The sequence below is a fragment of the Candidatus Protochlamydia phocaeensis genome, assembly GCF_001545115.1.
Lineage (GTDB): Bacteria > Chlamydiota > Chlamydiia > Chlamydiales > Parachlamydiaceae > Protochlamydia_A > Protochlamydia_A phocaeensis.
Genome location: NZ_FCNU01000032.1, coordinates 230,685 through 288,355 on the forward strand (window position 1 = coordinate 230,685; position 57,671 = coordinate 288,355).

The 57,671-nt window shown below is 43.1% G+C and carries 44 protein-coding genes (2 of these 44 cut by a window edge); 24 read left to right on the forward strand and 20 right to left on the reverse strand.

Going from position 1 to position 57,671, the window contains the following annotated elements; translation table 11 throughout:
• On the forward strand, positions 1 to 1,017 hold the 3' portion of the coding sequence (locus BN3769_RS13595; RefSeq protein WP_154017934.1) for a hypothetical protein. 726 nt of this gene lie to the left of the window's left edge; the window shows 1,017 of its 1,743 coding nt (coding positions 727–1,743); the start codon falls outside the window, past its left edge; its stop codon occupies positions 1,015 to 1,017.
• Complete coding sequence (locus tag BN3769_RS13600; protein ID WP_068471374.1) at positions 1,011 to 2,813, forward strand: BatD family protein; 1,803 nt, start codon at positions 1,011 to 1,013, stop codon at positions 2,811 to 2,813. Before BN3769_RS13595 ends, BN3769_RS13600 begins: the two co-directional genes overlap by 7 nt.
• 284 nt (positions 2,814 to 3,097) lie before the next feature.
• Here BN3769_RS13600 and BN3769_RS13605 read toward each other — a convergent pair whose 3' ends face one another.
• The 3 genes from BN3769_RS13605 to BN3769_RS13615 form a co-directional block, all read right to left on the reverse strand.
• Positions 3,098 to 3,949 carry a sulfotransferase domain-containing protein gene (locus tag BN3769_RS13605; RefSeq protein WP_068471375.1) on the reverse strand — a complete coding sequence of 284 codons (852 nt, stop codon included), beginning with the start codon at positions 3,947 to 3,949 and terminating at the stop codon, positions 3,098 to 3,100.
• A 75-nt stretch (positions 3,950 to 4,024) separates the two neighbouring features.
• On the reverse strand, positions 4,025 to 4,249 hold the full coding sequence (locus BN3769_RS13610; protein WP_068471376.1) for a hypothetical protein: 225 nt from the start codon (positions 4,247 to 4,249) through the stop codon (positions 4,025 to 4,027).
• A 7-nt stretch (positions 4,250 to 4,256) separates the two neighbouring features.
• Positions 4,257 to 4,673, reverse strand: coding sequence for a DUF7709 family protein (locus tag BN3769_RS13615; protein WP_068471377.1), 417 nt, complete (start codon positions 4,671 to 4,673; stop codon positions 4,257 to 4,259).
• A gap of 170 nt (positions 4,674 to 4,843) precedes the next feature.
• Between BN3769_RS13615 and BN3769_RS13620 the strand changes: the two genes are divergently transcribed.
• From BN3769_RS13620 to BN3769_RS13645, 5 genes are all read left to right on the forward strand, one after another.
• On the forward strand, positions 4,844 to 5,611 hold the full coding sequence (locus BN3769_RS13620; protein ID WP_068471378.1) for an SH3 domain-containing protein: 768 nt from the start codon (positions 4,844 to 4,846) through the stop codon (positions 5,609 to 5,611).
• A gap of 462 nt (positions 5,612 to 6,073) precedes the next feature.
• On the forward strand, positions 6,074 to 7,087 hold the full coding sequence (locus BN3769_RS13625; RefSeq protein ID WP_154017935.1) for a hypothetical protein: 1,014 nt from the start codon (positions 6,074 to 6,076) through the stop codon (positions 7,085 to 7,087).
• 486 nt (positions 7,088 to 7,573) lie between these two features.
• A complete protein-coding gene (nrdJ, locus tag BN3769_RS13635; protein WP_068471381.1) occupies positions 7,574 to 9,586 on the forward strand; it encodes a ribonucleoside-triphosphate reductase, adenosylcobalamin-dependent in 2,013 nt (670 codons plus the stop codon).
• Between the two features lie 134 nt (positions 9,587 to 9,720).
• Positions 9,721 to 10,740: an alpha/beta hydrolase gene (locus BN3769_RS13640; RefSeq protein WP_068471382.1), complete on the forward strand. Its 1,020-nt coding sequence runs from the start codon at positions 9,721 to 9,723 to the stop codon at positions 10,738 to 10,740.
• A 299-nt stretch (positions 10,741 to 11,039) separates the two neighbouring features.
• On the forward strand, positions 11,040 to 11,675 hold the full coding sequence (locus tag BN3769_RS13645) for an SANT/Myb-like DNA-binding domain-containing protein (protein WP_068471383.1): 636 nt from the start codon (positions 11,040 to 11,042) through the stop codon (positions 11,673 to 11,675).
• Between the two features lie 76 nt (positions 11,676 to 11,751).
• Here BN3769_RS13645 and BN3769_RS13650 read toward each other — a convergent pair whose 3' ends face one another.
• From BN3769_RS13650 to BN3769_RS13660, 3 genes are all read right to left on the reverse strand, one after another.
• Positions 11,752 to 14,424, reverse strand: coding sequence for a hypothetical protein (locus BN3769_RS13650; RefSeq protein WP_068471384.1), 2,673 nt, complete (start codon positions 14,422 to 14,424; stop codon positions 11,752 to 11,754).
• A 240-nt stretch (positions 14,425 to 14,664) separates the two neighbouring features.
• On the reverse strand, positions 14,665 to 16,266 hold the full coding sequence (locus BN3769_RS13655; protein WP_068471385.1) for a hypothetical protein: 1,602 nt from the start codon (positions 16,264 to 16,266) through the stop codon (positions 14,665 to 14,667).
• Between the two features lie 171 nt (positions 16,267 to 16,437).
• A complete protein-coding gene (locus BN3769_RS13660; RefSeq protein ID WP_068471386.1) occupies positions 16,438 to 16,839 on the reverse strand; it encodes a hypothetical protein in 402 nt (133 codons plus the stop codon).
• A 137-nt stretch (positions 16,840 to 16,976) separates the two neighbouring features.
• Between BN3769_RS13660 and BN3769_RS15170 the strand changes: the two genes are divergently transcribed.
• Positions 16,977 to 17,105, forward strand: a complete 129-nt coding sequence (locus BN3769_RS15170; protein ID WP_255354208.1) for a hypothetical protein — start codon at positions 16,977 to 16,979, stop codon at positions 17,103 to 17,105.
• A 20-nt stretch (positions 17,106 to 17,125) separates the two neighbouring features.
• Here the strand turns inward: BN3769_RS15170 and BN3769_RS13665 are convergent, their stop codons facing one another.
• Positions 17,126 to 17,884, reverse strand: a complete 759-nt coding sequence (locus BN3769_RS13665; protein ID WP_068471387.1) for a metallophosphoesterase — start codon at positions 17,882 to 17,884, stop codon at positions 17,126 to 17,128.
• A gap of 18 nt (positions 17,885 to 17,902) precedes the next feature.
• On the reverse strand, positions 17,903 to 19,252 hold the full coding sequence (locus BN3769_RS13670; RefSeq protein ID WP_079989576.1) for a sugar phosphate nucleotidyltransferase: 1,350 nt from the start codon (positions 19,250 to 19,252) through the stop codon (positions 17,903 to 17,905).
• Between the two features lie 763 nt (positions 19,253 to 20,015).
• Between BN3769_RS13670 and BN3769_RS13675 the strand changes: the two genes are divergently transcribed.
• Positions 20,016 to 20,852 (forward strand): substrate-binding periplasmic protein, encoded by an 837-nt coding sequence (locus tag BN3769_RS13675; RefSeq protein WP_068471389.1) that lies wholly within the window; start codon positions 20,016 to 20,018, stop codon positions 20,850 to 20,852.
• A gap of 202 nt (positions 20,853 to 21,054) precedes the next feature.
• Here BN3769_RS13675 and BN3769_RS14860 read toward each other — a convergent pair whose 3' ends face one another.
• Positions 21,055 to 21,309 carry a hypothetical protein gene (locus tag BN3769_RS14860; protein WP_154017936.1) on the reverse strand — a complete coding sequence of 85 codons (255 nt, stop codon included), beginning with the start codon at positions 21,307 to 21,309 and terminating at the stop codon, positions 21,055 to 21,057.
• 489 nt (positions 21,310 to 21,798) lie between these two features.
• Between BN3769_RS14860 and BN3769_RS13685 the strand changes: the two genes are divergently transcribed.
• From BN3769_RS13685 to BN3769_RS13695, 3 genes are all read left to right on the forward strand, one after another.
• Positions 21,799 to 24,018, forward strand: a complete 2,220-nt coding sequence (locus BN3769_RS13685; protein ID WP_068471391.1) for a hypothetical protein — start codon at positions 21,799 to 21,801, stop codon at positions 24,016 to 24,018.
• Positions 24,019 to 24,096: 78 nt separating this feature from the next.
• Positions 24,097 to 24,693 (forward strand): hypothetical protein, encoded by a 597-nt coding sequence (locus BN3769_RS13690; RefSeq protein WP_068471392.1) that lies wholly within the window; start codon positions 24,097 to 24,099, stop codon positions 24,691 to 24,693.
• Between the two features lie 45 nt (positions 24,694 to 24,738).
• Complete coding sequence (locus BN3769_RS13695; RefSeq protein WP_068471393.1) at positions 24,739 to 27,069, forward strand: LysM peptidoglycan-binding domain-containing protein; 2,331 nt, start codon at positions 24,739 to 24,741, stop codon at positions 27,067 to 27,069.
• A gap of 69 nt (positions 27,070 to 27,138) precedes the next feature.
• Here the strand turns inward: BN3769_RS13695 and BN3769_RS13700 are convergent, their stop codons facing one another.
• Positions 27,139 to 29,700 carry a glycogen/starch/alpha-glucan phosphorylase gene (locus tag BN3769_RS13700; RefSeq protein WP_068471394.1) on the reverse strand — a complete coding sequence of 854 codons (2,562 nt, stop codon included), beginning with the start codon at positions 29,698 to 29,700 and terminating at the stop codon, positions 27,139 to 27,141.
• A gap of 112 nt (positions 29,701 to 29,812) precedes the next feature.
• Between BN3769_RS13700 and BN3769_RS13705 the strand changes: the two genes are divergently transcribed.
• The 6 genes from BN3769_RS13705 (at position 29,813) to BN3769_RS13730 (ending at position 37,434) form a co-directional block, all read left to right on the forward strand.
• Entirely contained in the window at positions 29,813 to 30,019 is a 207-nt protein-coding gene (locus BN3769_RS13705; RefSeq protein ID WP_068471395.1) for a hypothetical protein, read from the forward strand.
• Positions 30,016 to 30,714, forward strand: a complete 699-nt coding sequence (locus BN3769_RS13710) for a sulfite exporter TauE/SafE family protein (RefSeq protein ID WP_068471396.1) — start codon at positions 30,016 to 30,018, stop codon at positions 30,712 to 30,714. Before BN3769_RS13705 ends, BN3769_RS13710 begins: the two co-directional genes overlap by 4 nt.
• A gap of 2 nt (positions 30,715 to 30,716) precedes the next feature.
• Positions 30,717 to 32,843, forward strand: a complete 2,127-nt coding sequence (locus BN3769_RS13715; RefSeq protein WP_068471397.1) for an ABC transporter substrate-binding protein — start codon at positions 30,717 to 30,719, stop codon at positions 32,841 to 32,843.
• 36 nt (positions 32,844 to 32,879) lie between these two features.
• A complete protein-coding gene (locus tag BN3769_RS13720) occupies positions 32,880 to 34,382 on the forward strand; it encodes an ABC transporter permease (RefSeq protein ID WP_068471398.1) in 1,503 nt (500 codons plus the stop codon).
• Positions 34,383 to 34,395: 13 nt separating this feature from the next.
• Complete coding sequence (locus tag BN3769_RS13725) at positions 34,396 to 36,105, forward strand: ABC transporter permease (RefSeq protein WP_068471399.1); 1,710 nt, start codon at positions 34,396 to 34,398, stop codon at positions 36,103 to 36,105.
• Between the two features lie 207 nt (positions 36,106 to 36,312).
• The gene (locus BN3769_RS13730; RefSeq protein WP_068471400.1) at positions 36,313 to 37,434 is read left to right on the forward strand and encodes a hypothetical protein; all 1,122 of its coding nucleotides are present in this window, start codon (positions 36,313 to 36,315) and stop codon (positions 37,432 to 37,434) included.
• Between the two features lie 107 nt (positions 37,435 to 37,541).
• On the opposite strand, the gene BN3769_RS13735 is transcribed toward BN3769_RS13730, so the two are convergent.
• The 6 genes from BN3769_RS13735 to BN3769_RS13765 form a co-directional block, all read right to left on the reverse strand.
• Positions 37,542 to 39,509, reverse strand: a complete 1,968-nt coding sequence (locus BN3769_RS13735; protein ID WP_195155585.1) for a ubiquitin carboxyl-terminal hydrolase — start codon at positions 39,507 to 39,509, stop codon at positions 37,542 to 37,544.
• Between the two features lie 488 nt (positions 39,510 to 39,997).
• Positions 39,998 to 40,723, reverse strand: coding sequence for a hypothetical protein (locus tag BN3769_RS13745; RefSeq protein WP_068471403.1), 726 nt, complete (start codon positions 40,721 to 40,723; stop codon positions 39,998 to 40,000).
• Between the two features lie 329 nt (positions 40,724 to 41,052).
• Complete coding sequence (locus tag BN3769_RS13750; RefSeq protein ID WP_068471404.1) at positions 41,053 to 41,643, reverse strand: hypothetical protein; 591 nt, start codon at positions 41,641 to 41,643, stop codon at positions 41,053 to 41,055.
• A 115-nt stretch (positions 41,644 to 41,758) separates the two neighbouring features.
• Complete coding sequence (locus BN3769_RS13755) at positions 41,759 to 43,174, reverse strand: inorganic phosphate transporter (protein ID WP_068471405.1); 1,416 nt, start codon at positions 43,172 to 43,174, stop codon at positions 41,759 to 41,761.
• A gap of 7 nt (positions 43,175 to 43,181) precedes the next feature.
• Complete coding sequence (locus BN3769_RS13760; protein ID WP_068471406.1) at positions 43,182 to 43,856, reverse strand: TIGR00153 family protein; 675 nt, start codon at positions 43,854 to 43,856, stop codon at positions 43,182 to 43,184.
• Between the two features lie 117 nt (positions 43,857 to 43,973).
• On the reverse strand, positions 43,974 to 44,393 hold the full coding sequence (locus tag BN3769_RS13765; RefSeq protein ID WP_068471407.1) for a YidH family protein: 420 nt from the start codon (positions 44,391 to 44,393) through the stop codon (positions 43,974 to 43,976).
• Positions 44,394 to 44,790: 397 nt separating this feature from the next.
• Between BN3769_RS13765 and BN3769_RS13770 the strand changes: the two genes are divergently transcribed.
• Positions 44,791 to 45,810, forward strand: a complete 1,020-nt coding sequence (locus BN3769_RS13770) for an ABC transporter ATP-binding protein (RefSeq protein ID WP_068471408.1) — start codon at positions 44,791 to 44,793, stop codon at positions 45,808 to 45,810.
• Positions 45,807 to 46,622 (forward strand): ABC transporter ATP-binding protein, encoded by an 816-nt coding sequence (locus tag BN3769_RS13775; RefSeq protein ID WP_068471409.1) that lies wholly within the window; start codon positions 45,807 to 45,809, stop codon positions 46,620 to 46,622. Before BN3769_RS13770 ends, BN3769_RS13775 begins: the two co-directional genes overlap by 4 nt.
• A gap of 226 nt (positions 46,623 to 46,848) precedes the next feature.
• Here BN3769_RS13775 and BN3769_RS13780 read toward each other — a convergent pair whose 3' ends face one another.
• Positions 46,849 to 47,523 carry an outer membrane protein gene (locus BN3769_RS13780; RefSeq protein ID WP_068471410.1) on the reverse strand — a complete coding sequence of 225 codons (675 nt, stop codon included), beginning with the start codon at positions 47,521 to 47,523 and terminating at the stop codon, positions 46,849 to 46,851.
• Positions 47,524 to 47,762: 239 nt separating this feature from the next.
• Entirely contained in the window at positions 47,763 to 49,247 is a 1,485-nt protein-coding gene (gene rpoN, locus BN3769_RS13785) for an RNA polymerase factor sigma-54 (protein ID WP_228840705.1), read from the reverse strand.
• A gap of 77 nt (positions 49,248 to 49,324) precedes the next feature.
• Here rpoN and BN3769_RS14865 point away from each other — a divergent pair, with 77 nt between their 5' ends.
• The 4 genes from BN3769_RS14865 to BN3769_RS13800 all read left to right on the forward strand — a co-directional run bounded on the left by BN3769_RS14865 (position 49,325) and on the right by BN3769_RS13800 (position 53,107).
• Positions 49,325 to 49,513 (forward strand): hypothetical protein, encoded by a 189-nt coding sequence (locus tag BN3769_RS14865; RefSeq protein WP_154017937.1) that lies wholly within the window; start codon positions 49,325 to 49,327, stop codon positions 49,511 to 49,513.
• Positions 49,514 to 49,588: 75 nt separating this feature from the next.
• A complete protein-coding gene (locus BN3769_RS13790; RefSeq protein WP_068471411.1) occupies positions 49,589 to 51,118 on the forward strand; it encodes an anti-sigma factor antagonist in 1,530 nt (509 codons plus the stop codon).
• A gap of 169 nt (positions 51,119 to 51,287) precedes the next feature.
• Positions 51,288 to 52,100 (forward strand): hypothetical protein, encoded by an 813-nt coding sequence (locus BN3769_RS14950; RefSeq protein WP_068471412.1) that lies wholly within the window; start codon positions 51,288 to 51,290, stop codon positions 52,098 to 52,100.
• Positions 52,101 to 52,192: 92 nt separating this feature from the next.
• On the forward strand, positions 52,193 to 53,107 hold the full coding sequence (locus BN3769_RS13800) for a hypothetical protein (protein ID WP_068471413.1): 915 nt from the start codon (positions 52,193 to 52,195) through the stop codon (positions 53,105 to 53,107).
• A 37-nt stretch (positions 53,108 to 53,144) separates the two neighbouring features.
• Here BN3769_RS13800 and BN3769_RS13805 read toward each other — a convergent pair whose 3' ends face one another.
• Together BN3769_RS13805 and BN3769_RS13810 are read right to left on the reverse strand one after the other, a co-directional pair.
• Complete coding sequence (locus BN3769_RS13805; protein WP_068471414.1) at positions 53,145 to 55,328, reverse strand: ATP-dependent helicase; 2,184 nt, start codon at positions 55,326 to 55,328, stop codon at positions 53,145 to 53,147.
• Positions 55,321 to 57,671, reverse strand: partial view of a bifunctional proline dehydrogenase/L-glutamate gamma-semialdehyde dehydrogenase gene (locus tag BN3769_RS13810; protein ID WP_068471415.1) — the 3' portion only. The gene runs 1,315 nt beyond the window's last position; 2,351 of the gene's 3,666 nt are visible here — the last part of the coding sequence; its start codon lies off the right edge, out of view — the gene reads right to left on this strand; it ends in the stop codon at positions 55,321 to 55,323. The genes BN3769_RS13805 and BN3769_RS13810 overlap by 8 nt, the downstream gene beginning before the upstream one ends.

Below are 57,671 nucleotides of genomic sequence, written 5' to 3' on the forward strand. Positions count from 1 at the left end.
TATGCTTTTTCCCCTGAGCAGCTCAAACTCAAAAATGAGGCGGAAGATGCCTATAAAGCAGCTTTGCAAGCACTTGAGCATGGAAATTTTTCTCAAGCGATCGATCAATTTCAAGCATCCTTGGCAAAGATAAAAGCTCTCTCATCGCCCTCCGATCAAGAGCGCTTGCTAATGGAATACCGCCTTTTATTAATAAACGAGATTGGAATTGAACGGATACAAGAGCTTTTAAAGCAGCAAAAGCAGCTTGCTTTGGAAAAAAAGGAAGCGGAAAGCCTTAAGGAAGCAAATGCCTATTTGGAGGAAAGCCTCCAACAGTTAAAAGAGAAGCGCGAATTTTTAGCTCGCTTCTTCTTGATTGCTGCCTATATTAGCTTGGAAGATTTTTTGAATCCTTCCTCAAAAAATGAAGCGCAAAAAAACAATCCCGCTTTGTTCTTAAAACAAGCCCTTCAGCAAGCCCAGCAAACATTATGGTTGACCCGCTTGTTCAATTTGTCAGAGCAAGCCGGGCAAGCCGTTCACGACCAGCAATTGAGCATTTTGAGGAAAAGGCAAAAGACTGTCGTTGAGCAAGCTCCCCTGTTCATTGAAGCGGTGCTGGCAAGCGAAAAAGAGCATTTCTCAAATGCAAAAGATCGCGCCCATTGCCAAGAGCATCCTTGGAAGGAAGCCCTTCCACTATTTGAAGAGGGCAGCCAAGCAGCCCAGCAGGCTCAGGCACTGCTGTCTGCTTCTCACTTGGATTCTTTTCAAGCCCCCCTTCAGCAAGAACAGACGGTGCAATATTGGAGGCAGGCCCTTAAAATTCTGGAGAATCCACCTTCTTCAGAATCCCAACAACAGCAGCAGCAACAACAGCAACAAACGACTCCTTCGCAACCCAAACAAAGCCCGTCTTCTGCGGAAAAGACCCCTAAGAGCATGAACGAAATTTTACGATTGATCCAAGAGATGCAGCTGCAAGATCAACCGCAATCTGGAGAGAAGCCTCTAGAGGAGCAGCATACATGGTAAAATTGCGTTTAATCCTATACTGGGTAATTTTCCTACCGATTTTCTTACAAGCTGTACCGGCGATCGTTGAGATTTCCATTGAAGATACATCCAGCATTGAGAACCGACCGATTGAAGGGATGATCACGGTTACACATGACAAGCAAGACAAGGTGGATCCCGCTTCGTTTCAAATGGAAGAAAAGCCGTTAAAAACAACTTTTATTCAAGATGTCGGCATGACTGCCGGATCAGGCAATACAATCGTTTCCATTTATAGCTTTACTTTGCCCCCTCAAGCCAAAGGGCTCTATATTTTGCCAGCTGTTTCCGTAAAAGTAGGAAATCAAGTTTATCAAAGTTATGCCAATACATACGAAGTGCATAGCCCGGATAAAGCTTTAGCGCCTCAAACGCCGCACTTTTCTACTTCTGCTTCCGCTCCCACTTCAGCTTCCGTTCAGCAGCCCAAACAAATTCCTCGAAAACCCGCCATCCCGGTTTCCCGCTCATCTGCCCATTCCCCTATTGTTTTCCGCTTGCAAGCCTGGGTGCAAGGCCCCTCTACGCTTTATCCTGGACAGCGTACGACTTTGATGTATCGCATTTCCTTTAATCGAAGCATTGATCTGACGGAATCGACATTGCCTTTCGTCCATCCTAAAGACTTTGAAAAAATCGGAGACGTGCATATCAGCGATCTTCAGCAAGGAGCGCTCACCATTCAAGAAATCTCACAAGAAATCAAGGCCTCCCGCCCGGGCATTTTCCACTTTGGCCCTTCGAAAATCGCGGGTTATGCGTACCTGCTCAATTCCTTTGGGCAAAAGGTCTATGATAAGCAGTTGCTCCAAGCAGAGGCTCCGGTCGTCGAGCTGAACGTTAAGCCCTTTCCTTCCAATTCTCCCGCTTCTTTTAATGGAGCGTTGGGACGCATGCAAGCGGATATTAAAATGCTCTCATCAGAAAAAATTAAACTGGGAGAGAAAATCAATTTGCAGCTTACGCTTTCTGGTATCAGCAATTTAGAAGAGCTTCATCTGCCTTCTCTTGCTTGTCAGCCAGGATTTAGCGGTTTTTTTCAACTTAGCGATTTGCCTCCATCAGGAGACATCAAAGGGGAATCCAAGATTTTTCAAATTGAATTACTTCCTATTTCCGCTTTTGTTAAAGCCATTCCTTCCATCGAACTGTCTTCTTTTGATGCTGCCGAACAAAGTTACGCGGTTCAACATACGCCTTCCCTTCCCCTTACACTAGATGTTCCCTCCCTTCCCCCTCCCTTTACTCCTCAGCCTGAGGCGGCGACTACGCCGGATTGGGACAAATTATGGGATCCCTCTGCCTGGCCTCTTTCTCCACTTGAAATTAAAGGCATCGCACTCACTTCGCACAATTTGCACCCTAATTGGCTTCAAACCCCTTGGGTCTTGCTCATGCTGCCTCTAACCATTTTCTTATTGGGATGGCAATGGCGCTGGCATCAGCAACGGATGCAGCAGCCTAAGATCGTTAAAAAAGTAAGTGAAGAGCTGTTAAAGCAAGCATTGAAAAGCAAAGGCCTGCCGCCAGCTCAAGTCATTAGCCTGTTGGAAAAAGCCTATTGGTGGAAATTATGGGAAGAGGGATTGGCTCCTTTGCATCAATTAAGCCCAGAAAATCTTCCTCAACAAGGACTTGTCGGCGAAGCACGCACTTTTATTTCTTACCTGCAAATGCTGCAGTACAGCCCCTCGCCTGTTTTCGCTTTAAGGGACGTCGAACAGCAAGCCAAAGACCTGTTTATTCGCCTAACTCTTTCAAAGAGTTCCTCTTAGAGGATGTATAAAAATCGCTAATGCTTATGTTTGAGGTTATTTTTCCCTGCTTAAGGAAAAAGAAATCGGCTCTAGATGATTAACCTGAATTTGGAATTTTACCCTTTGGACTGGCGTGAAAGCTCTTGCAGATGAACAAATGGCAAGATGGTCCCTATTTTTAATAGTGGCCGCCTTGCCATTTGTTCATCTCTCAGAATTTGACGCAGTCGAAAGAACAAAATTCCACACCCAGGTTAAGAACATGCTCAGTGCCCATATAATTAGCGCTGCATGTAATGCTTTCAATCCAAGGGATAGCCCAATTGAACTTGATAATGTCCCCAATTCTTCTTAAAGAGCTCGATTTGGTGCGGCGTGAAATGCTCTTTCCAAGACCCAATTTGTCCACTGCGAAATGTAACGGAAACGGAGGGAAAAGTCTGATTGCCAAATAAATTTTCTTGAATACAGCTTAAGTGCTCGTCTGTAAGTGGAATGTCTAATTGAGAGGCTAAAGCTCTTATCGCCCCTTCTTGTGCGAGATCGCTTCCCCCGCCTTTATCTCCGATCAATTCTTCAAAGCGTAAAATGACTGTGTCCGGTTTATTTTGCCATTCGATGGCGAACTTGATGATATCTTCCCAGCCCCACGCCAATTCATCTGTTTTATTTAAGACATGGGTTAACAACGCATCAAAGGTTGGCTCTTCTCCTACTCTGCTTTGCAGATCCAACTCTAATTCTAATTGCTTCATATGGTAAATATAAGAGACCAAGCAATCTCTTAGGTCTCGGACCTGTAGGATTTTTATATAGTTGGGATGCGTTGATGCAAATGTCTCTAATTTACTGCCATAAGTGAGAGGATCCATATGCTGGAAAACAAAGAAATGATTTAGCCAATATGTTTCCATTATTTGTGCAAATTCTTCATCTGATATGTGAGGAATCACATTTGCATAAGCCAGCAAGGGATCGCAATTGCGGCCGGTCAGCATCAGGAGTAATTTAACGCTCAAGTGTGTTCCTGATTTTGGAATGGTAATGAGGAAAAATTCCTTTGAAGAGGGAACCGAAGCAAATAAGCCCTGATTAAACGCACATATAAGCCCTATTAATAGGACAATCGCCTTTTTCTTGAGTTGATTCAACATGTATCTTCTATCCTTTAAAGCTGTAAAATTTTTGTCTTTTCTTCTTCAAGAAGCAATCCTCCTATTCATTTTTTTCTAGGAAAAAATTGCCTCGCATCCAGTCCATTGATTAATGGACGGCTTGATTTTATTAAGCGTTTGTTTTTTTGAGAAAAAGAATAGAGCCTGCCAGGCTAAACAAGCCATGCGCATGGGAAGTAGCTGTAGGTAGAGATACAGCCGAACCCCACGGGCAACGCATAAAGGAAAACAATTTTGAAAAGCCAATTGATTCCATGCCCTATCTTCCCATAAGAGCACCCGCCTTTTAATGGCAAGAGAGCGCTTTTTCTATCTCTTTTTGGAGTTCAGGAGAGACACACCCTTTTAATTGAGATAAAAGAGAGCGGATTTCGGCGCTTACGGCTTGCGGATAGTGCTGCAAGTAAAGGACAACGACGAAAGTGCGGCCTTCTTTTAAATCCGCGTCATTTTTCAACCATTCCAGGGGAGTAAAAAATTCAAATAACTGGACTGCCTGCAAAGCAGGTATCAAGGCACGGACATCGCTTAAAATCTCTTCCAATCGCTTTTTCTTCGCCTCTGAGGCAGGCTGATCGATGATCCCTTCAATGGCTTTGGCATTAAAAATAGTCGCCGCTACGGTTCCTTTTCGAATCTGCCTCCCCTCTCCATCAATAAAAAAATTTTGGTTATCCGCTAAAACATCTTCTGCCTTGACCATCTCTTTCTTCCTCTTTTTATGCGAAGCGCGCAAACATTTTTTATTTACTTTAAAACCAAAAATAATAGTCTCAATGGCAAATACCGCCTGAGCTTTGGTTCGATTTCTAAAGAATGATTAAACTAGGCTATAGCTCAAACTCTAGCCCATTTTATATATAGTGTAGGATCATGAAATTCATTTACTATGCTTTTTTTCTCCTCCATCCTCTTTTTGACCTTTTAGGAAGTTCGCTTTTAGAAGAGGCCAATCTTAATTATCAAAAGGGCGAACAAGCGGCTTCTTATCCAGAAAGAAAAAAAGCGTTCAATCAGGCCTTAAAACTCTATCTTCAGCTTGAAGAACAAGAAGGCGGCTCTTCAAGTGCGCTCAATCAAGCATTAGCGGATACCTATTTCCAATTAGGCGAATATCCATGGTCGATTCTCTATAACTATCGCGCACTGAAACTCGATCCTGGCAATTCCCTTATTCTCTCCCATTTGGCCTTAGCAAAAGAGAAATTAGGGCTTGATCCAGCCCCTCCATCTTATAGCCGGCTATACAATTTTGCCTTTACTCCCTTTCTTTCTTTTCCCCATCGCTTTGAGCTAATCTTTTGGGCCCTCTTAGCCACTTTATTGACCGGTTCAATGGCTATCTGGTGGAATAAAACCTTTCTGAACTATCTATTCGCTTTTTCTTCCCTCTCAGCATTCTTACTTCTCTCAAATGTTCTCCTTACCTTTTACTTCGGCCCTATCGAGGCCATCCTAGTCAGGTCAACCGGACTTTACCGCGCTCCCGATATCCAATTTTCCCAGTTAAGTTCCCAGCCTCTTCTAACGGGTTCTAAAGTGCGTGTGGCCAATATAGAAGAGCAAGGAACGTGGCTCAAAATCATTACAGACCAAGGACAAGTTGGCTATATCCCAGCCTTTGCAGCTCGATTAATATAAAAAGTCAATATTTAGCTGTTTATTAATAAATTTTATTAAAATAAACACTTCAACATCGAATTAATAAAAAAAACGAAACAAATAAGAGCTTTAATCGCAAGTCAAGTTCTTTTCCTCGACCGTATCGTCAATTAGGCGATGGCCTAATTTTGAATTTTAAAAGCTTGTCTTAAAGAATAATAAAGCTATAAAATTTATAAAAAAAATGCTATAATGGATATATAGGAATTTAATAATCTATCTTTGAGCCTATTTCTTTTAGCCCATGTGAATTCAAGTCATTGAAAGGTTTTAAGACCCTCTAAGACTCCAGAAAAATTAGCTCCAAACCCGCTTCCGAAAAATGTACTGTAAAAAAGACACCGATTGCCTATAATTGATTCTTTTAGCTCGATAGATTAAAAATTGTAAGTTTTTATAGAGATCTTTCGGCAAAAATTTATAAATAAATTTAATGATTTCATGGATACACAACACAATTTCAATGTTATGAATGCAATAGAGCGGCGCGCCTTATATAATTTATTACGCATGAATTGGCTGAATGATCCGAAGATGTCTGTTGAGCCTTGGCAGGTCGAAGATTATCGGGCGCTTTCATTGCCAACTCTTTTCGAGCGTCTCAAGCGTTTATCCGTGCAATTAGACCGTACGAGCTTTATCGCTTATGCGGATGAATGCGATTCCCCCGAAGATTTAACCGAACAGCTCGTTGGCGACCGCCAGTTAAAAGCCGAAGCCGAAGATCAGATTTATTTGCTTATATTTGAGCTATGGCGCCGTTTGATGGCCGAAAAGCCTTCCCTGTCCATTTTCTGTAATGAACTTGACCATCAAATTTACCTTTATGACAATAGCGAATTGGAAAATCCAAGCGAATTGCATGATGCGTTGGCTAACTTTATTTTGATATTAGATGAGAACGCCGATGAAGGCATCCCATCAAAAGAAGTCTTTAAATTGATCTCTACTTATTGTGCGAACGATATTGAAACGTTTCTTTATGATTTTATTTCCGAACAAATCGACGAAGACCATGAATCCTACGCTCAAGATCTTCTAGATGGCTTTAATTCTTATTTGGAAGGCAATAAATGGTTTGATTTGCTTCGCGCTCGCCTGTTGGGGCATTCAAATCGCAAAACTGCCAATAAATTGTTCACCCAAATTATTGAAGAGCATTTAGAAGACAGCGATTTGGAATTTAAGCTTGAATTGCTTTCCCTTATGGCAGAAATCGGAGATAAGCAGCAATTTACCTTAGTGCTTCAGCATCTCATCGGCCTTTTGCAAAGCGAAGAAGACTTTCAAGACCTGCTACATATTTGCTTGGATTATTTCCACCGCCTGGATCAAGAAGATCAGGAAAGCCGCATTCAGCCTATCCTTAAAAAGCGGCAATCCCTTTCTCTTAAGCTTCCTTTTAATCCGCAGGATAGCGGTTTAAAAGCTCTACTTGAAATTTTTGAGCTCTAAGAGAGTGTATTAAACCGCTAATGACCTAGATTCGCATTCTTTTCCCCTAGGAAGCGATAGGAAAGAACAGGCCATATTCACTCAATATGGTTCGTTCTCTTCTCTTGCCTCCTAGGCAGAAAATAATCTCAAATATAAGTTATTAAGAGGTCATACGGCTCTAATAAATTTTACTAAGTTCTAATTCATCAAAAAGCGGCTATTTCAGAAAAAAAACTCCAACACTAACCCATTGACTATCAATCGACTCGAAATTCATCATTTTCTTTTTTTTGCTTGTTGAACTGGTTCAAAATCAATATCTTAAAAAACAGCTCCAGAAAGCATTCTGAGGGATAGTAAAATAAATTCTGCATCTTGACTTTAAAGCAAAAAAAATAGATACCAAAGGCGTTTTTAATACAACAAGTTGTAATTTTATAAACCATTATCTACAAGATCTTGTATTTTGGCTTAAATTCAATACCTTAAAAGAGAGAGGGCATCATGACCAGACCAACAGCGCGAGCAATGGCCACAGCTTTGCGTACTTATCACAGACCGATTAAAGAAGGCGATACGCTATTAGAAACATGGGATCAAGTGGTGGATCGTGTAATCTCTCATCAACGCTGGCTATGGGAACGCGCGCTGGGACGCTCTTTGAACGAAGTACAAGAAGATGAATTGGAAGAAGTTAGAACTCTCATTTTAGGGCGCTATATTGCTCCAGCCGGCCGAACCCTATGGCTGGGAGGAACTGAATTAAGCCGTACGCGCGAATCGAGCATGTTCAATTGCTCTTATACGCATGTAGAGACGGTTTATGATATGGTCGATGTATTATGGCTGCTTTTACAGGGATGTGGAGTGGGTTTTAGACCTATTACAGGGACACTCAATGGTTTCCGCAGGCCGCTTCAAGAGATTAAGGTCATTCGCTCTGGCCGTACAGAAAAAGGCGGTGTGCAGCATAATATTGAAACATACGATCCCGAAACGCAGGTTTGGACAATTAAAGTCGGTGACTCCGCCATTGCGTGGGCCAAAGCCATTGGCAAGCTTGTGGCAGGTAAATTTCCGGCCAAATCCTTAATCCTTGATTTCTCTGAAATCCGTCCGGCAGGAACCCGTCTGAAAGGCTACGGTTGGATTTCATCAGGCGATGAGCAAATCGCCAAGGCTTTTAAAGCTATCGCAAAAATTTTATCGGATCGCGCCGATCAGCTTCTGACTCGTATTGATATTTTGGATATCGTTAACTGGCTAGGCACTATTTTATCCAGCAGACGCTCTGCACAAATTGCCCTTTTCGAGTACGGTCAACCAGAATGGGATGAATTTGCCATCGCAAAAAAAGAGTGGTGGCTAAAAGGCAATGCTCACCGTCAACAATCTAATAACAGCTTGCTTTTCCGTACCAAGCCTTCGCGCCAAGAATTGGAAAGAGTGTTTCAGCTCATGCTGGATTCCGGCGGATCTGAACCCGGTATCATCAATGCCGCAGAAGCAGAAAGACGGGCGCCTTGGTTCAAAGGATGCAACCCTTGCGTTGAGATCCTGCTTGGCAACAAGAGCTTCTGCAATTTGACAGAAGTGAATGTCCTGGCTTTCAGGGGAGATAAAGTCGGCTTGGAGCGCGCTCTTTATCTGGCCGGACGCATGAACTATCGCCAAACGATGGTCAACTTGCGCGATGAGATTTTGCAGGAAGCTTGGCATCTCAACAATGACTTCTTGCATCTGTGCGGAGTAGGCTTGACCGGTGTTCGCGCACGGCCTGACCTGACTGCTTATGACTTCAAGCGCATGCGCAATATCACGGTAAGCGCCGCTTATAGCATGGCCAATGAATTGAATGCGCCTCTGCCCAAGAATGTGACTTGCATTAAGCCTAGCGGAACCATTAGCAAAATTATGGGAACGGAAGAATGGGGCGAAGTGCCAGAAGGCATCCATATGCCACTTGGAAAGTATGTTTTCAATAACATTACTTATTCCAAGCATGATCCTTTAGTCGCAAAATTCCGCTCCGCTGGATATTCTGTCGTTGAAAAGCCTTATGAACCGGAATCTGTTTTGGTCAAATTCCCAGTCAAGTACGAAACTGTGCCGTTCGCACGCACAACAGTGACTAGAAAGAACGGCAAGGTCGAAGAAGTGGAAGTCAATACGGATTCAGCCGTTGCTCAGCTCGAATGGTATAATTTATTGCAGACGACCTGGTGCGAGCAAAACGTTTCTAACACGGTATCCTACGATCCATCAGAGATTCCAGCCATCATTGACTGGCTCATGAAAAACTGGGATTCCTATGTTGGCGTGTCCTTCCTTTTCCGCAACGACCCGACTAAAAATGCGGAAGATCTAGGCTATGCTTATCTTCCACAAGAAGTGGTGACCAAGGAAGTCTATGAGAATTATGTGGCCAATTTAAAAGAAATTGACTACTCAGGCATTCACATTCGCGACGACGAATTTATTGAAAGCTGCGCAACAGGCGCCTGCCCTGTTCGTTAAGAATCTCTTTCAAGGGCTTGCCAGCAGGCAAGCCCTTATCTTAAAAAATATCTTGCTCAGATTGCCAGCCATTGCCTATACCTGACTTAGTTCGATTAAATAGGTATTCATATTACACAGCATAGGGGTATGCAATGCATCAATGGAAGACAACATTAAGAACTATTCTGACAAGCCTATTTTTCTTTTTCACCCTTGAAGCCAAGACTGTAGATTCGATGTCCGATGCAGCCCTTCCCTGCCAAATAAAATTGGATCCGGAGACAGCCGCCTTTTTAAAAGAATTCGACCAAATGTCTCAGCCCGGCCCGATTAAGGTGGAAAACATGCGGCAGGCCATTTTCCCCTCTTATCAAAGCAAGGCATCTATTCAAGGGGTTCGCGATTTATCCATTCCCGGCCCATTCGGGTCCATTCCCGCCCGCCTTTATTTTCCCAAAGGAAACGGTCCTTATCCTGTTTATATTTCTTTTGAAGGTGGAGGATGGATTGCAGGCAGCTTAGACAGCAATGACAATTTATCCCGGGAAATTTGCCACCGCTCCGGTTGCCTAGTTGTTTCGGTCGAATACCGCAAGGCGCCCGAATATCCCTTTCCTAAGCCCTTAGAAGATTGCTATGCAGCGGCCGTTTGGATCGCCCAGCATATTGCAGAATTTAACGGGGATCCCCAAAAATTGGCGATTGGAGGAGACAGCGCAGGAGGCAATCTAGCGGCCGCCGTCACTTTGCTTGCACGGGATCGCCGTGGGCCTTCCTTCCGCTGCCAAGTGCTCATTTATCCTGCTACCAATTATGATTTTGATACGCTGTCTTATTATGAAAATGCCCAAGGCTATTTCTTAACGCGCGATGCAATGAAACAATTCTGGGCTTTTTATTTAAAAGGAGCCAATGGCAAAGATCCGCGTGCCTCGCCTCTACAAGCTGATCTTGGCCGTTTGCCTCCTGCTTTAATTTTAGTGGCTCATTTCGACCCCTTGCGGGATGACGGCTTGGCTTATGCCCATCAATTAAAAACCTTTGACGTACCGACCGTCGTCTATACGTATCCCACTATTCACGGCTTTGTCAGCTTTGCCAACCGCCTTAGCCTCGGACGAAAAGGCATCAATGACATTGCCCAATATTTACAGCAACAGCTTCGTTCTTAGCGGGTGTATTGACACCCCTAATAACCGCTATTTGAGATTATTTTCTCCCTAAGCGGCAATAGGAGAGAAGAATGCGAATTAGGCCATTAGCGGTTTAATACCCCTTCTTAGAGAGTGTATTAAACCCATCATCACCTATATCGCGTTGGCTCCTAAGAAGAAAGGACGCTCAATATGGATTATAGGGAGTTCTAAGGCCGCTTCTTAGAAGATTTCTTAAGGATAGACAAAAAATTCCCTCTTCTCCTTTACTTCTATATATAAGGCAAAGCCGTCTAAACACCATATAGGTTCAAAATATGAGTTCGATAGCAAATCCTCTTCCTCTAGTCAATCCGCCATCTGCAATCCATACAAAAAAAAGGCCAAGGGAGCCTTCCGATCCCTTATTGCATAAAAAAGAAGCGATCCAAACGGTTATTTCTCCGATCCTGGCAGCTTCTGCAGATTCGGGCGCTTGGAAGAAGGGAAAAAAGCCTAGATTCTTCACTCACTGGTCAATTATTGAAGACCTCGCTTTATTGCAAGCGATGCGCAAATTGGGACGTGCCTGGAAACTAATTATCCAAGAAACGCCTGAATTGATAAATCGACAGCCGGATAGCTGCCGCAAGAGATTTGATTGTATTTGGGCGAAGCAAATTTCCCTAGCAGAACTTCAAAATTCGGAGGGAGAAATTGTAATAAAAGGAAATGGCCGCTCACGCCGTCTCGTCATTCTCAATTCAAAAGAGCGCTCGGACTCTTGCAATGGCGAATCCCCCCTCCCACACTTTGTAGAGCCTTGGCCCTTGCAATCCCCTCTTTCTCTACCGCCTATAGAGACAAAAATCAACAATGAGGAAGTGGGAGACTTAAACTTATTTGACCCTGTTGAGTTCTCAATCGATACAAGCGATCCTCTTTACCAACAAATATTGGAGTCTTTGATTTGAGACTTTAAATTTAGACAAAGGCTTTGCTTTTAAATTATTTATAGCAAGCCTCTTTTGGTTCATGCGCACATAAGATTTAGCAATAGATCTGTTGATATAAGCTCAGTTGCCATCTCATTAAATGAAGATAATGCGCTTTATTTAGGAAAGAATCATAAATGACCGTCAATTGTTTGGGATACGCGGACTCATTCGATTGGCTCATCAAGGTAATTTCAATGATTTTTTTTGTTTGTCCGCCCTCTTTCTCTTTCATTTGATTGCCTTCTTTTTTTTCGAGGTTCTCAACCTTAACAATAAGAGCCTGTTTATCAAAATGCTCTCCCTTGATGGAATAAGCGTAATGGGGAGGAATAGCATCCAGTTGATGGGTCTCCAAATAAATGGATTCAAAATCTGCCTCTTCAAAATGAGAAACCTCTTTCTCCTTTCCTTTACGGTCATTATCCAAATTAAAATGGAAAATTTGTAAAGGGGCAGCTTGCTTCAATGGCATGTCCGCTACGCTAAAGTCCGGCCCATTTAGAGCAAGAAAGACACTCGCTTTGAAGGAAAAGCGCAAATTCTTAATAAAAGTATACAATTCTGTTTTGACCAAGGGCATATCCGCACCAAAAAGGCCTTCATTTTTTTGCCACAGATTTGTCAACAAGGGATGGGCGGCAAGGCAGGCATCGAAAATCTCCGCCGGATTTCCTTCCCTTTCTAAGCATTCATCAGGGAGGTGATAAGGCTTGTCTGTCACTTCTCTCATGTTTTCTTCTTCCTTTTCCGAAATCGCTTCCTCGGCAAACGTATCGATAAAGGCTTGAAGCAGTCTAAAAAATGGCGATGTCAAAGAAGACGCTAAAGGAATTCTAAGAGGGAGATGAAACGTATAGGCTGCCTGCAGATTTTGTAAAGAATTCAGGACCGAAACAGAGAAGCGCATCTCTCCAGCCTCTGGATGGCAAGACCAATGGCAAAAGCGGGCGGGCCCGTTGGGGAAACAAGAGAGAATGGGGTCTAAACAGTTATGAATGGGAAAATTTTCATTCTTAAATAAAAGATTATTATCCTCAATCGAACAAGGAATAAAGTTGTAAAAAGAAGAAACGGGTTTTGGATAAGCGGCAAACTGAAGCAAAAAGACCATATTAAGCATTCTTTCCATATAGAAACCCAATCTTTTCTGTCCAACCGAACCAACCTCTCTTGGCATCAGCTGAATCGCTCCAATAAAGTGGTTTGCCTCCTGCTCCCAGGATTGGTAAGCAAGGGAGGGAATGGCAAGCTTATCCGAATACTTAATGACGCTGGCACGAACATCTGCATAGGCGTCTAAAATCTCAAAGACAGATGCGTTTGCTGTTTGAAAGAATAAAAAATCAGCAATGACTGGAACCGGCAAGCTCAAGCCGAACGTCTCTTCTATTTGCTGCAGAATACGAAGATGTTCCTCAGAAGTTAAATACGGAGAGGCAAGTGGAGGATCATCATCTGAAACCACCTGCGTTTTTGAGAAACGCAGAATAATATGGGCCGTCTCTTTTAAAGGAAGCCGGCTTGCATATTGGATAAAGGCCGGACTTATTTTAAACGGCGCTCTTAGAAATCCTTCGCTTACCCATTTCTGGTAGCGTCTTTTCTCCTCCTCCTCAAGGCTGTGAATGGCTGCAAAGAGAAAGGCAGCCTGGGATTGATCCACAGAGAATTTGACCAGGCAATGAAAATAATGGAGGCATGTATGCAAAAAAGGATAAATAGCATCCGACCGATCAGGGACCAAAGCATTCAATAATTTAAGCATCTCATCAAAGGGGAATTCTTCTCCTTGATCAATTTTTTGAATCGCCGTGTGCAAATGGTCAACGAAGTAAAGGGCATTTTGTTGGGCCTCTAAAGATGCGGAAAAGAGAGCTGCCAATTCCTCCTTTATAGAAGGAATAGAAGGCAGGCGTGTCTGCGGATGATGAAACAGCAAATTAATGGCCCGCCCGATTGCAAATTCATGGAAAGAAAGGGAAATTAAATGGCTTGGTTCAGGCAATTGCCTTAAAGGAGGAATGAGCAGCTTATCAAATCTAAAGCTTGTTCCTAATTCTTCTTGAATTTTTTTTCCTCCTTTTACAAGTCTTGCCCATGAAAACAAAAGATGCCCCCAAGACAAGATTTTTCCATGCCCTTTCAAAGCTCCATATTTGAATAAATCCCGCTCTTGCTTCATATTCAAAGAGAGCGGCAGGCTCGCTGCTTCTTTAAGCAAGGTCGCTTGAAAGAGAATAGTCAATGTGCGATCCATCTCTTCTCGTTGCGCATCTATGGCACGCTGGATGGCGGGTATAGAATAGCATTGCCAGCGTCTTGCTTCCTGTGCAGGCATGGGAAGCGAAAGAATATGATGCGCCATCTCTCTGATCACGCTTTCTTGAATGGTATCAGGAGAAAAAACAGAAAAGGCATACAGCGCGTTCAGACTCTCCAAATTCAAATGGCGTCCCTCAAGTAAGTCATTAAGAGCAAGAGTCAATAGACGGTGAAAGCGATCTGTCCGCATCTTTAATTTAGCTTGGATCTTTTCTGCAAGAGGCGGGGGAAAACAAGAAGCAAGCTGCTGTTGATTCATTCGCCCAAAAATCTCTATGAAATCATTGAAAAGGGAATCATCGAGGCTTGTCTTTTTCCTGAATTTTTTAATAAATTTCTCGGATAAAGTGCTGGGATCGTTGGTAAGACGGATAAACCACTTAGGAAAAGAATTGACTTGCATAGGCTTAGAGGAGTTAAAAAATAATTAGAGAATGAAAGGACAAAGGAACTTAGAGAATGTATTAACTCATAATACCCCGAGTTTAGAGTTTTTTGCCCTTTCGACTGCGTCAAAGCTGCGGAGATAAACAAATGGCAAGAGCTTTTACGTCAGTCCAAAGGACAGAAAACTCCAAATTCAGGTTAATAATCGATATGTGAGATTAGGATGGGCTTTCATACACCTCTTAGCGCTTTAAAATTAAAATTGTCTAACAAAAGTTTTACTCAACTCTTGCATGGCAACAGGAGGAGAGACAGGAAGAACGGGAATACGAGGCTCCTGAATATTAATCGCCCGGTTGTTGCCGACATTCAATCCCCAGAAAAACCAGGAAATTAAGGACAACGCATACAAAGCATCAGAATCGCCATCCAATTGCTCATCGCCAATATCGACTTTGGTTGTCAAATACTGAAAAAAAACGGACAAAGCCAGTGCGGAATGGATCAAGCGAAAGTTGAGCTCATTATGCAGGCGATTATGGCCTTGGGGACGCCCCTTTTTAGCAATCAAATCTGTGAATACAAAAGAAGATAGCGTCGTGATCAAAAGAACGACAATCGCATAATCGACCCGGGGAATATTCGTTGCTGCAGCCCAGCCCATAAAGCCTACCATAGCGGAAAAAAAGCCTATTGAAGGCAGATATGTCTTTGCCACGCCTTTGATTCGTTGGCAAAGCGTAGGAAGCTGTCCGCCATTTTCCGGATAAGCAACCGCATGAAACCTTGAGCTCAAGTTTTCAAATTCCCTGCGAGCCAAGAAAAGATCCGCTCCATATATCCCTCCTACGCACATCTTGTTGAGGTAGTCAGTCCATGTATTCGGCGGAATTTCTACCGATAAGCACGCTCCAATTAGCACGGGAGCAGAAAGGATTCCGATATTTTTTATAACGCGCATGGCTTTTAGGACTATCGAGGGCTCTTGTGAAATTAACTGTTGAAGATGCCTGCTCTCAATTGCTTCTTTTTTATCATCAAACAGCCTAGCAATCATCTCCCCGACAACGCTGCCCGAAAACAAGGCAATCAGATCCTGATAAAAACCTATTTTTCCCAAATCCCCTTTACCAAGATATCCCTCAAGCAGGGTGAAGTTCAACACGGTCAGACTAAGCGCAGTAGTTGCTAGTGCCGTCATCCACATTTTGGAGGCGCGGGAATAATTCCGGGTATTAAATCCCAAAGTGGGAAGGATTTCTCCTTGATTCGGAGGAACGTGAGAGACAAATAGCTCGGATTGATCCATTGAAAGAAGAGCGAGGATATCTTTCATTTGCAAAGCGCCCAATGTCCATACAAACGGCACGGCAAATAGCTTCATTTGCTCCTGGGGTGCTAGATTCAAGTAAACTTGACTGCCTGCCAGAATGGCTTCATAAGACCAGGCGTTAATCCATTCATTGGCTTTTTTTCGCGCTTTTGCAGGCAATAGCATATGCCCAAACGAAGCACAAGATGCCCCATTGGCCAATGCCTCCAGAGATAGGCCTTTCACATTGTGAGATCCAAGACTTTCTCTCACTAAAAAATAAGTCGTCAGGGCAAATACGCCTGATGTGAGAGCTAATCCCATCACCCTTGCTGCCATTTTGCGGTCACAGCGGGAAAGAAGCCCTCGCTTCTTGTCTTCTATTTGTGAGGGATTATTTAAAGCAGATGCCAATGGAACGATCTCGTCATCTATAGGGATAGTTTCGCCCCAAAATTCCTCCGTAGGAATAGGCCCGCCCCATAATTCATCCGTGAAATGGGTATGAATAGAACTAAGATCAGGGCTGCTAGCTGATGCTTGCATAAGCGTTCCTTAGAATAATCGATTTCGGTTGTTTTTTAGCGCGTCTACTTTTTATTTTCTAGCTGGGGCGATATTAAGACCGCTAATGACCGGGATTCGAGTTCTTGTCTTAGGAAGAAAATCATCTCAAATCCAAGTTATTAGGAATTTAATATATCCCTCTAAAAGGCATTACGCCTTTTCTTGTCGGATCGCATAAGGCATCATGTTTTTTGCATTTGCATTTCCGCTAGGCCCAGGTCCAAAATGAATGGCCCTTTTATTATTGGGGCCTGGCCCAAAATGAATCATCGCCTGATCACTCGGCCCTGGACCAAAATGGATTTGACGCATAGATCGTCTCTCGGATTTCAACCCAACGGGGCTTGCATGGGATTGCGCTTTATCCAGAGATCTATACGCCACTTTCTTCCTATCTTGCTGGGTCGATAGGCGCTTTGCCAATCGATGGCTGAATGAATGTGCTGGAGAGCGCTTTTCAGCAGCTTCTAAAGTCGGTCCGCTCAGAGACGTCAATGAAAGGATAATAAATAGAGCAGAAAAAATTTTGAATCGACCATGGGAAAAAAACATAGCAACCTCTTTTTTAAAACTGATGCGACATCATATGGATTTTTACAAAAATTTCAAATTGTTTCTATATTTTGGAGGATTTCTTAAAGAGTGTATTAAATGGAATGGCATAGATAAGAAAGCCACATGAGTGGCACATGGGCAGTAGTCATTTTAGGACAGCGGATGTGGCCGAATCCAAATCGTTAGATAAACTCATGGCTTTGGCCGAACAAGAAAAAAACGCTATTCTTTCTTTCAATGAAAGAAAAAAGAGCTGTAATTAACCCCTCTGATGAGGCTTTAATTAAGGTTCTTCGGCAATTTTGAGAGGCTTAAAATCTGGCAAGTAATCGCAAGCGGTCAAGTAATAGCGGATGCCATGATGGGTTCCAAATAACTGCAAATGGGATTTGACGTTATGAAGATGGCCAAATACACAGATTTGAACGCCATATTTCTCCAATAAGCGTGTGGCTTCCGTCTCTTGCAAGTTAGGCCCGATAGGAGGATAGTGCGTCATGGCGATGCGTAATTTAGCATCTGGAGACATCGCCTTAAGGCTCATCTCTAACCGACCTAATTCCCTTTGATAAATTTTTTGGCTCTCTTCAGATTGATCTGTTTCTGTTAATTTTTTTACGCAAGCATGCTCTTGAAAATTGATGATGGCATCAAAGCTTAATTGGGGAATATCCCATAATCGCGTTCCAGCAATGCTGACGCCTTTCCAGGTGAAGCTGTTATTTTGAATGAGGTGGCAAGAGGCGGGAAGAAAAGACTTGATCTTAGATAGGGATCCCCACCAATAGTCATGGTTGCCTTTTAAAAGGACTTTTGTTCCGGGCAAGCGGCCAATCCAATCTAAATCAGGCTGAGCCTCTTCCATACGCAGGGCCCATGAAATGTCTCCGGGAATTAAGATAAGATCTTCTTCCGAAATATTTTCGCGCCAAGCCTGCTCTATTTTCTCAGTGTATGCTTCCCATTGGGGGCCAAATACGCTCATGTGCTTATTCGGAACGCCAAAAGACAAATGAAGATCGGCTATTGCCCAGATTGACATAATGAGTGAAACTTAAAATTAGAGGATGAAGCCGTCTGGCAGGGTCGCTCCTCGTGGAACAATAATAATGCCATCGCGGATAAAAATATTTTCCCCATTATAATGGGTGAGGTTTTGCTTATTGATGAGCTGCACTCCGTGACCGATATGGACGTTCTTATCAATGATTGCACGCTTGATCAAGCAATTTTCTCCAATGTGGGGAGCGGGGGGAAGGCGGTGATGATCGCTGACCGTTGAAATATAGTAATCATTGCCCATGATATAAGTATCTCGGATAATCGAGCCTTTTCTTATCATTGTCCGTGGCCCTAACAAGCTATGAGTCACCTCATCCGCTTCGACTATTGCCCCTTCGCAAAGCAGACTTTTATCAATTTGGGTTTGAAAAAATTTAGCGGGCGGAAGATCGTAACGGGAAGTGAAAATGGGGCGAAGTTCATTATGAAAGCTAAATTTTGGATTAGACTCCGTCAACGCCATATTAGCTTGATAAAACGTTTCAATAGTTCCAATGTCTTCCCAATACCCATCATATAAGAAAGCCGCAGCTTGGCCGGATTGAACTTTGGTTGGAATAAGGTGCTTACCAAAATCTTCTCTCGGATCTTTCATAAGGAGATCGACAAGCGCTTTGCGTTTAAATAAATAAATTCCCATCGAACCGAGATGGTGGCGTTTGCTGGCCGGATTGACGCCTGCCCGTTCCAAGGTTTCGGAAGGACTGCGAAGTTTTTGCAAAAGCTCTTTTTCTTGAGGCTTTTCATAAAAGTCTGTAATAAAGTCGTTCTCGTTGATTTTTAAAACTCCCATGCGTGTCGCTTCTTGGGCAGTGACAGGCAGGGCCGCTATGACCACATCGGCATCTGTTTTTTTAGCAAAAAGAACCATCTCTCGGAAATTGATGTTATAAAGCTGATCTCCAGAAAGAATAAGGAAATACTCGACGGGGCATTCCAGAAGATAATCCATATTTTGCCGAACCGCATCCGCTGTCCCTTGAAACCAATTCTTATGCGTAGGTCTTTGTTCGGCAGTTAATATCTCAATCATTTCGGAAGCTCTTCCCCCTTGCATATAAGTTTGGAAGATATGGTGATGAAGGGAAGAAGAAAGAAATTGAGTCAGAACAAAAATCTTATGGCAATCTGCATGAATGGAGTTGGAAATAGGGACATCGATAAGCCGATATTTTCCACCAAAATTGATTGCTGGCTTACAGCGCGTTAACGTTAAAGGATACAAACGGGTCCCTTCTCCGCCACTTAAGATCAAGCTCGCAACAAGCTTCATATCGACTGATAGAGCAGGGTCTGGAGAATTTGTTCGCCTAGTCATTAACTGATCGAGCACTGTTAGAGTAGCCATATACTTTGCCGTTCTAATGTATTTTAGACTGAAAATGTTAACCTAGCATACGTCGAATAAAAAAAAAAGACTTATTGAAAATTCACCGCTCGGAAAGACTCCTTTTTGTTTCGCTGAAAATCTTTTAAAGGCTATCTTAACCGCTTAAGATCGATTCTTGAAAAGCAGGCATTTAACTTCATGGGCAACCGCCTTAAACTGCGCCACTCGCCTGGCTTGGTTTAGTCTAGCAAGCCTTTTTCGTATGTATGCCATTCAAATGTGAGATTTAAGGCATCCTATTAACCTGGGTTTGCTCTGCGCAAATTCTAATAGGATTTCTTAGCACGCATGCCATGAATAGGAAAAATCTTTTCCAATTTGATTGATTGAGAATTTAATCTGCTCCCGATAAGATAGCATAAAAAAAGGCCTGCCTGTTTTCCATAAACTTCAAAAGAACTTGCTAAGAATGTGCATTGTCAAAGATAAGGAATTTGATTGAAATGGAATAGAGCCGTTCCCATTTAAATATGGAACAATACAAGTGAATTCAGTATTGCCCATAGGAAGCTTCTGTGAGGATAGATCGAAAGTAGATCGACTAACGGAAAAGGACTATTATCACTCTCAATATTAAGACATTTTCTTTCTTCCCGCTTGAAATGAATTCACTTATGTACAACTAATAACATGACAGGGCAACAAACACAAAACAGGCAAATCCAGGCGATTAGCCCTTTGTAAATATACTCTATAGGCGTTGGGCAAGAAGAGAAATTCTATGGCAGCTATTCCTTCACTCTCAAAGATAAAAGATTGGATTTTTTCTTCAAAAAAGCGAAGCTACGGAATAGGGCTTGCCCTTCTTTTATTTTTAGCCTTGTTTTCCATTCGCGGATGCTCCACGCCCGTCTCTTTCAATAACAGCTATACCATTGCCCAAGATGTCAGGTGGATGGGACTCAATTTAATGGGAAAAGAACGCAATCTTTCCGCTTTTAATGTTGATCTGCTAGCAACCATTGCAAAACTAGAAAATATGCGGATTCAATTAAGTTCCATCCAGGATGATAATAACGCCATGCTTGCAAAACTAGAAAACGGAGAGGTGCAGGGAATTATCTCCACAATGCAACCAACGCCCATTAATCAAAATGCGTTTGTTTTCTCCGACCCTTATTTTCTTCTAGGACCCGTTCTCATTATTTCTAAAGGAGCGCCGGTCAAGGGATGGAATGAAATGAGCCGCAAAATCGTGGGAGTTCAATCCAATTCTCCGGCTATTTTAGATTTAGAGAAAGACCCGTCCATTCAAATCAAATTATATGACAATATTTTGCGAGCAATGGCTGATTTAGATGATCAACGCATAGACGGGATTATCTTTCCGGTCGTCCCTGCCTCTATCTATACCAAAACTTTTTACGAAGGACGCTTAAAAATTGCCACTCCGCCTTTAAACAATGAAGGCCTGCGCTTAGTCGCTTTAAAAAATCCAAAAGGCGAGCAATTAATTAAAAGCTTTAACCAAGCCCTCAAAACAATCAAGGCAGATGGCCTCTACGATCGCTTATTAGAGCGATGGGGATTAATGAACGCAGAAAAAGTAGAAGGTTGACCTTCTTAGAGAATTTCTTAAAACCGCAAATGACCTAATTTCGAGTCCTTTTCTGGACGAATGAGGCGATCTACCAAAACATAACTTTGCTATTGAATGGCTGAAATAAGCCATTTACTTCGAAAGAGAGGGAAATGCTTTGCCAATCACCTTTTCTCGCCTTACCCCTCACTGTTAAGCGAAATAGCTAATCGCTTGCTTATTAACCCGAGTTTGGAGTTTTTTGCCCTTTGGACTGACGTGAAAGCTCTGGGAGATAAAAAATGGCATAACAAGCCATTTCCAATAGAACTTGACGGACATGTGCTTTATCTAAAGAAATAGCAAAAAAAGTGTTTGAAGCAAGTCTAATGGATTTTAGAGCGTTTAAGAAAATTCCACTATTTATAAATATTATTTTAATAATTACCATCCCTTTTGCTTTTATTTTCTTTATTTCACCTATTGATTTGATCACTCTTTCCCAAAAAAATTAATTAGCTTTATTTTTTTAAAGCAAGTGATCGCAAATTAACACTTAATTTAATAGAAAAAACAAGTTGAAAGTTTGAATATTTTTCTCATTTAATTTTCTTAATTCATTTCTCATTGTTTTAATCCCAATGATTCACTGACAGATTCCTTGCAAAAAAATCATTTTCAACAACAACATTTTTTAATTAATAATTATTGAATAAAATACAAAGATTTAATAAATTGAGGTTTATCTTCTTAACTAAGTTTAGGTGAATAGGAGCTTAAGTAGATAATCCTTAGAGACTATTCATGATTTGAAATAGTATGATTTGTATGTTATTTAGTTAAAAACGTGTAAAAATTTTTCGCTTGATTAAAAATATGGCCAAAAATTTTTCCACGTTTTTAACAAAATGGAGCAGCAATGCATACTTATTTGAGATCATGGACTGCCTCTTAATCAAAAAATCCATTTAAATAGGTAAAATAAATGAGTTTTAATTATTCAGTGAAATCTACCAACGACGCTCCAGGAAAACCACAAGAAAAAGCGCTTGATTCCAAACCAAAAAAGGCCTCTAATTTATTCGGTAGAAAAGTTTCCGTTTCCAATCCCAAAAAAGAGAAAGAAAAAGATTCACATTCCAATTCCACTCCTCAACTTCCTATCCCAACCACTCCCCCCTCCTCTGCCACAGACGAAAAGTTAATGCAAGAATTAAAGCAAAAGCTAGAGGAGCAAAGAGAACAAAGAGACGAATCGCTTCCCCTTACTTCTCCAAGACGTCGAGCCAATTCGGGTGCTAAAGAAATACCTCCTCTTAGGGACAGAGATGTAATTACTCATCCAGAAACTGAAAAACGCAAATCTGTCAACTTTCCTCCCACGCCTCGCAGTTCTGTTCACTTCTCATTGACACCGCCCAGTCTAACTAAAGACAAATCGATCATTCACTCTCCACCCAAATTTACCCCATCATCAGATTCCAAAACGCGTTCAATGAAGGAAATTGCAGTTGACTTATCGAATTTATCTCATCTACTTCTATTGGCCGCTGAACAGGCTGAGATGGAAAATATGGCATACTATGAGACACAACAAGACTCTCAGGCCCATACTCCTGTTGCTATGCAAGAGCGCGCCCATCAGCTCGTATTTGATCAGTTAGGAAGAAAATTTAATGAAACGTTTCAGTTAGCAGCAAGAGAGGCTGATGTGGCTTTTAGAAAAGGAGAAGCTCGTCCGCGCAGCTTTACTTTCCGCAATTTTGACATGACAGATATGCGTGCCTCCCCATCTTCGTCAGAAAAAACCTTGCCTTTTGCAGAAGCATTCAAAAAAGACTCCAGTCATAGTAAAAATAAAACGGCCTTACAGATCGGAATTGAGGCTTACAGGTATCTCATCCTTAATCCTAAAGAAGAGATAACATCTGAAAGCAATGCGGTGAAGGCAGGGCAATTCGACAGTAAGCCGAGCGTTTATCATTATATACAGGATTTAAAGAAACTTGCAGAACTTTTAAATAGAGTCTGCAAGGAATCGCTAAAAAAAGAGGACAAATCGGACCAATATAACCGTTTTGTCACCGCATTTATCAAGCAATTAAAGCAAGCAAAAGACATCCGAGATATCCGCAATGAGAACCAACAAAAAGAGCTTATCGTCCAGCGCTGCCATGAACTGTCAGCTTTAGTGCTAGTACATGTGGAAGAGATTCAAACGGAATATGCACAAATTTATCATAACAAAATTAAATCTTCGCTTAAGCATTGTGTTTTCAATATAGAAGATAACCTATTATTTAAAACTTTCACAACCTTCGGGGCTGACTTTACGCGAGCGCTTTATGGCGGTTTTTTAAAATTGTCTAGCCAGAAATTTGAGAAAGAAGTTGCCTCTATCAATTTTTCAAATACCCGTAAAGACCCAAAAGCCGTTCCTAACATGCCAACAGCCATTTTTTATCGGCATTTAGTCGATATGCTAAAATTGTGGATGCAGGATCTCAATATCAGTTTGAAAACCCCTCAAGCCAAAGATATTTTTAAGCAAATAAAAATGGACATAGAAACTGGCGAATCGACGCTTGAAGCAGAAGCATCAAAGGAAGATGTCCTCTATCTCTTCGGAGAGTTATTCAGCAGCTTAGATGTCAAGTTTTCCAGTGCGATGTTGGAGGCAGTCACAAAAAATCCTAAGGAAATAGACATAACAGATAGGCTAATGCAAATGCAAATGCACAAAGACATAGCAACGGGGATTATGAATGATCCAAGTACAGCTTATCTGAAATTGATTCCGCTTTTTCGGGCTTTTAGCCAATCTATTCTTTTGGAAATCCAGGCCCGTACGTTTATCCTTCATAGAAGTTGGATAAACGGCAGCAGCTCGGATAAACTTGTTCGCGAAGTTAACGACAGGAATGATTGGGAAAACAAGCAAATTCACATAGCCTTTGCTCATAATAAGGTGATTATCACGATCAACCGTCTCGGGCATTTAGAAGATCATCCGTCTTGCCTTCTGCAATCTCAGCTCGTCCTAACAGCTGATATTGACAATTTTGGCAATTGGACAGTCGAACCCTGCATGATCATTGAGAAGCCTACGAGCAGCAATTTAGAGTTCGAACAAAAATATCATGAACTGATGTTTACTCTACAGAGCATGGGCATCCCTCATAAAGAAGAGAAAATCCATATCTAACAGTTAAAACCCCTTCTACTGTCTTGCCAAATACGGCGAAAGCTGTATTTGGCTTTTTTATTTAAATAAGAGCCTTTTATGATTCATTCTGCCTGTTATACAAAAATTACCTATTCTAATTCGCTACCTAATAAGGAAAATATTCAACCATTGACTAACCCGTCCTCCTCAGCAACAACCAATCCTCCTTGCGGAAAGCCCCCTTCTTTGAATCAGATAAATGTCCTTCCCGAAAGGCTTTTATGTCTTTTAAATTCTCACTCAGTTGATTGGATGCCCATCTATGCAGAGCTTTTCTCTTTAACTTCTTTTATGCCGGAACACTTTGCCTTCATTTTCGAACACGAAGCGGATATACGCCAAGCCATTGCAGAAGCGGAAAAGGCTCCCTGGATTTCCGAACAGATGCTGTCCGAAGCCAAAGCCCTGCATAAAAAGATCCTCCTTCCGCTGCTTGCAAAAGCGAAAGCTTTTTTGATCAATCAAAAAGCGCACTTAACCATTCATACGGCAGCTCAAATGGGGCGAGCTTTGCATGCAGGGATCAAAGCTGTCACTAAATTGATTAAAGAAGGCCACGCGATCGAAACGGCCGGAAACTCCAATCAAGAAGTCTTTATTCTACCGGAAGAGAAAGTTGTCTTTAAATTGCTCAATGAACGCGCTCGGGGATAGGGAAATCTTCTTCAATCTTTATTCCAAATTTATACTAAAAACGGATTGGTTCCTTCTATCAGCCTTAAAGGAACAAATTGGAAAAGATGGGGAGTTGAATTGATCTCTTTTGAGCAAAAGCAAGTAGGCTATAGCGCTCGGGAGCTGCAATCCGATAGCCGCTTAGCGGCAGAATTGCTTAGCAAGCAGAAGGAGGATTCTTTAAATTTTTACTACGCCTGGGAAAGTTTGCAAGATCCCTCTTCCCCTCGCTCATGGCAAGAATGGCTAGATAAGCAGCCATTGGGTTCCCACCTTCTTACGCAATCCTGGAACTGTCAAATAGGCGAGCATTCGCAAAGCATCTCAATTGAATTGCTTAGGAGTCTTTATCAACGGGGCCGCTTGGATAGCTCAGATAGGATTATTGAACTCGGCCAATCCATCGCCTCTCTTATTCAAAGCGATTCTATTTTTGGGAAAGCCTTGACCTATCCTTCCCCAAAAAAGGACGAGCCCTTTTTTGTGCCGGTCTTTCCGGATTCCTTTACTAAGCAAGCCTACCGAAAGTGCCAATCGAGATACTGGTCTTATCAAGCAGGCGGTGTCATGAAGACGGGAGATTTCAAAACGCTACAAGCCCATTTTTTGCAAAAAGTAGCGATAGCTAAAGCATCTCCCTATCCATCAAATTCAGCCCGCCCCCACTCGCCTATTTCACAAGAAGAATTCACAGCAACCAACCAAGTTTCTTGGAAGGTCATGATGCCCGAATTATTTGGCTACATCAGCAATGCAGAGGATGAGAACACCCTGCAAGAGACAGCCTTGGATGACATTCAAGTCCAACCTTATATTGAAGGCATGCGTCTGCTTTCCTTCCTCCATACTAAACCCCAGCTTCTAAAGGCTATTTTAGAGCGTTTAGGGCCAAAAGAGCAATTAAAAGCCGTGCTGACGGCCGTTTTTCAGATGCTCGACTTGCATGAAAACAATATCGGCCTTGCCCCACAAACCAACGATCAAATCAAAGCCTTTCGCAAAAAGACATTTTTTGTTTTAAATCTTTCCAATCAGACGTTCGAATTCATGAATTCTACGCCTTTCACCTTTGATGAGTTGCATGAAGCTTATTTGATGGGTAGCGTTCATGCAAATTCCATCATTTGCCTGGATGACCGCGCCCAAGTTTTATCTCATTTGCCCGAGTTGCATTCCGCTTTGGAAAGCCCGTGGGAATGGGTTCTTTTTGATCACGATCTTTGCTTTGCAGAAAGCAATCACTGGCAAATCATTCGAAGAAAAGAAAAGCTATGGACAATTTTCCCTCTGCGCTCTGTATTCCTATCCATGGATTACAAAGACATTCCCCTAACAGATGCCACGCTGGCCGAATTGGAGAACAGTCTGGAACGCGATCTTATCGCCCATCATGATATTGGACAGCGCTATTCTCCTATTCGCAGGCGCTTATCGCCCGGCATTCAAAATCAGCTCGATGAGCAGCTAGATTATCTCTTGCGGCAAGATTGCTACTCATTGACGGCAACAAGGAAAGTCGATAAAGAAGGCCTTATTACCACTGTGCAGGAAATTTTTGCCCAAGATTTGGCTGAAATGAAAGACCCTATTCACCAAGAGATCTGGAAGCTGATAGAAGACGATCTATCCTTTGTATTTGTTTACCCCAACGATACTTATGAAACCCTGGCCAGGCGCCATCGCCAAGATGTCGAGCAGCTGCGCGCCCTCAATAGCAATCAGCCCCTTATCCCAAAGCAAAAAATTAAGATAACCTATTCTTTATCCTCTCCCGATAAATTTGAGGAGCGCTTTAAAATAGCCATGCAGCTTTTTCCTAAGATGACTTGGCAGCAACAGCAGGCATTGAAAGAGCGGCTGCATCAAATGAGGGCTTATTTAAAAGCCTATCGCCAGCTTTGCCAGTTCAATCCAAATCCAAACAAGGTTTTAGAATGGTTGAAGATATTTATTGTAAGCTCTCTTTTCTCCAGCATTGATCGGCAAAACTATTTGGCATTCCTTGACACTAATTATTTAGCCTTCTTACAGCAGCCCATTATGTTAGAAGAATTCAAAGGATTGATTATAAAGGAGTGCAGGCCAACTTTATTCACATTAATGAAGGCCATGTATCGGCATTTAGCCGATACAGAGTTGCTGACCAGGCTATGGGCAGAAAATAAGCCCGACATCAAGCATTTGGACCTCGTCGGCCATTATAATTTTCCGCTAGAAACGATTATTCAAGATGTCCAGCAGACTTATCCTGTTCAAAGCCTAATTTATCGGCTTAGCAAAAAAGTGAACCAAACAATTTTAAAAGAAAAAAACCCCTATTTCTTCTTTGATTTTGAAGATGAAGAAATGAAATAAAGAGAAAAACTAACCGAAATCGGCCTCTATCAGTTCATTAAACTGATAGAGGGTTGCATAATCATTCAATTAGCTGCAGCGGTTATGTGCAGCATAGTCGTAGCGCACGCGATCCAAAAGCTCTTGATCAAGCGGGCAGGGTTGAATACCCCAAATCAACTCCGCATATTTATGAATCGAAAAATCAGTCGAGAATTTACCCATTCCGGCAATATTGTGGATGGCATACTCAGCCCAGCGCCGCGGTGTTTTATATAAAGCCTCGGCTTTAAGCTGGGTATCATAATAGCTTTGCAAATCTTTCAAAGTAAAATAGCGGTCGGGGGCCTCTCCGTAGTGCATTTCAATCAGCTTATGGTAAAGGTCGCTAAAGACTTGATGCTCCTCTTCCGTTTGGGCAAATGTGCGATCTCTCAATGTATCGACAGCCTGTTTAATTTTTGGATTACTCTCGTAAACATCTCTTGAACTATAAGCATTGGCCGCTTTCATCTGAGCAATTTGCTCAGCCGTACAGCCAAAAGAAAAAGGCCACCATTGAGGAGTAATTTCTTCTTCCATTTCAATATTGGCGCCATCCTTGGTCCCAATCGTCAGCGCTCCATTGATCGCCATTTTCATATTGCCCGTTCCAGAGGCTTCGGTTCCCGCTGTTGAAATCTGCTCGGATAAATCGGTCGCTGGAATGACAATTTCGGCTTTTGTCACATTGTAATTCTCTAAATAGACAATTTTTAACTGGTTTCCTACAGATACATCGCGATTCACTTTACGTGCAATGCAGCAAATTAAGCGAATGATATCTTTAGCCGTTTCATAACCGGCCGCTGCCTTGCCGCCAATGATGGCCGTGCGCTTGATCCTGTCATGATTGGGATTCTGTGCAATTTCTTGATAAAGCATGATCAAATGCAACGCATTCATCAGCTGCCGCTTATATTCATGAATGCGCTTGACTTGGACATCGAACATGGAATCGATTTCAATAAGCGGAGGAGGAGCAACAATGGTCCCTGTTTGATCGCGCAATTTATTGTCGCGGTTTAAAAACTCAATGCACCTCAACTTATTCTTGCGCTTAATCGCTAAAAATTCATCCTGCGAATCGGGATCGGCAGCAAAGCGCGCCAGCTCCCTGACTTTTAAAAAGTTTGTAATCCATTCATCGCCTATCCGCTTGGTGATAAACTTAGCCAGATCCGAGTTGCACTCAAGCAACCATCTTCTTTGTGTGACTCCATTGGTCACATTGACAAACTTATCAGGGAAAAGTTCATAAAAATCTTTGAACACGACATTCTTTAAAATTTCGGTATGCAATTTGGCAACGCCGTTGACGCGATGCGAACCTACAATGGCCAAATTGGCCATGCGGACTTTATTATTTTCGATAATGGACATGCGCCTGACACGTTCTTCATCTTGCGGGTAGCGTGCGCGAATGCTAGTACAAAAATCCTGATTGATGCGTTCAATGATGCGATATTGGCGGGGAAGAAGATAATACATTAACGTGCGATCCCACTGCTCCAGCGCTTCGCTTAGAATGGTATGGTTGGTATAGCCTGTGCAGGTTTGAGTGATTTCGAACGCCGTTTTCCAAGGCAAATCATGCTCTTTTGTCAATATCCGCATCAGTTCGGCAATGACAAGGGATGGATGGGTGTCGTTAATTTGAATGCGCACTTTCTCGGAAAATAGGCGGAAGTTGTTATATTGAACTAAATAGTGGCGCACAATGTCTTGAAGGGAGGCAGAGACCAATAAAAATTCCTGCTTAAGGCGGACGCGCTTTCCAATTTCGGTGTTATCGCTAGGATAAAGAACATCAGTCAATGTCGTATTCTCGGCCGCTTGGTCTAACCGTCCAGCATTATAGCGCTGCAATAAGAAATTGCGGGGCGAATCTTTAGTCGACCAAAGGCGGAGCGAAACAACGGAAAAATCGGCATTTTTGCTATAGCCCACAATGGGAATATCGTAAGGTAAAGCGCCTACTTCTTCGGCATCTTTGAGATCCATGATCTCATCGCCATGGATATTGTAGGATGTTTGCGGAGTTCCGCAAAATTTAACGTGGACGCGCCTATTGTCGCGGCGGAATTCCCATGGATTTTCATTGATCAGCCAGCAATCAGGCGCCTCCACTTGCATGCCATCCCATATCTGCTGCTCAAAAATTCCGTACTGATAGCGCAGGCCATAAGCTTGGGCCGGATAATGATGCGTAGCCAACGAATCTAATAGACAGGAAGCCAGCCTTCCCAAGCCCCCATTGCCCAAGCCGGGATCGTCTTCTCTCTGGATAATATCGCGAAAATTGCGGTTCATTTTTTGCATGACAATACGTACAACGTCTTTTGAACACAGATTCGTGATATTATTCATGAAAAGACGGCCGGGCAGGTATTCCATAGACAGATAATAGATCATGCGTACATTATTTTTCGCAACCGTACGGGCCGTCGCCAACCAATTGATCATCGTCTCTTCTCGAATCGCATAAGAGAGGGCACGATAAAATTCATCTGAATTGGCCTCATCGGCAGTTCTGCCAATCGTATTGATTAAATAGGATTTCACTCTTCTGATTAAATCTTCAGCTAAAAGCTCAATATTGACGGAATTCATGCCTTACCTCATAGACCATTCGAATAGATTGGAACAAACCAAGACTTTTTCATTATCCAAAATTTTAATTTAACATATATTATATTTAACTTCGAGAAAGGGATCGATTATTATGCGCCGATGGCATTGGTTTCAGTTTATTGCCCATGGAGTATTAGCTCTTTTTATGGGCATTATGCTTTATGTGGTCTATATCGCCTTTAATCGCCATTCAGGATCAACGGGTTTGGATATGGCGACAATCCAAAAGACTCGATATGAGGCTATTCCAGGCCCTCTTTCTACGCCCCCCTCACCTTCTTTATCCGATGAGTTATGACATTATTTTTTACGCTGCTGCCTCTCTACTTATTTGGAAATGTGCATTGCTTAGGCATGTGCGGGCCGCTTGTCATGATGCTCGGCCAGCACCGCTATCGCGCGTTTTATTTCATCGGACGCTTGCTGTCATTCAGTCTGGCCGGTTTGCTGGCCGGCGAGGCTGGCGCAGTCGTTCAGCTTTTCTTAAAGCATTATCATTTGGCCGAAACGATCAGCTTCCTATGCGGACTATTGATTATCTTATGGGGAGTTAGCCTGTTACTTAATTGGAAAACAGGCTTAATGCAGAAAATCATGCAATGGAAGCTCCTGGCCTATTTTAATCAGCGCTTATCCGCTCTTCTTTTGAAAGATACGGGCTGGTCAACGTTCCTATTCGGCTTCTTCACCCTTGCGCTCCCCTGCGGTCAGACCATAGTCGTTTTTTCGGCCTGTGCCTTGGTCGGCAATGCCCTCGTTGGCTTATTTAATGGGTTTGCCTTTGCTCTTTTGACAACCCCTTCGCTCGTATTGGCGATGCATGCCTCTACTTTTCTAAAAAGGCTAAAAAATTATACAAATACCGTTTTAGGACTAAGCACCATTTTTGTCGGAGCTTTGGCCTGCTGCCGCGGATTGGCAGAAATGGGATGGATCTCCCATTGGATACTTAATCCTGATTCCTCAACCCTCTACCATATTGTCATCTTCTGATAATGAATAAAGAACCCATCGGCCTCTACCTCTTTCGCTTCGTTTTAGGCTTTGGCCTCTTTGCCTTTATGGCCATGCTTTACTGGTCCTCGGTTCTTATCGAAGAGAATCTTAAATTTCTGCGCAGCGACCTCGTTCAAATTAAAAGCGACCTCTTCTCTCTGCGGACGGAAATAGAACGGGTGCGGACGGATATGCTAAAAACTTTGCTTGAACGCTCCAATTTTATTCCGGCTCCTTCTCTTCAAAGCCCTTCTCAAAAAGTTAACGAAAGCGCAACGGCAGCTCAAGCGGACAACCTTCTTTCCCCGGATCCTTTCTATGAGACCACTTTGCCGCAATTGTTGGGACCCGAATTTAAAGCGCACGGCATTCGCAAAGAGGCGACTATTGGCAAGCCCGACAATCTTCATCCGTTCAGCAACTGGAGCGAGATAGCGACTTGGAATAGGCTTTGCACGGTAGGGGTAGCAGGACAAGAAATCGGCAAATATGAGACCCTGACGCCTGATATGGCCCTTAAAATGGAGCTGCGCGAGAATGCGCAAAAGCAGCCTGAGTATTGGATTTTTTTGCGGCAAGATGTATTTTGGGAACCGCTTCGACAGAACCACTTTTCCGAAGGGGTCGTCCTCGCTCCCCACTTTTTTCGCAAACATCCCGTCACTGCCCACGATTTCAAGTTTTACTTCGATGCTGTCATGAATCCGCATGTAGAGGAGCCAAACGCCGTCTCGCTGCGCACGTATTTAAGCGATATCGAAGACATTCAAGTGGTCGATGACTATACGATGGTCGTCAGGTGGAAAACACAGAAAATAAAAGATGGGAAGGAAAGCGAAGCCTTTAGAGCCAAATACCTTTCCAAATCTTTAACCGGCTCCCTCCGTCCGCTTGCCTCTTTCGTTTACAAGTATTTTTCTGATGGCTCCAAGATCATTGAAGACGACTCCGCCCCTCAAACTTACCGAACAAATCCCATCTGGGCCCAAAACTTTTCCCATCACTGGGCAAACAATGTCATAGTCAGCTGCGGAGCCTGGTTATTTGATGGCATGACGGACAGGGAAATTCGTTTCCGAAGAAATCCCAATTTTTACGATCCTTTAGCTGCCTTAGCGGAAGCTTACGAAATAAAATTTAAAGACTCTCCGGATGCCATTTGGGAAGAATTTAAAACGGGCAAATTAGACTTATTCACCCTTCCACCCCATCAGCTTTCCGAGCTAGACCGCTTTTTGCAAAGCAGCCCTTATCAATTCCAAGAAAAGCAAGGGCTTGCCATTAAACGCTTGGACTATCTAGCCCGCAGCTATTCTTATATTGGCTGGAACCAGGCCAATCCTCTTTTTAAGAGCAAAAAGGTCCGCCAAGCCCTGACAATGGCGATTGACCGCGAGCGAATTATCCAGCAAAACCTCAATGGCATGGGCATTCAAATCACGGGAACATTTTTTCCCCTCTCTCCTTCTTACGACCCCAGCCTTAAGCCGTATCCTTTCGATCCACAACAAGCCCTGCGCTTGCTCTCCGAAGAGGGATGGTACGACAGCAAAGGAGAGGGCGTACTGGGGAAGGTCATCGATGGAAAGTATACTCCTTTTAAATTTACGCTGACCTATTACGTAAAAAATCCTACCACCAAATCCATTTGCGAATACATTGCAACAACGCTGAAAGAAATTGGCATTATTTGCAATATCAATGGCGTAGACCTTGCTGATCTATCGGCAGCTTTCGACGATAAAAGCTTCGATGCCCTCTTTCTAGCATGGACGTTAGGCACTCCTCCTGAAGATCCCAAGCAACTTTGGTACTCGACGGGGGCCAAGCAAAAGGGGTCTTCCAATTCTATTGGTTTTTCCAATGCAGAAGTCGATGCCATTATCGACCGGCTGGATTATGAATATGACTATCAAAAACGCCTGGAGCTTTATCATCGCTTTGACGCCATTATCTATGAGGAAGCGCCTTACACCTTTTTGTATGCTCCAAAAGAGGCTTTGGCCTATCGCTCCTATTTACAGAATGTGTTTATCCCGGCCGACCGGCAAGACCTGATTCCGGGCGCAAATGTCGGCGAACCCGTGCCAGAGATTTTTTGGATCAAAGACCTCTCTTCACAATAGGACAAGAAAAAACATAAGAAGACAAGAAAAGGGCCTATGGGAAATTACATCTTGCGCCGTCTGCTTCTGCTTCCTTTGACCCTGTTCTGCATTGTTTTAGTCAATTTTGTCGTCATCAACTTAGCGCCCGGGGATCCCGTTTCTTTTGCTGAAATCTCCCAAGAAGGCGGAGCAAGCCGCCGGGAAGACCGCTCCGTTGCTTTTGGAAGCGATCAGCGCTATTTGCAGTTCCGCGAATTTTACGGGCTGACCTTGCCCATCCTTTTCAACAATTGGCCCTCTCTTTCCTTAGGGTACGTCCAGAAAACGCTATGGCAGCTTGTCCATCATCGCAGCTCGCCCGAGAGCCAAGAAGAAATGCCCCTTAAAGAGTACGACAACTTGCGCATTACCTTTGGAGACCAGGCGCGCTTCATTATGCCCCATCTATTGACCGTTCTGGAGGATCCCCAAACCCCTCCTGACATTCGCGAATTGGCCGCTCGCTTTTTTGCCAGAGGAGGATCGCGCCAAGGCTATATTGGCGCAAACCTAACGCCTGAGCAAAAGGCTTGGAACCGACGCATTGCCCAAGACGATCTGCTGCTGCGCTCCTTTATGTGGACAAATGGAGCTTCATCCGAAGAAATCCTACAAAAAGTTAATCAAATGCGGCAATGGTATGAGCAAAGCAAGGACTTTTATCATTTCAATCCTGGAAAATGGGAAAAGCTTTCTCTCTTTTTCTTTGAAACGCGCTTTATGAAATACATGGGCCGCATTGTCAAACTGGATTTTGGAACGCTGCGAAATGATTCAAGCAAAACGGTTTTAAGCGAAGTCGTCAAGCGCTTCAAATACTCTTTGACTTTGGCCCTTATTCCCATGCTCATCACTTTTATCCTTTGCCAGTTCTTTGGCTTTTTGATGGCATTCAAACAGAGTCAATGGCCCGACTATCTATTCAACCTTCTCTTCTTAGTCCTTTATGCCATTCCCGTCTTTGTCGTCGCTCCTTTTCTCATTGAAAAAGTCGCTCTTTACCATACCTTTCCCTTTACGTCGATCCCTATTCCCTTCAGCGGCTTTACCAATCCGGACCGCGTGTATGACCAAGAAACGTCTTACCAAAGGCTGTTGGACATCGTGCAACACATCGCCTTGCCCATTCTAGCCATCATGTATGGAAGCCTGGCATCCGAATCCCGTCTTTCTCGGACAGCTGTTTTAGAAGTGCTGCGCCAAGATTATATCCGCACGGCGCGTGCAAAAGGTGTCCCTCCGTCTATCATTCTTTTTAAACATGTAGGACGCAATGCGGCGATTACCATCGTCACATCGCTGGCCGGATCGCTTGGAATCATTCTAGGCGGATCTTTAATTGTTGAGACCTTATTTGATATCAATGGATTCGGCAAATTTTTTTACGAAGCGATCATTAACAGAGATTACAACGTCATTATGTTCTCAGCTTTAGCCGGCTCTTTTTTAAGCCTGCTCGGCTATCTGGTGGCCGATCTTGCCTACATGTGGCTCGATCCAAGGATTACATTGGAATAATACCAAAGGAAATATGAAGAAAAAAACGGCTCATTTGACATATTGGCAAATTATCTGGAGGCAATTCCGTCACCATTATTTAGGGCTGTTTGCCTTATACGCTATCTTTCTTTTTGCCCTGGCCGGCATCTACGCTCCTTTTTTAGCCTCTAGCAAACCTCTTATCGTCCAATATGATGGAGTGTGGTATTTCCCCCTTTTTCGTTATCTTTTTTTCACGGGATTTTTCACTAAGGGCTTAGATATCTTTTACAATCTCCTGATTTTTACCTTTCCTCTTTTGTTCGCTGCCTGGTTTATTTTAAAGTCCTATCCCACAAGACGCTTTTTCGCAATTTGCTTTCTCTTGATCGCCCATCTCTTTCTCTTTATTTATTTATTCTATCGCGCTCCGCAAGATCCAGCTGCCAATCCAGCATTAAATCAAGCTAAGCAACGCGATATTCAATCGCAGCTTCAAGCGGAAAAGAACAATCCCCTGTTTATATTTCCTTCCTTAACCTGGGAGCAGGAGCTCTCTTATATGACTCCTTATGCCAAGCTCAATCTTGCCCTTCGCTACCAGCAAAGAAAAGCGCAACAAGAGCGCCTTGCCCCCTATGCAGAGGCTTATGCGGGAAATGCCAAGCGCAAAGGCAAAAAAGAGCTGTCCATGCCCACCCTTTGGCAACTAGACCGCAATCAGGAACGGCAAAGAATCGCCAGTTACAAACATATTATTGATCAGCATGAAGACGCTTACAAGCAGGCGAAACAAACGCTTGCCCTTTATAGAGAAAAATGCCAGAAAGACCTGGTGCCAGCTTCATCTAAGCCTATTGAATGCGATGTGCTTCAAAAATTGCCTCAGGAAGACAAAACCCGCCTTCTCCAAGCAAGGCAGCTTGTCAAAGATGTTGAATCAGCTCAAACCCATCTAGCTTATATCCGCGATCGGCAAGAGTGGCTAGAACAGCAGCAGTCTAAATTAAAATATGAAATCATGCCGCTTTTGCGTCCCTTCCATTGGGAAGACGATGCAGGCGGAGAACAAGATCTCAATCGCTATATTAGCTGGTGGGAGCTTACGCGCATCAATCGCAAAGACATGGTAGCCGCCTTGATCTTTGGGATAAGAGTCTCCCTTTCTGTTGGGCTGCTTGCCATTGGCCTGGCTTTGTTGATCGGGGTGCCCATTGGAGCAATGGCAGGCTATTATGGAGGAAAAATAGACATCCTGACTTACCGCTTAATTGAAATTTGGGAATCCATGCCCACTTTTTTCATGCTCCTCATGATCGTGGCCTTTTTACAAAGCAAATCCATCTTTCTTGTCATTGCCATTATCGGCTTATTCGGTTGGACAGGATTTAGCCGTTTTGTCAGAGGGGAATTTTTTCGGCAAAAGCAGTTGCCCTATGTAGAGGCCTGCAAAGCGCAAGGATTTAATGACCGCTTCATTATGTTTTCCCACCTCTTGCCCAATGCCATCCCTCCTCTGTTGACATTGGTTCCCTTTGCCATTATGGGAGCCATTACAAGTGAGGCAGGACTGTCCTTTTTAGGCTTGGGAGAAGAAGGATCAAGTTCTTGGGGAGTCTTAATGGATGAAGGGCGTTCAGCCTTCCCTTCGGAAAGCTATCTGCTTTGGCCGCCGGCCATCCTATTAACCCTTTTGCTCGTCTCCATCGCTTTAGTAGGCGACACTCTAAGAGACGCCTTAGATCCCAAGTTGCGGCATTAAAGCTCGCATAGAAGACTAGCAGGCGGCTTTCATTTAAATTCCTTGAATCGCATGACAAGTCAAATCGGCCCTTTCAATTTCCTCAAATTTTTTGTAGAGCTGATTCTTAAATTATAAAAGCTGTTGTCCTTGAGATCTATGCCTTTATCGCTTATACTATCTGCCGAATATTTCCCATCCCTGCAATTTTTTATCTTTGGAGGTCGCATGTCTTTTCCTATTTTAACAGTTAGTAAGGAATTATCTGGTAGCATTCCACTAACAACTCAATCTATTCATACCTATAAGAGCGCTTTACAAAAAGAAATTAATCAACTGCGAGGCGCGATCGATAATCAAAATCAAAAGATTCAATCGGCTCATACAAAAAAACTTAAACAGCGCTTATTAGCAACAAAAAAACAAATTGAAGAATTCCTCTCGCAACGCGAAATTGCATTAGTTCAATTAAATCAAACGGTTCTCACAATTCTTTCTCAATCGCCTCATTCGCTTCAAAGGGAAAGCGTAAAAGTAAAGACTAAAAAACAGGTTAAGCAAGTCGCAACACCTATAGCTATAAAAGTTAACCCATCAACGGATTCTTCCATTCAGGCAATAATGAAAGAGAAAGCCGCCAAGCCTGACGCTTCCTCAACACTTGATGCCCCTTTCTCTACTGTTCCTTCTTCTGACCAAGCGACAGCTGAAACAAGCGAAGCTCCTCTTGAAGCGACTCTTTCAAGTCCGTCTCCTTCTAGTGAAATAACAGAAGAAAAAGCCGTCAAGCCTGATGCGCCTTTTTCTGCCTTTCTTTCTTCCGATCAACCGACAACTCAAACAAGTGAAGCTCCTCTTGAAGTGACTCTTTCAAGCCCGTCCCCTTCTAGTGAAATAACAGAAAAAAAAGCGACCACGCTTGAAGTCCATTCAAAACCAGACTCGTCGTCTTCTAAGCCATTAAACAAAAAAGAAATCAAGTGGTATAACGTGCGTCACTGGTCTTGGTTAAAAACAGCGTTTGTAGGAACGGCTATTTTGGCCGGGGCTTATTTCTTCTATCAGAAGCGGTCCTCTATTTCTTCTTCTTTAACGCGTTTAATACAAGGACCCACTCCTAACCCAGAGACAGCGCCCTTATTAATGTCTTCTGAATCTCCCCCTCCCACAGCAAACAACAGAGATAGTTATTTCTCCCAGCTTTACAAGAATTTGCATGATACCATCCATTATTATCTAAAAGACAAGGGACATAGTCTAGATTGGTTAGTCAGGCACAATAAAATTAGTGAAGATTTGAAGAAATGGATAGAAGAAAAGGGAAAAATGCAAAAACATTGGAATAGATAACCAAACGGCAACGCAGCTGCACAAAATTGCCCTTCTACCGCGACCCTAATTGCGCTAATAAAGCGCAATTAGGGTTTTCATTTGGCTATAAAATAGCTTTTGAGGGGTTAAGCCTGGCCGACTTCATCAACGGGAATCTTTTCGAGCATCAACATATAGGCGCCTGCATTATTAACCTGTTCTGAAGAACATGGGCGCGAGACTGAATCGTTGCACGAATACCATTGGTCTCCCCTTCTAACAAAGGAAGTATAATGGCCGCCTTGCGTCGATTTTCCGCTGTGGTTCACGCAACTGACCAGCCTATATAGGACCGGCTTATCGGAACCTGGATTAACCAAGTGAGCTAAATCGATGTTATCCTTATCAAAGGCGAAGGAATCGGCAATCCTAAAAGGACCCGTTTTATCATACCCATAGCGTTTAAGTTGGAAGCAAATCACTGCGGGAGGATTTTTATCAGCAATACTTAACTCGCGCTCATACTCGTCAAGGACAACTTCTCCGTCTTCTAATTCGACCCTCCAAGCATTAATCTCATCCTTGATTTTTTCAGCAGCATTCTCTTTAATTAATTGCTCCAGGCTTTTTTTCTGGCCCGGCTTGCTAATGCTTAAGGGAAAGACTTGAAAAGGCTCTGTCTGGCTGCTTTCCAAATGGATGGCTTCCGGCATGACATCATCTGCTTGATCTATTGCCTGTTCATTTGCTTCGAGAACGAGATCTTTGGCAAGCGGAGGCTGATACTCCCCTTTTGTCTTTGTCTTCAAATTAAACGCATAATTCATTGCCTGCAAAATAACCGCACAGAAATCAGATGAATCTTGCTGCTCCAAGCGATCCTCTTTTATCAATGTCGGATGAACGCCTGCGTCAAAAACAGCATTGCGTAAGCTGACTAGCGCTTGATTCAATTTTTTTGGCGTGGCATCCGCACTTTGGTAGGCCTGGACCAAGTTAATTAATTTTTCCTTAACGGGTTTCCATTTTTCATAGTCATTCTTTCTCGCTTGATAAGCTTTTTCTGTTTCATTTGCCCCTTTTACGGGCGGCTTTCCAATAGATAGCTCTTCGAGCTTGTTTAAAAGCGAAGGACTAGACAATAAAGCTTGCATCGTTGAAATGGCATAGCAATTATTTCCGCCATTGATTATTCCAATCGGAGGGCGTTCAATGGCTGAGCAGGAAGAAGGGGATGAAGATAATTTGCTAGACGCTAGCGACTCTGCCAATAAAGACTCTTGCAGCAGGGCTTCCAATTCCTTGTTTTTCCCTATCGTTTGAGACTTTGGTCCTTCTCCCAGGGATTTTTTGTGCGCATCCAAGCAACGCAAATAAATTGTCTTATTCCATTCAAAATTCGCATCTTGCTTGTCAGCCTTAGTTAAATTTTCATAGGCTTTATTCAATAATTGGCAAAAAGGCTCTTCTTTTTCCGCTATTTTTTGGTTTAGCTTTTCTTCTAAATTCGCGAATTTATTTTCTAATACCTCAATTTCTTCCATTATCGAATTAAAGCCTTCGATAATTTGATATTTCGTTTGTAACTCTTTAAATAAATCTTTATTCTGCTGAATTTCCACATAAATCTGAGATAAGTGCGTCAAATCCTTGTCATTATCAAATGTCAGCTTCTTCACAGCGGAATCAAGCCCTTTAAACTCGTTGTCAATGTCTTTGAGCACTTCTTGTACAAGACTGGGACGATCGACCGGCTGCATGTTACTTAAATCAGATTCGCTTTTTGAGGGAGATGTTTCCGTCGATGTAGGAATTGGAACAGAAGGCGCCTTGCCCGCCTGGGGTTTTTCCTTTACTTGTGGATCTATCACCAGCATGCTAGGCTTGCTTGCTTGATTGACTTTATCTTTGCGTTTTTGCTCTAGCTGTCCAAAAATTTGATTGGCTTTTTCCGCCGAATAAGTGACGGCCACTCGTTTTTTTAAATAACTTTCCTGTGTAGAGTACTCTTTATCGATGAGATTCAAATCTAATTTAGAAAATTCCTTAGCGACTCGTGTTAAATGCGTTTCTCGATAAAAACCAAAAATATTGCGCAAGACTCTTTGAAACAAATTTAATTGCTTTATTTCTAATTTCTTTGAGTCATTATTTACAAACAAATAGGATTTACTCCATAGATTTGATTGTAAAGGTCCTAACGCGCCCATAATTCTACCTATTATTGATTCAAAAATAAAATTATTAAACAAAATGATTAAGGTTTAATAAATTAAATATTAATTATACGCAATAACAATTAATTACTCAATTATATCTTTCATTATAACATTATTTTCCATAAAAATATAAGTTTGTTTTATTTTTAATAACTTGAGTTTGAAGTTTTTTGCTCTTTCGACTACGCCAAAGCTGCGGAGATGAACAAATGGCAAAGCGGTCCATATTAAAAAATAGGGACCGTCTCGCCATTTTTCATCTGCAAGGGCTTTCCCGTCAGTCAAAAGGATAAAAAAACTCCAAACTCAGGTTAATAAAGCTAGAGACAGGCCGGTCTTTTAATCGAAGCCATTAAACCGGTTATCAACAAAAAATTTAATTTTTATTGAGAAACCGATTCTACATCTGATAGATGATGAATGTGTTCTTCGTAAAAGGTCTGTCCATTGACTTGACGGACAGATTGATTTTTCCACGTTCCGTTTGCATGAGGCTTACCATTGCGATCGAAGGAAAGGGAGACATTTCCATGAGGGCCTGAACCGTATAGGCTGGAAGGCTTGGTTTTTCTATAGCGGGCATAGCGATCCATTGTCGCTTGAAGATATTTTTCTGCTAAATCTAATTGTTTTACATCGGAAGAGGGGGAAGGATTTAATTTTTCCTTCTTAATTTTCTCAATCTTTTGATTAAGTCTATTAAGTCTGGGTTTTTCAGCGTCCATGCCGCATTCTCTGGTCGTTAGAATGGTCGTAGCGGTTGCATTTGAAAGCCAGGCACAAATTCCGCCAACAATGACGGCTCCAATGGGTCCGAATGTGACCCCGCCCAGTAACCCGCCTCCGATTCCGGCTGCAGAATTGACCCCGACTTGGCATATTGATCTTTCTTCCAAACGAAGCCGGGTCTCAAATTCTTCCCGTTCTTCTTGAGTTTTAAGTGCTTCTTTCGATAAATGCTGGACCCTGAGCTCTTCTTCGTCCATTTGCTTTAAGAAAGGACACAATTTTGCCTGTTGCAATTCGGGAGAAGCTTTAACAAGCATATCCTTTCCTTGAGGAATCACCGATGGAATATTGACATTGGTTTCAATAAAATTAGAAATCATTTTTAACCATTTAAGCAATTATTAAAATGCGCGTCGAAGTTGTCCTAAAACCGCTAAGAGCCTAGATTCGAGTTCTTTTTGCCCAGAAGCCGATGTGATATAGCGGACCCGATTCACTCGATATAGCCTGCTATATCACGTCGGCTTTCGGGGAGAAAATATTCTCAAATCTAGATTAGGGTGGTTTTAATCGCCCTCTTAGCTCAAAAGGGCTCAGTTAATCATTTATTCCTCAAGGCCCATGTTTACGTTTCAATCCTTATTTCTCAACTAAAAGATAAGTTAATTGATTGCAGCATCATGGATTTGCAATTCAACAAACTAGCCTCTTATTTAGCAGGCGCTTCCGCTTCGGATTCAATATGCGTAGGAAACTCTTTGCGAATGCCGGGATAGTAATAAGCTGAAAATGTCACGGCCAGGGTACCAATGATTTTTTCTTCTTGATTGAAGAGGGCGACGGCTTGATATTCGCGCAAAGGCCAATCATAGCGAATAAAATCTAATACAGACGGCCATTGATGAGGGGTATCAAAAGCAATCTCTATTGACTTGCCGGGTTCGATTGAAGGAAGGTTTTTTTTCTCTGTTTGAAAAATCACGCTTGTTGGCTCATTCTCCAATGGCTTGGTAAACGCATAACGCACATAGAGTTCTCCAGACAGGCTGGGCCGAGTGCCTTTATTTTCAACAGCGACTACAATTTTGACAGAGGTACCCGGTTGGACTTTTCCTGTTTGGTCTTGTGGAATCGGCTTGAGTGGTTGAACGTGAATCTGGCCTTGTAAAATAGCTCGTTGAGGAGCCTGTGAATTGCTTTGTCCATAGCCTAGACGAGCTAGCATGAGAAGGCCGACTAAAACGAACAGGGCCGTTCTAAAAATCCAGCGGTTGGATGAAGATCTTTGATTGTCAGACATGCGTTTTCTTCCTCACTTGTTATACACAAATGAATGCAAAAATTGGCATGCAAATAGCCTATATTCAATCTTTGAATTCATTTATGCATAAATCGGTTTTAGTCTTTCTACTGGTTTAACCAAAAATGGCATGCAGAGGATAAAATAAGGCGACAGCCAATATCGCTCCGATTGGAACAGTCACAATCCAAGAGATGACAATATCTCGAGTGGTAGTCAAATTGACGGCTTCAAGGCCGCGGGCGAAGCCAACTCCTAACACTGCTCCAACCAATGTATGGGTGGTAGAAACGGGCATTCCCAAGCGGGAAGCCAATACAATCGTGGCCGCAGCTCCGAATTCGGCGGCAAAGCCGCGGCTTGGAGTTAACTCCGTAATTTTTTTTCCAATTGTTTCAATCACCCGCCAGCCCCATGTCGCCAATCCCACCACAATTCCAACTCCACCTAAAGATAAGGCCCAAGTGGGAACGGGAGCATCGACGGCAAATAGGCCTGTGGTCAAAATGGCCACTGCGGCCGACAAAGGGCCAATGGCATTAGCAACATCATTCGCACCATGGGCAAATGCCATCATGCAAGCGCTCATGATCTGCAAATAGGCAAAAATCTTTTCCACCTTGCTATATTCGTCATGGCTGATAGATACTTCCTGCCGCTGTTGAAGGGAACGGGCCAATCCATCCACTTCCTCCACCAACAAGCTCGTTGTGTATTGAATTTCGCCGCTTGTTTTTTCCCTCACTCTTTGCAAATGCTTACGCGCTTTTTCTAAAGATTGCATGGTATCAGGGTCAAAAACCGGCGCATGCTTCTCCTCCTTGACATAAGGAATGCGCCTCACTGCAAAATAGCTTAAAATAGAAGCGATCAAACCAGCCCCTACTGTCAACGCGATTTTTTGATACAAATTTAAATTCAAATTTAAATTCCGGAATCCTTCAAAGACAAGGATCAAAGCCAAGATCGCAACGACGATAAACACAATAAAAGGCGTCAGCCGGCGCGTGGCTTCAAAAGGGTTCCTCGCATAAAAAATCTTCTTCCTTAAGATCGAGAAAATATAATAGCCCAATACCCCGCCTAAAAGAGGAGAAAGAATCCAACTGGTGAAGATAAAGCCGACTTCTTTCCAATAAATCGCCTCTATTCCGCCTACAACAGCTCCGAATCCCACGATAGCCCCTACAATGGAATGCGTCGTAGAGACAGGCCAGCCGAAGTAGGACGCTAGCTGCAACCAAATTCCCGCAGAGGCCAGAGAAGCGAGCATCCCATAGACGAGCGTTCTGGGATCATTCGCAAAAAGATCGGGATTAATAATTCCGCTTTGCATGGTTTTGGACACATGCGAGCCGAAGAAAAAGGCGCCTGAAAATTCCAAAATAGCCGCCACAATCACCGCACGGCGCAAAGTAAGGGCTCCAGATCCGACTGAAGTACCCATTGCATTGGCAACATCATTGGCGCCGATATTCCACGCCATATAAAAGCCGGTGACTAAAATTAAAATGAGCAAAGCTGTATCCATAAACCTTTTATTTTAATTCCAATGTCATTCGTACACGAAAAGCCAAATTTTCTGATAGATTGGAAACCGCAGCTAGGCTTTCAAATAAACGCTGCCATTGACTAAAGGTAATGTAGCTCATTTGTTCCTCGGCCTTAAAGACACTTTTTAATAGCTGCCGCTGAATCAGATCGGCTTCATGTTCGTGATAAGCCACATCATCTACCATCGAACGCACTTTCTCTGCTTCAATCCCGCCAAATGAGGATTCTACTAATTCGTGTAATTCTTTAATAATTAACTTAGCCCCATTAAAGGTTTCGATGTTTTTCTGGAGGAACAGTTTAAACTCCTCCTTAAAAATAGGCAAGAGTTCTAATGGTTTAAGAGTCGCAATGACTGCAATATCTTCCACTTTATCGGCAATGCTGTCTTGAAGAGCTAAAATTTCCAAGAGATTCTCTCTGTCTATTGGCAAAAATAAACTTTTAGGTAAATGATTGCGAATATCGTTCTTGATCAAGTCTGCATTATGCTCTAATTCGGAAATTTCGTTTGCAATCTGCTCGATAAGAGCATAGTCCTTGTGCTCGAGCGCTTCGAAAAGATCGGGAAGCCTATGTACACAGCGCGCAACACTATCCATATGAGATTGAAGAGGAGCGAAAGGAGAACGTCCAAATAAACTTAAAATGGTTAGCATAAACAACCAGTTCCTCTATGAGCTTTTTGCACTCGACCATACTAAAGTCGGATTTCTCAATCGAGGAATTTATCATCATGGCTGCTTGCTCCCCCTCTTCTTTCCCTCGCTTTCTCTTTAAATACTATTCATTAAATAAATCACGAGAAAAACCCCAATCAGAAAAACAGCCAGGGTCAACATGATATCAAGCAAGAGGGTGGGACGATAAGCATCGCTATCAATCTGCTTTTCCACTTTTTTATACTTAATAAAAGCCAACAGGCATATGAGCACACCGAGAGCAACAAGGAAGACGCCAAAAATTGAAGAATGGCCTTGAATGGCAGAGGAAAAATGAGGGAGAGATGGTAAATGGGATTCACCTAAAAGAGAGGCGATTTGCTTCATGAATAAAGAAAATTTTTCTACAACAAAACCGAATGCCATGATCCCTATGCTTGTCCTTATCCAAGCCAAGAATGTTCGCTCATTCGCCATGTGATCCCTGGGATCGCCCTTCTTTCGGATAATCGGATTACGATCTTGATCTGTCATTTTAAACCCCATTCCTCATTAAATAGGTTCAGTCCTTTTCTATTTAATCTAAGAGATAGATTACTGACCAGTTCTATGCATTCATAAACAAATGGAATAGTTAACTGAATTTATAAATTTATTAACCTGAGTTTTTGTTTTTTATCTCCGAAGCTTTAAGCCAGTTCAAAGGACAAAAAATTCAAAATCCGGGTTATAAAGCTTCTCTTTAAACCCTTTCCTAATTATATATTATTTTTTTTATTAACTGACGAATTAAAATTCCTAAAATAGCTCCAAAATACGTCAAAAAGGCGATTAAAAGTAAACCTCATTAAAAATTTGATAAATTTTGAAGGATCATGCCGATCGATATTCTGCACATTTCTTCTTCCTTTAACTTGAATAAAACGATTTTATGCCTCCTCCTATTTTAAGCGTGCGCAACCTGACGACGAAACTGCAAATTGGCAAGGATCGTTGGACAATTGTGGATAAATTGGGATTTGACCTTTATCGAGGAAAAACCTTGGCGCTTGTAGGCGAATCGGGCTGCGGCAAGTCCATGACAGCCCTTTCCTTGATGCGCATTCTTCCCCAGCCGCCCGCCCTTCCGCCTGAAGGTGACGTGATCTACAAGGGAGCAAATTTGTTAGCTTTAAGCGAAAAAGAGATGCGCCGCATACGAGGCTCTAAGCTTGCCATGATTTTCCAAGATCCCATGAGCGCTTTAAATCCTGTCTATACGATAGGCAATCAATTGATAGAAGTGGCTGAAATGCACTTAAATCTATTTGGTAATGAAGCATTAGCACGCGCACGCGACGCCTTGCAGGCAGTCGGTATTCCGGATGCCGATAAACGTTTAAGCAACTATCCGCATCAACTCTCCGGCGGACTCAAGCAGCGCATTATGATCGCCATGGCCCTCATGTGCGAACCTGACGTCTTAATCGCAGATGAACCCACGACTGCATTAGATGTCACCATTCAAGCCCAAGTTTTGAAATTGATCCGCGATTTGCAAGAAAAGAATGGCATGGCTCTTCTCCTGATTACCCATGATATGGGTGTCGTCGCTGAAATGGCAGATGATGTGATCGTCATGTATACCGCACAAGGAATTGAAAGAGGGGCATCCGAAGATATCTTTGAACATTGCGCCCACCCTTATACCCTGGGACTGTTTCAATCGCGGCCTTCCTTGTCCAGCCCCAAAGGCAAGCTAAAACCCATTAAAGGACAAGTCCCCTCTTTTCGCCATATGCCATCAGGCTGCCGCTTCCATCCCCGCTGCCCATTTGCCATGGAAAAATGCCGCTCGGGAAATGTGCCCGATTTTAGCCTAAGCCCAGACCATATCACCAAATGCTGGCTTTATGACCAAAGCGCCGAGAGCCGGCACCAGCTTGAACAGTCTAGCCTGGAGAAAAAATGAAGCCTTTATTAGATATTAAAGGCCTTAAAAAATATTTTCCGATTTATGCCGGTTTATTCCGCAAGCAAGTCGGATGGGTTAAAGCCGTAGACGGAATTGATTTTTCAATTGCGCAAGGAGAGGTATTGGGCATGGTGGGCGAATCGGGCTGCGGCAAAAGCACAGCCGCACGAGCCGCCATCCGGCTTATAGAACCGACAGCGGGGGAAATCACTTTTATGGATCAGCACCTGATGGCCCTTTCCCCTCAGCAGTTGAAAAACTTGCGGAAAGATATTCAAATGGTTTTTCAAGACCCTTATTCTTCACTTAATCCACGTAAAACCATCCGCGAAAGCATCGGAGAAGCGCTTCTCTTCCACCAAATCGTGAAAAATAAAGACGAGCAGCTTGAGCGGACTGCAGAGGTATTAAGCCAAATCGGGCTCTCTCCAGATACGATGGAACGCTATCCGCATGAATTTTCAGGAGGACAGCAGCAACGCATTTGCATCGGGCGGGCGATTGCCCTGAATCCAAAGCTAATCGTCTGCGATGAAGCTGTCTCAGCATTGGACGTATCCATTCAAGCGCAAATTTTGAACTTGCTAATGGAGCTAAAAGAAAGGCTTCAGCTAAGCTATCTGTTCATTTCCCACGATCTATCCGTCATTCGCCATATTGCAGACCGCATTGCCGTCCTTTATAAAGGCAAGATAGTAGAAAGCAGGCCAACTCAGGCCTTATTTGAGAATCCCGAACACCCTTATACGCAGGCTCTTCTATCTGCCATACCCAAAATGAGCCCCAAAAGGCGATCCAAAAGCATTTAGCTTAAACGGCGTCTTGCCTCCAGCATAGAAATGACATTCATCAGCTTCTTAAAATAAATCCCTTGCATGACTGGCAGCGCTTCATATTCGGATTATTTTCTCAATTAATTCGGAAAATAATTCGAATCTAAAATGCAATCAGTTATGCAAGAGACTTAATATAAAGGCCATTTAGGCAGTTGCCTAAATGGCCTTATAGCAGCAAGCTACGCTTGCAAGGGAAAGCTTAGAACGCTTGCGTTAAAGCTACGCCAACACTGTGGTCTTGCGCTTTTTTTCTGCCTTCAAAGAAGGTGTATTTAACGCCGATTGAAGTTTTCTCTGTCAAACGGTAATCAGCACCAGCAATGGCTTGATAAGCAAATCCATCGCTATGGCCATTAAATCTTACATGATTATAGCCATCGCGCGCTTTGATTTGCGCATGAATTTTAGCATAGCCTACGCCTACGCCAACATAAGGAGTAATTCCATATAGGCAATCAGATACTTGATCAAAATCATAAAGGACGTTTGCCATGTAAGCCCAAGAATGAGTATGGCCCTTTACTTTGACATGGTGCAAAGAATCATAAGTAGAAAATTCTTCGGATCTAGTCTTAAGCTCATTTCTTCTATAAGCGATTTCGCCTTCAACACGAACTCCAGAAGAGAATTTATAACCTGCTGATAACGCCCCTGTATAGCCCACTTTCATTTTTGGCTTCACACCATGAAAATGATGGAAATTCAACCAATTTGCTCCGCCAAAAGCGCCTACATAAAAATGCCCAGGAGCACACTCGTTTACACAAACATTCGCACATTCATTTGAATAGGATTCATAACAGGGATTAGCAGAAGCAGTTGATGCGACAAATAAACAGATAACAGATGAAATCAGCGTTAATATTTTTTTCATAATCAATTCCTATATAAGATTAATTTCAAATTTGTTTTCAAAACAAAAACACCTTTTTAATTGGAAAACTCCAACTAATAAGGGGACATATGTAATCACATGAATTAGTTTTAGTAAAGACTAAAAATTTAAAAAAATTAATTGTAAAATTTCAATTAACATAATTGATCGTAAATAAAAGTTTTAAAAGAAAGAAAAAGAAAGAGAAGATACTTTATAAATATCGGATTATAAGAATGTTAGTGGAATTTCTTGCGTTGCTGTGTATTGCCAAGTTGCAGGGCGATGCGGTACTTTGCAACTGTGCGTCGTGCGCAATTAATTCCTCTTTGCTTTAATAAAGTTGAAATTTTCTCATCGGAAAGAGGGTGTTGTTTATCTTCGGCTGCAATCATGTCCAAAATGGCATCTTTGACCGTTTTAGCCGATAAATCTTCTCCTTCTTCCGAGATATATTTTGTCGTGAAGAAAGCGCGCAGAGGAAAGATTCCGCGAGGGCTGTTGATATATTTATTTGCCACCGTACGGGCGATTGTGGACTCATGCAGATTTAATTCATCCGCTAGCATTTTCATTGTCAGGGGCTTCAGCGTCCCATTCGGCTTCATAAAGAAATCATACTGCTTCTGTGCAAGGGATTGGGCGATTCTTTCAATGGTGGAATAACGCTGCTGCAGGTTGCGTACAAGCCAGCGAGCAGAGAAAAGATGTCGTTTGAGAAAATGCTTGGTTTCAGAAGCGGTGGACGGATCATTCAATAAGTGCAAATAGCGGTGATTGAGCCGCAAATTGGGAGCGCGGTCGCGGTCGACTTCTACGATAAGCTGATCCCCCTCTTGGCGCAGGCTTACATCGGGAACAATTGGCTGAGTGGGGCGGGAAGAGAAGTGCATGCCTGGATGCAAATCCAATTTGGCAATATCTTTTTCAATTGCTTTTTGAATGTCTTCATAAGAGCATTTTAATGTTTTTTGGATAGCAGGAATATGATTGTGCAAAAGGTCGTCATAATGATCTTGCAGAAGCTGATAGGCAAGCGTATGTTCTTTATGCAGGCAGCGCATTTGGATGAGCAAAGACTCCTGAATACTCGAGGCTCCTACTCCATAAGGTTCGAAGGTTTGAATTTCTCTTAAGACCTTTTTAACCTCTTGATCGGGCAAATGATGAAGCACACAGATTTCCTGGAGAGGGGTTTTTAAAAAACCGAATTCATCGATATAGCCGATCAAAATCTTGGCTATTTCTCGTTCCTCGGCATTTTCAAAAGAATCCCTAGCTTGGCTCATGAGCTGTTCATATAAACTTGGCTCTGCGCATATTGAATTTTCCAGATAAGCTTTCAATTTGTCTTCTTCTGATGAACGCTTAAGAGGAGGATTTTCATTAGCAGAAAAGTGATCGCGTAGATCCTCTTCCAAACGCGTTAAAATGCTTAAGTCCCGGTCGTCAATGACAATTTCTTTCTCTTCTTCACCCCTTTCCGCGATTTTTTCCTCTCCGGTACTCCCCTCTTCTTTATCGCCGCTTTCCTCATTTATTTCTAAAAGAGGATTCAAGACAATTTGCTCTTCAATAAAAGGTTCCAATTCCATGACTGGCATCTGCAGCAAACGAATAGCTTGTTGCATATGAGCAGACATAATGAGGCGTTGTGTAAGATTGAGCGCTTGCTTTTGCTGTTGCTGCAATTGCATAGCAGGAAGTTCGGGTTTAGAGCTCATATATACCTTCTTTTATTCTCTTTTATCTTAACACAACTAAGCTTGACAATAAAAAATTTTTATTGATTCTAAAGTTGATGAATAGGAGAAGAGGAAAGAATGATAATTTACTCAATGGCGGTCTCTTACCCCTTCTTATCCTTAATGCGTATACAGTCGGCCAAGAAGGATTAACCGTTTGCGATGGCGAACGTCTATCGATTAAACGGCTCTTCTATGGAGATGGGAAAAAGAACGGCTTGGCAAAGAGCAGTCCCCATCTTTAAAACGCCAGTTTTAGCAGATGACTTTAAATAATCTAACTTAAGCCTAAGTGGCATGCCATTTAAAGGAAAAAAGCAATGGTCGGGAAGACTGTGCAAGATTCTGAGCTCTTGGAGCATCTTTATCAGAAGCTTTTGACTGCGCTTCCTTCGGAAACTTCCAGTTTCACTGTCGATAAATTTTACTTAGCCCCTCAAAATCAAGCCATCTTTTTTGATGTGACTTCTTTATCCTCGACGATAATCGATGTATTGATTGGATATACGCCCTTATCTCAACCAGCTGGTTTAATTGTTTCGGCGGCCATTAAATTTGCCCTCCGTCGCCTTTCTCCTTCTTATTTAAAAGGCTACTATCTTAATAGGGATCATTTATGGGAAAAGACTTTTTTAACACCCCAAGAAATCATTGAAACTTTGCAGAAAGATCTCTTTCCAATCCTCAAAGATTTAAATATCTCTATTTCTTTATTCTATGCCCGTATCAATTTGGCCTACCAAACCTTGACATACCTAAACTGCGGATTAGGAGATGTCTTACAAATTAATCGAGGCCTCGAAACAGTGCGCTTGGAATCCTGCCAGGATCCTTTAAATCCGTTAATCGACCAACCCCTACAATTAATTCACACGTTGGTCCATCCCGGGGATTGGTTCCTTTTTTGCACAAACGAACAATTAAAAGAAGAGGCCATTAAAATCATTAAGAGCCACTTTCAATCCGATGCGCAGCATTTAACCAGTAAGCTTCGAGAGAAGGCCGGCTCTTTTTCTCCCTCTTCCGGAAAAGGAGAACATTTTCTTCTTGCCATCAAAATCAAAGAAAACCAATTTCCCTCCTTACTGCCTTCTAAGACGGCAAAGTTTTCTAGCGACTTATCGCAACTTCAATCAGTCCGCTCCTTTGTCCATCAAGTCTGCCAGAACATTCCTAGCGACTTTGAAAAGATCGGATGGGAGCTCCAGTTAGCGGTTAACGAAATTTTCTGCAATATTGTCAAATATGGTTATACCGATCAATCTAAAGGAGAGATTCTCATTGAAGCTCAACTAAATAATGAGGGAATCTATTTTACGCTTTCTGATAAAGGCAAAGCCTTTAATCCTTCGGAGATTAAGCATCCCAATTTAGCAGGGGAACTAGAAAGCGGGTTTGGCTTTTTCATCGTCCAACAGCTCACAAATCAAATTGCTTATATGCCTAAAGCATTGCCAAATGGATGGAATCATTTTCGCATTTTTAAACGCTACTTTTCTGAAGAGGAATGCATGCAATTCACACATTACATTCAAGACAAAATCTTAATCATTACACCTCAAGGAGAAAATTTGGATGCCAAAGGCGCACCCGCTTTTAAAGAAGGAGTTTTAGAACTCGTTCGTGCAACAGGTTTATCCCAGTTGATCTTTGATCTAAATAAGCTTTACTTCATCGATAGTTCTGGACTAGGGTCATTTCTGGCCGTGCAAAGGACCTTGCATAATCAAGGAGGAAAGCTGAAGCTTGTTAATTTGAATAAGCACATCAAGGCCATGTTTGAGCTTGTTTCCATGAATCGCATCTTTGATATTTTTGATACTGTTGATGAAGCTGCCAAATCCTTTTAAGGGAAAGAAAAAATATAAATTTTAGCTCCATATCGTCTATCAGTCGCTTGGCTTCTTTTCCATGAGAGAATCTATCTTTAGATAAAGGCAAGGAAGGAAGGCCTGTGTTTGATGACTTAGCCCATACGTTCATGTTCTTAAATTTTATAGCTAATATGCGGAGGTCTCTATGCAAACAACGTATTTCAACAAGTATTCTTTTTATACATTATTGAGTTTAACCCTCTTCTCGTTCTCTGGCTTATCTGCTCAGTCTTATCAAAGCTCCGGTACAGCTTCCAGTATGCATTCTGATCAAAATCAGAATTTGCCTAATCAAAATCAAAAAAATGCGAATCCCAAAACTCCTAATACTTATCCTCCTCAAAGCAATAAGGACTCCTCTTCTCCAGGAAGGGAAGAGATCGCTTATCAAGACAACCAAGAGTATCAGTACGAAGAATATATTAACGAACATCCTCGCCGTGATCATTTCACAGGGGATTGGGACTATAAAGAGAGCTGGCGCCATAATCGAGATGCTTTCTATAAAGGGGAAACACAAGCCCAAGCCTACCGTGAAAACCATCCTTACGGTCCTCCAGGAATTGGCTATGATGCCGGCGATGATCGCTATCAGACGCGTAGACAAGGCTATTACAATGGGAATAATGGCAACTATGGTTACTATAGAAACAACTATAATGGCTATAGGAACAATAATTATAGCGGTTATAGCAATTATACAGGCTATAACAATTACAATGGATATGGTTCTGAAAATAGCGGCTATTATCAAAACCAACCTTACTTCCAAGGCCAGTCTTATCAGAATCAATCCTATTACCAAGCCCAGCCTTATCAAAACCAGGTTAACTACCAAAATCAACCGTATGAAAACCAGTCTTATTATCGAAACCAATCCTATAACTCATCCTATAACCCAGGCGGCCCCTTTGTCAGCCAACCAGGCTATAGCGGTTATTCATCCTATAATCGATAACCAAGCAGTTAAAATTAAACAGCCTAGGTTATTTTGCCTAGGCTGCTAAAGTATAAAGACATTCTATTGCCATTTTAGTTATTTGGAGGTTTATGTTGTCCTCTCATTTATTCAAGCGTTCCTTTCAAGCCTTATGCCATTTATTTTTATGGATGAGTGCTTTTGTGTATGCCGATTCCTCTTCTCTTCAATCGGCTTCCTCTCTCTCCGCACAAGATAACAAACAGGAAAAAGCATTGGCTTTTCATGGAAGAAACGATGACAAATCGCTCTATAATCGCAATTATTATAAATATGACTGGGATTACCGGGAAAATTGGCGGGCCGACAGAGATGACTATTTAAAAGGAGGAGACCAGCCGCCCGTTTATCGAAGAGATGGCTCTTATGCTCCTCCAGAGGGATATGACTATCAAGATTACGGGGGAGACGGGGGCAATGAGACAGCTCTTGCTTATACGGCCTCTACAACGGCTTACTATTCGCCTTCGACAGCCGCCTACACCAACTATACTTATGTCCCTACAGGGACGGGGATATCCTATCCCTATTATTCCACCTATTCAACGGCCGGAAATCAAGCCTATCCATCGTCTTATACCCAGGGATATACCTATGTTCCCACTCGGCCTAGCTATACGTATATTCCGGCAGGAACCGGCTATTATGCTACAACGCCTTCTACTACTCCCTATTATTCAGGGTCGCCTTATTACCCTTATTCGGCAGGAACAGGCTATCCGACCTATTCAGGAGACTTTCGCGAAAACTATTATCAAATGAACCGCTATTATAACAATCCCAATAGCAGCTTTGAATATGGGGGAAACATTCGTTACAATATAGGCACCAATGACGTAGAAAAACCTGCCAACGAACTGTATGAGACCAATTATCCCTACAATCCCAATCCCGTTTACTATACGAACTACCCTAACTATAATGCAGGCTACTATTCTCCTGGCTATAGCGGATCCTACTCAACTTATCCTTATTACAGAAGATAATCGGTGCACGAGGAAATGATCGTTTGATCGAAATGCCTTAAAGACGGTTTAAAATGGCATATTTGGCCACTAAAGTCTTTAAACTATTATCTTTGGAAAATAGCACTTTATAGGTAAGCCCCATTGATCCTTGATAAGCCTCTTTGATCTGTCCAATACCAAAATCTTTATGGAAAATGGTATCTCCCGGCGAAAATTCCTCTGTTTGCTTTGGTAAGGGCTGTTCGACATACTTCACGCGCTCTTGCGAAGGGGCCTCCCATAAAGCTGCCCGGGAAACCTGCTGGCTCTGCCTGCATCTTTCCAAATGCTCATTTGGAATTTCCTTTAAAAATCGGCTGGGCTTTTGCATACGCAAATTTCCCCATAAATAACGCGTATGGCAATAGCTCAAGTAAAGGAAGTCCTTAGCACGTGTAATACCGACGTAGCACAGGCGCCGCTCTTCTTCAATTTCCTCGGAATTATTCTTGGAATTGACATGCGGAAAGAGATCTTCTTCGAGGCCGACTAAGAAGGTCACTTTGAACTCCAACCCCTTGCCGTTATGGATTGTCATCAAGCTTAGCCGGTCTTGCGACTGATCCGCTTCGTCTAAGCTGGACTTTAAAGATAATTCTTCTAGGAAGGCTTCAAGAGAAGGGTCTGGCGCCGACATTTCCCACTCAACGGCTTTAGCTATCAATTCATCTAAGTTTTCCCGTCTTTCCTCATAGGTCTCTTTATCCTCCATAAGATAGGGCAGATAGCCTGTCCCTTCAATGGCAGCTAACACCAAGTCCCGGATTGATCCTTGTTTAGCCAACTGGCGCAGTTCATGAATGATCCGCATGTAGTCGGCTACTCCCTCTTTTTGCTTAGCAGACAGGCGTAAGATAGAGCGCAAGGGCTTCTCTGTTAGCAGTGCTTCGCAATAAGCCAGGATTGTCATTCCTTCTTCATTAGCCCCTTGGCGTATCTTTTCTATTGAAGCTTCTCCTAGGCCCCGCTTGGGAAGATTGATCGTGCGGGCAAAAGAAATGAAATCGGCGCCGGATTGCGCAATGCGCAAAAAAGCCAGAATATCCTTGATTTCACGCCTTTGATAAAAAGAAAGCCCTCCTACAATAATATAAGGAACCCCCCTACCCAATAGATAGTCTTCGAATACACGCGACTGAGCATTTGTCCGGTAGAAGACCACCATTTCATTTAAGGGGATGCTTTGCTTGGAGCGGTGTTGGGCAATTTGCGTTGCCACAAAATCCGCTTCAGCCCTCTCATCTTCGCCGATAAAAAGCTTAATTTTTTCTCCGGGGCCAAGATCGCTCCAAAGCTTTTTCTCATAGCGGTTGGCATTATGGCTGATCAGCGCATTGGCCGCCTGCAAGATATGCGTATGGCTGCGATAGTTTTGCTCCAGGCGGATAATTTTCGCTCCCGGATAGTCCCGCTCGAAGTTCAAAATATTTTGGATATTGGCGCCACGCCAGGAATAAATGGACTGATCGGGATCTCCTACGACAAATAAATTACGCCTTTTCTCGACAAGCAAGCGCGCCATCGCATATTGAGCGGCATTCGTATCCTGATATTCATCAATCAGGACAAAGGCCCACCGTTCTTGATAGCGCGTCAATAAGCCGGGATGCTCTTTCCACACCTTGACAGTTAAAAAGAGCAGGTCGTCAAAGTCCACAGCTTGATATTCTTGCAGCTTTTTTTGATAAAGCGCGTATACCTGAGGGAAAGCTTGTTCGACATCGGTTGTCCATTCGGCATGCAGAAGCTGGTCCGGCGTTTGCAAGGCATTTTTTGCCTGCGAGATCAAATGGCGGAAAGGTTTAATGTCCATCTTTTTGTCTTTCAGATTGAGCTCGACAAGGCACGCCTTCAACAGCTTTTCTACATCGTCTTCATCATAGATGGTAAAATCGCGCTGATAGCCCAAAGCGTAGATCGATTCGCGCAGCACGCGCGCGCCTAAGCTATGGAAAGTGCAAATAAGCACTTGATGATTTGTCAGCTTGCGGACCCTTTCCCGCATTTCTTCTGCCGCTTTATTTGTGAATGTCACACCCAAAATCCGGGAAGGCGGCACGCCGTTTTCAATCAAATGGACGATACGCGTAGTTACAACTCGCGTTTTGCCCGATCCCGCTCCAGCCAAAACCAAGACTGGGCCTTCCAAAGCTGTAACGGCTTCCCGCTGCTGCACATTCAATTTCAATAAATCACTCATGGCACGCACATGCTCCGCAAGCCATTTGCTGTTCCTCGGGACTCCCGGGAAGAGGATGCCTAGGCTCATTTTCACGATCGCCTAAATTGCCATAGCGATGATAGTCGCGGCTGATGCTCACTTCCCTTAAAAGATGAAGCAGCTCCAATCTGCCATTCGCTAAAACAGGGCCGCGGTTGAGATGGCAAGCAGCCTGGGCAAAAGCCTCCTGCAAGGGCTGCGAGGGAGATCGAAGCAGCCTTACGCGCTTAATGCGGCCTTTTTCTAAACGCTTGATCAATTCTTGTTCAGTCTCTTGGACAATAGTTAGAGATGGGGGAAGGGCGAGCTTATGCAATTGAGCGGCAATGGCGGGATCTTCGATACTGACTTCTAATTGAGTTGAACAGATCAAGGCCGCGGCCATCACAAGCAATAGATCGATGAGGGCATCTCCTTGCTGGCCTCTCAGCAATAAATGCGAACGCGGCTTATAGCATTGCAGATTGTCCTGTCCCATCACCAAACTTGGATCGTGCGCCTTGGAAAAATAGCGGTTATAATAAAAGGCATAGTTCTTGACAGCCGCCTGCCAACGCTGTACGTCTTCAGAAGGCAAGAGGCTTTGCTGACCGACAGAGTTGACGAAAGAGAGCGCCTCTCCCTTGGGCTCCTGACCCTCTTGGGGAAGCGAGGTCTGCTCGGCATGCATGAACTGCACGAGATAATTCGGCCCTCCTGCCTTCGAGCCTTTTCCAAAGCTGCTTTCTTTGCACCCTCCAAAAGGCTGGCGCTCAACAATTGCTCCTGTGATCGTGCGGTTAATATAGCAATTGCCCGCTTCAATGCGGCTCAGCCATTCCCGCTGTTCGCGTTCGTCAAGCGAATGAATGCCTGCCGTCAGGCCATAAGCCGTTTGATTCATCAAGTCCAATGCCTCGGCGAATGTCTCCGCTCGGACCAATCCTAGCACAGGCCCGAATAATTCATTTTGGAAGGTAAAGCTGCCGGGCCTGACGCCTAATTTAATGCCTGGGCTCCAGAGCTGAGGATTGTTGGGGTCCTGCTTAGGCTCAAGCAACCACTCTTCCCCTTCTTCCAATTGCGTCAATCCTTGCAGCAGGGTCGGATTGGGAGCGCGAATCAAGGGATTGACACGTGTTTTTAGGTCCCATTGCGATCCAACGGCTAAGCTGGCAGCCGCATCGCGCAATTGCTTGCGGAAATGCGGATCGTCATAGACCTCTGCTTCTAAAATAGCGAGGCTGCAAGCGCTGCATTTTTGACCTGCATGGCCGAAGGCTGAATGGACAAGGTCTTTGATTGCCAAGTCGCGATCGGACATGGCGGTAATGACCAAAGTGTTTTTTCCGCCCGTTTCGGCCATCAAGTCTAAATCGGGACGCATTTTCAAGAACAATTTGGCGGTGGATGTCGCTCCTGTCAAAACAACGGCAGCGATGCGAGGATCGCGAATGAGCCGGCTTCCGACAGGATCGTCTTCGCAAGTGATAAATTGCAGGACGCTTTGACTGATCCCGGCTTCCCAAAAAAGCTGAACAAGCTGCCATCCGACTAATACGGATTCTGCTGCCGGCTTAAAAATGACGCAGTTACCCGTCGCTAAAGCAGCTAGAATGCCCCCAGCCGGTATCGAACAAGGAAAATTCCACGGCGGAGCCACTAAAATTGTCCCCTTCGGCTTCCATTTAATGTCTGCCAGGTTGCCCCATTCCAGCAAGCTTGCGCTATAGTAAGTGGCAAAATCGATGGCTTCTGATACTTCAATATCGGCCTCTGCTATCGTTTTACCCGTATCGGCAACCATCGCTCCAATTAAATCGCCGCGATGCAGACACATGTTCTGGGCAATTTTGGCCAACAGATGGGCCCGCTCTTGAATGGACGTCTGCGACCAGCCCTTTTCGTTTTCCTGGGCGATTTTCAAAGCGTGGTCGACTTGCTCTTCCGTTGCGAGAGTATATTGATAAAGCGCCTCGCCTGGCTGTGCAGGATCTTCCCCCTTCCCAATTTGTCCCTGCGGGCCATAATAATTCCCTCCAATGACGAGCGGAACGGGCTTGATCTTTTTTGCCTTCCAATCCTGCATGATTTTTTCTGCCCATTTACGGTTTTGCGGCAAAGACCAGTCGGTGTCCGGCTCATTCTGAAAGCACTTCACTCCCTTTTCTTGGACGGCTGATTCGCTTAGGCGATTCTGCGTCCGTCTTGGCAAATAAGAGACCGTTTGATAATTCAAGCAGGCGCGGGCAAAAAGGTCTGCCTGGTTCTGCCATTGCTCCGTCCCAGGTTTCAGATCAAAGGCATGGCGTAAAAAGTTTTCGGGAGCCGTATTTTCGTCCA

Coding starts and splice junctions, on each gene's coding strand:
- BN3769_RS13600 (WP_068471374.1), top strand. CDS start 1,011: ATGGTAAAATTGCGTTTAATCCTATACTGGGTAATTTTCCTACCGATT.
- BN3769_RS13605 (WP_068471375.1), bottom strand. CDS start 3,949: ATGTTGAATCAACTCAAGAAAAAGGCGATTGTCCTATTAATAGGGCTT.
- BN3769_RS13615 (WP_068471377.1), bottom strand. CDS start 4,673: ATGGTCAAGGCAGAAGATGTTTTAGCGGATAACCAAAATTTTTTTATT.
- BN3769_RS13620 (WP_068471378.1), top strand. CDS start 4,844: ATGAAATTCATTTACTATGCTTTTTTTCTCCTCCATCCTCTTTTTGAC.
- BN3769_RS13625 (WP_154017935.1), top strand. CDS start 6,074: ATGGATACACAACACAATTTCAATGTTATGAATGCAATAGAGCGGCGC.
- nrdJ (WP_068471381.1), top strand. CDS start 7,574: ATGACCAGACCAACAGCGCGAGCAATGGCCACAGCTTTGCGTACTTAT.
- BN3769_RS13640 (WP_068471382.1), top strand. CDS start 9,721: ATGCATCAATGGAAGACAACATTAAGAACTATTCTGACAAGCCTATTT.
- BN3769_RS13645 (WP_068471383.1), top strand. CDS start 11,040: ATGAGTTCGATAGCAAATCCTCTTCCTCTAGTCAATCCGCCATCTGCA.
- BN3769_RS13650 (WP_068471384.1), bottom strand. CDS start 14,424: ATGCAAGTCAATTCTTTTCCTAAGTGGTTTATCCGTCTTACCAACGAT.
- BN3769_RS13655 (WP_068471385.1), bottom strand. CDS start 16,266: ATGCAAGCATCAGCTAGCAGCCCTGATCTTAGTTCTATTCATACCCAT.
- BN3769_RS13660 (WP_068471386.1), bottom strand. CDS start 16,839: ATGTTTTTTTCCCATGGTCGATTCAAAATTTTTTCTGCTCTATTTATT.
- BN3769_RS15170 (WP_255354208.1), top strand. CDS start 16,977: ATGGGCAGTAGTCATTTTAGGACAGCGGATGTGGCCGAATCCAAATCG.
- BN3769_RS13665 (WP_068471387.1), bottom strand. CDS start 17,884: ATGTCAATCTGGGCAATAGCCGATCTTCATTTGTCTTTTGGCGTTCCG.
- BN3769_RS13670 (WP_079989576.1), bottom strand. CDS start 19,252: ATGGCTACTCTAACAGTGCTCGATCAGTTAATGACTAGGCGAACAAAT.
- BN3769_RS13675 (WP_068471389.1), top strand. CDS start 20,016: ATGGCAGCTATTCCTTCACTCTCAAAGATAAAAGATTGGATTTTTTCT.
- BN3769_RS13685 (WP_068471391.1), top strand. CDS start 21,799: ATGAGTTTTAATTATTCAGTGAAATCTACCAACGACGCTCCAGGAAAA.
- BN3769_RS13690 (WP_068471392.1), top strand. CDS start 24,097: ATGATTCATTCTGCCTGTTATACAAAAATTACCTATTCTAATTCGCTA.
- BN3769_RS13700 (WP_068471394.1), bottom strand. CDS start 29,700: ATGAATTCCGTCAATATTGAGCTTTTAGCTGAAGATTTAATCAGAAGA.
- BN3769_RS13705 (WP_068471395.1), top strand. CDS start 29,813: ATGCGCCGATGGCATTGGTTTCAGTTTATTGCCCATGGAGTATTAGCT.
- BN3769_RS13710 (WP_068471396.1), top strand. CDS start 30,016: ATGACATTATTTTTTACGCTGCTGCCTCTCTACTTATTTGGAAATGTG.
- BN3769_RS13715 (WP_068471397.1), top strand. CDS start 30,717: ATGAATAAAGAACCCATCGGCCTCTACCTCTTTCGCTTCGTTTTAGGC.
- BN3769_RS13720 (WP_068471398.1), top strand. CDS start 32,880: ATGGGAAATTACATCTTGCGCCGTCTGCTTCTGCTTCCTTTGACCCTG.
- BN3769_RS13725 (WP_068471399.1), top strand. CDS start 34,396: ATGAAGAAAAAAACGGCTCATTTGACATATTGGCAAATTATCTGGAGG.
- BN3769_RS13730 (WP_068471400.1), top strand. CDS start 36,313: ATGTCTTTTCCTATTTTAACAGTTAGTAAGGAATTATCTGGTAGCATT.
- BN3769_RS13745 (WP_068471403.1), bottom strand. CDS start 40,723: ATGATTTCTAATTTTATTGAAACCAATGTCAATATTCCATCGGTGATT.
- BN3769_RS13750 (WP_068471404.1), bottom strand. CDS start 41,643: ATGTCTGACAATCAAAGATCTTCATCCAACCGCTGGATTTTTAGAACG.
- BN3769_RS13755 (WP_068471405.1), bottom strand. CDS start 43,174: ATGGATACAGCTTTGCTCATTTTAATTTTAGTCACCGGCTTTTATATG.
- BN3769_RS13760 (WP_068471406.1), bottom strand. CDS start 43,856: ATGCTAACCATTTTAAGTTTATTTGGACGTTCTCCTTTCGCTCCTCTT.
- BN3769_RS13765 (WP_068471407.1), bottom strand. CDS start 44,393: ATGACAGATCAAGATCGTAATCCGATTATCCGAAAGAAGGGCGATCCC.
- BN3769_RS13770 (WP_068471408.1), top strand. CDS start 44,791: ATGCCTCCTCCTATTTTAAGCGTGCGCAACCTGACGACGAAACTGCAA.
- BN3769_RS13775 (WP_068471409.1), top strand. CDS start 45,807: ATGAAGCCTTTATTAGATATTAAAGGCCTTAAAAAATATTTTCCGATT.
- BN3769_RS13780 (WP_068471410.1), bottom strand. CDS start 47,523: ATGAAAAAAATATTAACGCTGATTTCATCTGTTATCTGTTTATTTGTC.
- rpoN (WP_228840705.1), bottom strand. CDS start 49,247: ATGAGCTCTAAACCCGAACTTCCTGCTATGCAATTGCAGCAACAGCAA.
- BN3769_RS14865 (WP_154017937.1), top strand. CDS start 49,325: ATGAATAGGAGAAGAGGAAAGAATGATAATTTACTCAATGGCGGTCTC.
- BN3769_RS13790 (WP_068471411.1), top strand. CDS start 49,589: ATGGTCGGGAAGACTGTGCAAGATTCTGAGCTCTTGGAGCATCTTTAT.
- BN3769_RS14950 (WP_068471412.1), top strand. CDS start 51,288: ATGCAAACAACGTATTTCAACAAGTATTCTTTTTATACATTATTGAGT.
- BN3769_RS13800 (WP_068471413.1), top strand. CDS start 52,193: ATGTTGTCCTCTCATTTATTCAAGCGTTCCTTTCAAGCCTTATGCCAT.
- BN3769_RS13805 (WP_068471414.1), bottom strand. CDS start 55,328: ATGAGTGATTTATTGAAATTGAATGTGCAGCAGCGGGAAGCCGTTACA.